The following is a 57,671-nucleotide window of genomic DNA, read 5'->3' as shown; positions in this document are numbered from 1 at the left end:
CTGAATGTCCCGTTCGCTCCCGGCACGACGACATATACGTCGTCTGTGGCGAATAGCGTCGCCTCGCTAAGCGTGACGCCTACGGTCGCGGACAGCACCACTATGGTGAAGGTGAACGGCAATTCGGCGACGAGCGGCAGCGCATATGGCCCGATCCCTTTAACGGTCGGTTCGAACCCGATTACGATTACGGTTACCGCGCAGGACGGCACGACGACGAAGGAATATACCATCACGGTAACCCGTGCTCCTTCAGCGGACGCGACCCTAAGCGAGCTGACGATCAGTCCCGGATCGCTGAACGAGCCGTTCGTGTCCGGTACGACCTCTTATACGGCATCGGTCGCGAACGATGTCAGCTCGATCAGCGTGACGGCGACCGTCGCGAATAGTACCGCATCGGTTAGAGTAAACGGCACCGAAACAGTCAGCGGCAGCGTGTACGGCCCGATTCCGCTGGCGGTCGGTCCGAACGCGATCACGATTACCGTCACCGCTCAGGACGGAGTCACGACGACTCCTTATACTATCACGGTGACCCGTGCACCGTCGGCAGACGCGACCCTAAGCGAGCTGACGATCAGTCCCGGATCGCTGAACGAGCCGTTCGTGTCCGGTACGACCTCTTATACGGCATCGGTCGCGAACGATGTCAGCTCGATCAGCGTGACGGCGACCGTCGCGAATAGTACCGCATCGGTTAGAGTAAACGGCACCGAAACAGTCAGCGGCAGCGTGTACGGCCCGATTCCGCTGGCGGTCGGTCCGAACGCGATCACGATTACCGTCACCGCTCAGGACGGAGTCACGACGACTCCTTATACTATCACGGTGACCCGTGCACCGTCGGCAGACGCGACCCTAAGCGAGCTGACGATCAGTCCCGGATCGCTGAACGAGACGTTCGTGTCCGGTACGACCTCCTATACGGCATCGGTCGCGAACGATGTCAGCTCGATCAGCGTGACGCCGACCGTCGCGAATAGTACCGCATCGGTGAAGGTAAACGGCGCCGAAACAGTCAGCGGCAGCGTGTACGGCCCGATCCCGCTGGCGGTAGGTGCGAACGCGATCACGATTACCGTCACCGCCCAGGACGGAGTCACGAAGACTCCTTATACCGTCACGGTGACACGGGCTCCGTCGGCAGACGCGACCCTAAGCGAGCTGACGATCAGTCCCGGATCGCTGAACGAGACGTTCGTGTCCGGTACGACCTCCTATACGGCATCGGTCGCGAACGATGTCAGCTCGATCAGCGTGACGCCGACCGTCGCGAATAGTACCGCATCGGTGAAGGTAAACGGCGCCGAAACAGTCAGCGGCAGCGTGTACGGCCCGATCCCGCTGGCGGTAGGTGCGAACGCGATCACGATTACCGTCACCGCCCAGGACGGAGTCACGAAGACTCCTTATACCGTCACGGTGACACGGGCTCCGTCGGCAGACGCGACCCTAAGCGAGCTGACGATCAGTCCCGGATCGCTGAACGAGACGTTCGTGTCCGGTACGACCTCCTATACGGCATCGGTTGCGAACGACGTCAGCTCGATCAGCGTGACGCCAAACGTCGCAAATAGCACCGCCTCGGTGAAGGTGAACGGCAATGCGGCGACGAGCGGCAGCGCATACGGCCCGATCCCGCTGGCGATCGGAGCGAACGCGATCACGGTTGCGGTCACAGCTCAGGACGGCACCACTACGAAGACATACACCGTCACCGTTACGCGAGCAGGCATTGTCAGTAGCAGGGAAGACGATTCAGCGCCTGTTGTTACCCCGCCGGTCATCGACCTGGGGGGAGGCGTCGTGCTCCACCCGGATCGCATCGACACCTCGAAGCCATCCGTTGTCTTGAACGTTACGCCTAAAGACGGTGTGGCCTATGTACGCATCCCGGCCTCTATATTAACCGGCTTGGAGGGTAAAAACGCCGGCTTTTTCCTCGAGATCAAGGCGCCTTACGGGAGCTACCAGGTACCGGTCCAATTGGCATCGCTTATCCCCGGACTTAAGGAGTTGCTGGGGAAATACAACCTAAAACCCGAGGACATCAGCTTCAAAGTTACATTGACCGACATGTCCGGAAACCGAAATATCCAAGGGGCATTCGAGAAGGGCTTGCCCGGTGGCCAGGTGCTGGGTGCGATCGTGAATTTTGACATCGAGATTCTGAACACAAACACAGGGCAATCGCTCGGAATGGCCGACTCATTCAGCCAATCGCTGAAGCGGGTAATCCCGATGCCGGGAACCCTGTCCGCCGTACCCGGTCAATGGGGGGCATTCCGTTATAATGAGACAGCAGGCACATTCGAATATGTTCCCGCCAAAATGGTACGGATCGAAGGAGTATGGTATGCAGCGATCAGCTCCTATTCCAACAGCGTATATGTGGTGGCTGAAAACAAGGCGAGCTTCACCGACGTGCAGCGGCACTGGAGCCGTCCGATGGTCGAACTGGCCGCGGCAAAAGGCCTGGTGGAAGGTTTTGGCGGCGGGGAATACAAGCCGGACCGGGCCGTAACGAGAGCGGAATTCACCGCTATGCTTGTACGGGCGCTGTCACGCGGCACCTCTCCTGACCCTGCGGCCCCATATGAAGATGTACGGCAAGAGGATTGGTACTATCGCGACGTAGCACGAGCCAAGGAGCTTGGCTTGCTCGGCTTTGTGAAAGGCAAAAGCTTCATGCCCGATCAGCCGCTGACGCGCGAGGAAATGGCCGGCATGCTGGCGGCCGCCGTGACGTTGGAACGGCTTACGGTCGCAACGGGATCCATAAGCCTGGAAGACTACGAGGATATCGGAGCCGTAAATCCGGCGTATATAGAGGCCGTTCAACTAATGGTCGAACTCCGCATCATGACGGGTACGAGCGACGAAACGTTTAATCCGAAGGGGGAAACGACGCGCGCTCAAGCAGCGACCGTGTTCATCCGATCTTTGCAAGCTCTTGGTATGATGGACTAAGTCCACATATAAGCATGCAGCAAGGAGGGGGCGGTTAGCCCTCGTTCTCTCATTAACGTATGTACCGTTCGTATTGCCCATTCAAAGGCTTTATCCTTGGAAACCCCCAAGCGATAAAAGCCTTTTTCCTTTGATCTTGGATTAGGGAGAGTACGGTTTTGAGAATTTCAAGTATTGTACTATGATAAACTTGATTCGCTTTTGATTCGGAGTAACGGTATGGGACAGTGCCTTTTACATTTACCTAGGGAGTGATAGAAATGGCGCGGGTTTTATTTATTAATGGCGGATCAGAGGGACATATCAATCCAACGATTGGAGTTGTACAGGAGCTTATTTCGCGTGGAGAAGAGGTAGTGTACTTTTCTATAGAAGCTTTTCGGGAGCGTATTGAGAAGACGGGGGCTTCCGTACGAACGTTTGACGATCAAAAATTTATAAAAGCCTTTATCTCAGGCGGAAGAGATTATTTACTCGAAAGAATCAACGGCCTTTTACTTACGGCGGATATAGTGATTCCAAGCGTGCTTGAACAGATCGAGGGAGAGCATTTTGATTACATCATCCATGATTCCATGTTCGGTTGCGGACGTTTGCTTGCTCAAATGCTTAAGCTTCCTGCAATCAACTCGTGTACTTCCTTTGCGCAGACCAAGGTATCGTTCGATAAAGTGATGGAGCAGTTTTCGAGAAATGTCCCTGCCGAAACAGCTGAACCTATAAACGATAAATTCAAAAGCTTGACGGCTATGGCGAAGGAGAAATATGGAGTGGAGATCCATTCTCCTTACGAAGTGTTTTGTAATCCTGCACCGCTTACAATCGTTTATACGGCAAGAGAGTTTCAACCTTATGGAGAAGCATTCGACCAATCTTATAAATTTGTAGGCCCATCCATCTCTTCACGATTAACTTCAGCAAACTTCGACTTCTCTGCAATCAAGGGGAAAAATCCAATTTACATTTCACTGGGTACAGTTTTTAACCAAGCGATTGACTTCTATAAGCTTTGTTTGGAGGCATTTGGGAACACTGAGCATACTGTTGTCCTGTCTATCGGAGGGAAAACCCAAATTTCGGATCTGGGGGAAATTCCCAAAAACTTCATCGTAAAAAATTACGTTCCCCAAACGGAAGTGCTGCAATACACCAAATTATTCATTACGCATGGCGGAATGAACAGTACCCATGAAGGACTTTATTACGGGGTTCCGTTAATTGTCCTCCCACAAAGCGCGGATCAGCCGGTAATTGCGGAGCAAGTCGCCAATATCGGAGCGGGAGTTCGATTACAAATGCAAGGCCTGACTGCAAATCAACTGCGTGAAGCCGCAGATCATGTGTTAAGCCTGTCCGCTTTCAAGAAGTCTGTTGCAAAGATTAGGGAAACGTTTCGAAAATCAGGCGGGTATCGTCAGGCTGTTGATGAGATTTTCGAATTTAAAAATCAATATCATATTGAAATATAAATGGCTTTTACCCTTGATGAGTATGAGGTTCGGATTGTCATGATTACATCGTGAAAGTGATACTTGACACGACGGTGGATATTATGCGAAGTTACTGGTGTTGAATAGGTTAAAGCGCGAAGCGGGGGAAGGTGAACCACTCTGAAAGCGAATCGGATGGAAGCGTTCAGCGATGGCGTGCTGGCGATCATCATTACGATCATGGTGTTGGAATTTAAAGTGCCGGAAGGCCATGATTGGAAAGCGCTGGTCGAACTCGGCCCGAAGATTCTTAGTTATATTTTCAGTTTTGTATATGTCGGCATCTACTGGAACAATCATCATCATCTGCTGCACATGGTTCGAACGATGAACGGGCGGTTGATGTGGCTCAACTTGCTGCTTTTATTCTGGTTATCCCTTGTGCCGTTCACGACCGCTTGGATGGGGGAAAGCTATTTTGCAGCTACTCCAACGGCGCTATACGGTTTTATTCTACTACTCGCAGCACTTTCATACTGGCTGCTTCAGCGCGCGATTATTAACCAGCATTCCAGCGATTCCTCATTCATTCTGGCAATGGGAAAAGACTGGAAGGGGAGATTGTCTCCCTTGCTCTACTTGATCGCGGCCTTGACAGCATATGTGAGTCCTTGGATATCCGGCTTTTTCTTTGTACTTGTCGCCGTGGTCTGGTTCGTGCCGGATAAGCGAATCGAGCAGGCTCTGCGAGGCCATTAACCAATATAAGAAATGGCTTAAGGCGAAATGTTCAGTCGCGAAGTCTCCAAAACCGGGAGGTTATGGAGGCTTTTTTGTGCTGCCGTTCTTATGATCTATGCCATAACATGAGCGACGGCTTGTTGCGTCAAAACTAGGCTTATTCAACTATTCCGCCTGTAGTCCTGTTAAGTTAAACTATAATTCAAGTAACGTTCAGCTCGTTCCTGTGTAAATAGGAGACGGGCAACGCATGTAAACACTCCTTATTGGCGGTGAGGAAAGAAATGGACAGATTAAAGAACGGCGGATTTTATAAACTAAAATTTTTTATATCGCCGGAAGAGTTTAGGAACGTTTTGAAGCTTTTTGAACATAAGCAGGCGCAATTCCATCTTACCGATTACGCTCAGACAAAACATGATCATAATCAGGTATATGAGGCGTATGAAGCGTTTTATCGGTATTTTGCGTCAGGGGAAAAAAGGAACGACGTTCGCCCCTTCTTTGTTTATTCCATTTCAGTTGCTTCGGATCATGAAAAGTCCGGATTTTTTGCGAGAAATGAAGGTGTCCATTTTCCCTATTTCGGACAATGGGCGGAGGATGAACTGCCGTGTATCGTGCTTTCATTTCCTAAAGGCTTTCAAATCGATTTGGAAGATGCAAAAGGAAAATACTATATTTATGAGGATATCCGGAACCATAAGCCGTTAACGTATACGTTTTTCGAAGAGATAACGGGTCATATCAAAAAGATGACAAAGCCGCTCCGCTTCGCGGCGCATGACTCGGAAGCTATGAAGGAGCAAAAGCCGTCAGTTCGCATGAGCCGCGATGCGGTTCAAGACATGAGCAAATCATGGATTTCCACTAAATACGGACTTATGATTAACGATAGATAGGAGGCGTAACGAATGCCTATGAAATGGAAGAGAAGGGTTCTGATCAATAATCCCGATGTATTGGACCCGGTTCAGATCGAGCAGGACTTGCGCAGCGGCAACCATGTTATTGTCCAGTTCTCCCATCCGGAGTTTTACGGCTCCATATTGGAGGAGGTAGATGAGCTTTGCGAACGTTGGGATGAAAATTTCGGCGTGCGTTTTTACGGCCATTATTCTCTATCTTTTGATTGTCATACCCTCTTGCGGATTCCCCATGTCAAAATGCTGCAGCTCAATAGTCTCGGCAAGGCGCATAACACCGAAGCTTTGGCCAAGCTGAATCACTTGTACAGTTTGAGCCTAGGCATATACGAGCTGGAAAATTCGGACATTCTGGGCATAGACACGCTGCGGTCTCTTAGAATTTTAAACATCATGTCGGAGAAAAAGATCCTCAACCTGCACTACTTTAAAGAGTATTCGCATCTGGAACATTTGCATATCGGAGGCAAGGTTAAAAACCTTGATGCTATAGGCGATCTGGAGGGCTTGAATTATCTCGCACTGCATTCGATCAGCAAAATGCCGTTGCATTTTGTTAACCGGTTGAGGAAGCTGAAGCACCTTCGCATTTTGCTTGGAGGTCGGGAGCATATTCAGGAAATCGAAGAAAATGAAATCGAGGACCTGGAGATCTGCAGGGTCCGCGGTTTTCATGACCTGACCAATATAACGGCCTTCCGGGCGTTAAAAGAGCTTGTGATCGAGGATCAAATTCAGCTGCGTGAAATCGGCTTTGACCGGGAGATGAAGGCGCTGGAGGAGCTCTCCGTCATGAATTGCAAAGGCTTGAACAGTTTGGCGGGCATGGAGCAATTATGTTCGCTGCGCAAGCTCCGTATTTTCAAAACCGCAGTCGATTTTGATTCCTTTATCCGTCAAAAACTTCCGAGTTCATTATCTATGGTGGAGTTTGCAACTGCCAAAAGCAAAGTAGACCAAGACATACAAGAAGCATTAATAAAGCTGGGTTATCAAAAATGGAGCATGACCTGAGACCGGGTATGTGCGGTATAGAGTGCCTGCGGGAACAGCCCTGTTCATTTTCAAAATGACCAGTTTCGGCAATCTCGAGGAATGTTGAAGGTTTTGTGGAATAGTGTTGGAATGGAGATTTTTCTAGGAGGGGCGACTTGTGCCAAACATAAAGGTTCTGATTGCCGACGACAATTCTTTTATTAGCGAAGGGATGAAAATCATATTAGGCACGTTCGAGGGTTTCGAGGTAGTCGCAACGGTTCAGAACGGCCGGGAGGCAGTGGCATACTGCGAACAGCATGAGGTCGATGTTGCGCTGCTCGATGTTCGGATGCCGGAGATGAACGGTGTGGAAGCGACCCGGCTAATTACGGAACGGACGGCAACGCGACCGTTAATATTGACGACGTTCGATGATGACGAATACATAGTTGATGCGATCGCCAACGGAGCAAGAGGGTATTTGCTTAAAAATAATGACCCCGATCGAATTTGCGATGCGATTAGAACCGTATATTACGGCCATAGCGTACTGCAGGATACGGTAATGGAGAAATTGAAATCGGGAGTTGCCGGTACAAAAAATGAAAGCAATCAAAATGCGGCTGCGCCCGACCAGGGGAGCGGAATCGACCGCAGTTTATTCACGGAAAGAGAGCTCAACGTTATGGCGCTGATTGCCAAAGGCAGGACGAACAAGGAGATTTCCAATCAGCTCTTTCTATCGGAAGGAACCGTCGCCAATCATGTTACCTCCATACTTGGGAAGACAGGACTTACGCACCGCACGCAAATTGCCATCTATTATTTGACAGGGGAACTGACCTGATGCGTGATGCCACCGAAGTACAGGAACTGTGGTCGATTGGTTATAAAGCGGCTTTGCTGTTATTTGCTGTCCGTCCCTTTGTGACGTCCGACTCGAGCCTTACGCCTTGGGTCGTTTTTTACCTGTTGCTATATCTCAGTTCGAATTTGCTGTTCTACATCATTAAGAAAGAAAGCGTTCGCCCCGCAGCCGCCGCGCTAATCATAGCGATAGTATTTTCCGTTGCGCTCCAGGACTACCCGCTGTTTTTTATTCTGCTTCCGGTTCATGTCTACGAGTTATCGTCTATGTTTGCCGGCAAAAAAGGGATAGCGGCATTCCTCCTTATGTTGATTCCTCTGATTTTCGTACCCCCTCAGCTGCTTCCCTTGTACATGCTGATTGCTTTAGTGACGCTTATGTATTTTTCAATGTTCGAGAGGTTCGGCGGCAAGCTGCGGGAGCAAAGCGCCGGTCTGGATCGGATGCGCAACGACTTGGACAGGCTGCAAACCCGGCTGCGGGAAAATGACGAGTTTCTGCGGCAAACGGAATATACGCATAAGCTGGAGGAGCGGAACCGGCTATCCCAGAACATTCACGATAACATCGGACACGCGATGACCGGGGCGCTTATCCAGATGGAGGCGGCAAAGCGATTAATTCGAACGGATCCCGGCAAATCGGCGTCGCTGCTGGATAACGCCATCCATATATCGAAAGAAGGCATCGAGAGCATTCGTTCCGATCTCAAAAGGATGAAGCCGGCAACGGAGCAGCTGGGCATCAACCGCATGAAATTGTTCATCGATGAGTTTTCCGCCAAGCATGCCGTTAAAACCATACTGACACATGAAGGAAACATCGATTCGATCACACCGATTCAATGGAAAATTATTATGGAGAACGGCAGGGAAGCGTTAACCAATATGCTGAAGTATTCAGGTGCTGCTAGCGTCTCCATCCGCATTCAGGTGCTTAATACGTTGATTAAATTCGAGGTTTCCGATAACGGCAAAGGAACACAGAAGCTGATCAAAGGCTTAGGGATCATCGGGATGGAGGAAAGGGCTGCAAGCGTGAACGGCAAGGTTGTCGTCGACGGATCGCACGGCTTTTCGGTTACCACCTTGCTCCCCTATGGTGAAAAGTAATGATTCGAGCGTTCCAAATGATGAAATTTCTCATGGATATAGGATGAACTTGTGCACTGTCGCAGGTACATCCTTTTTCATTATACTGAGATCATCTTAAAGAATGGATGGGAGTGGAACAGATGAACGTGCTCGAAATGAAACAGCTCACCAAGAAATTCGGGGAATTCATCGCCGTGGATCATATATCTATGTCCATAAAGGAAGGAGAAATATTCGGCTTTCTGGGAGCGAACGGAGCCGGCAAAAGCACGACGATCAACATGATCGCCTCCTTGCTCCGCATTACGAAAGGCGAAATTCTAGTATTGGGCAAAAGCATATCCCAAAACGCCAAATTTGCGAGATCGAACATCGGGATCGTCCCCCAGGAAATTGCGATTTACGAGGATATGACGGCATATGAGAATGTTCATTTTTTTGCGGGATTGTATGGCCTGAGGGGCTCCGAATTAAAAGAAAGAACGGTTGAGGCGCTGGAATTCGTCGGTCTTGGCGATAAACATTCGGGCTACCCTCGAAACTTCTCGGGAGGTATGAAGCGAAGGCTGAACATTGCATGCGCGATCGCTCACAGGCCTAAGCTGCTCATTATGGATGAACCGACCGTAGGGATTGATCCGCATTCGAGAAACTATATTTTGGACTCCGTGAGGAAGCTGAACGGGATGGGCTGTACGGTCATTTACACCAGCCATTATATGGAGGAGGTAGAGGAGATCTGTACACGAATCGCCATTATCGATCACGGCAAGATCATTGCGGAAGGAACGAAGAAAGAGCTCGAGGCGATCGTAACGAACCAGAAAAACATTTGGATCGAAGTGCGGTCGGCAGAGCAGTTGAATATAAGCAAGCTGCAGGAAGTAGCCGGTGTAAACAAGGTTGAAATCGAAGATCGGATTTTGAAGTTCAGTTCCGATGCCGAGGTTAATAATTTAAACCGAATCATCCAGCTGTTGATGGCCGATCATATCGAAATTCGTTCCGTGGAGGAGCGGGAGCCCAATCTGGAGACGGTGTTCCTTACGTTGACCGGCAGAAGCTTGCGGGATTGACCCTGAACGAAGCTAGAAGGAGGCGGGAAATTTGAACGTATGGCGTATTGCACTCAAGGAAATAAAAGCGGTTAGAGACATCAAGACGATCGTTTTCTTAATCCTGACGCCGGTACTGATTATCCTTATACTGGGGGCCGTGCTTACGAATGCTTTTAACGGAAGCGTGACGGTCGGAGACATTCGTGTTTTATATAAAATAAACGGCTCGGGATCGGAGCTTACGAAATCCTGGAACGTTTTCGCCGATCAAGCGAGCAAATCCGGCATGACGCTTGAGCCCGCTAACGAGAATACGGACGGTAAGCTGGAAGTCGCTAACAATCGGTACGTCGGCTATGTCGAAATTTCGGATGGAGGACTGAACTATTACGGAAATAGCTCAAGTCCGGTCGAAAGCGGTATTGCCCAAGGGTTGCTTACGGCTTTCGCAAATCGTTACAAGCTTGCATCGGTAGCGGCGGATAACAGCGATCAAGCAGCTTTGATGTCCGGGAACGGGAGTCCGGATTATGTGCGGGAAACTTCGCTGAATGCGGCTAGACAACCGCGCGCTTTGGACTATTATGCCATAGCGATGGTGACCATGATTATTATGTACAGCGCTCTATCGGCAGCCGACATGTTCAGTAGCGAACGAAAACGCAATACATCCGCCCGGCTGCTTGCGGCACCTATTTCAAAAGCGGAGATTTTCGCAGGGAAAGTCGCGGGAAACCTGCTGATGAACGTCATATGTACCGTAATCGTAGTTCTCGTCTGCAAATATATGTTTAATGTGTATTGGGGAGAGAATTTGGGTCTTGTCTTTCTTGTGTTGATAACTGAAATCATATTCGCCTTAAGTGTTGGACTTGGTTTTAGTTATCTCCTAAAGGGAAAAGCCGCAGGTTCGGTCATCATGATGGTGATCCAGGCGGGCGCGTTTGTGGGCGGTTCGTACTTTCCGGTTGCGGAGATGACGGGGGTGATGAGGACAATCACTCAATTTTCACCGCTTGAGTGGTCGAATACGGGTATTCTTCAAATCATTTATGGGGACGGCTGGTCTGCCGCCGCGAAGGCTATACTGCTTAACCTCGGGTTTTCCGTGTTCCTGTTAAGCGCGGCGGCGATCATCATGCGCAGACGGGAGGGGTTGTAACATGAAGGATACGATATGGCTGATCCGAAAAACAGGTATATCAACTTTCAAAAACTATAAAAATTGGTTACTATATTTTGTTTTACCCGTATTGGCTATTGGCCTTGCCGTTCTGACCCGCGGCCAATCCGGAGACATGCAAGTAAAGATCGGGTATTTGAATAACGATAGCGGGCAGGTCATGACACAGGATATGATTGCGTTCATCGAACGGTTGGATTCCGTGCTGCTTAGCGAGATAAAGGAATCGGAAGTAAAGGACAAGGTGGTATCGGGCGATTTGGATGCAGCGCTTATTTTTCCGGCCGGCTTCGCCCAAAGCTTAAAGAGCGGTACGCCCGAATCGGTTCAAATCGTGTCGATTAAAGGAGCGGAGATTACCGGATATGTGAAGTCGAGCCTTAATCAATATATCGACAATATGGCTTCTATTACCGATATGGCTGGAGGAGACGGGGCTGCATTTGAGGCCATGTACGCGGATTTTCAAAATTCCGGTTTCCATGTAACCGCCGAAACCATAGAGGATCGGTCGGTCAATTATAGAAAGTCGAATCAATCGATGGGGTATTTGATCGTGCTCATGCTGTTCGCGGCCGCAAGTCTGTCAGGGATCCTTATTAAAGAAAGAGAAAACAGAACGTATCATCGCATCATCACTTCGCCTGTCAAGGCAAGAACCTATGTGATTTCCAATATTCTTGTCAATCTGGCCGTCATGGTTGCACAAATCGCGATAACGCTAGTGGTCATGATCGAGATCTTCCGTGTGGATCCGGGTTTACCGTATTGGAAAATGTTTTTGATCTTGGGGTTATTCGCTCTCGTGGCGATCAGCCTGTCTCTGGCGATTATGGCGTTCTCCAAAAGCTCGATGGCGGCTAACGCGGTTCAGAATATACTGTTTCTGCCGACCTGTCTCCTTGCCGGGTGTATGTTTCCAATCGAGATTATGCCGGCAATGATGCAGAAAATCGCCTATTTCCTTCCCCAATACTGGGTGCTCGACTCATTCGGCAAGCTGCAGGAGGGGAATTCCTTAGGGGTCGTATATGTTAACCTGCTGATCCTTGTCGCTTTTGCCATTACGCTATCCTTAATAACGATTTATAAATTCAGCAAAAATAATGATACGCGAAGTTATATATAAAGGCGGGGGCGGAATCTAAATCGGCTGTTCGGCTAACGCGAGATATAGAGGCAGGCGCTGTACGATCGAGATGGACCGCCACCCTCAATGTAAACCATACCCTTCCAAGGCCACAAGCCAAATGTGGAGTATTTTATTTCCTGGAAGACCATACTTTTTACAATGGTGTGGTAAGATGTGGAATAAGGGAGGGACGTTTCCATGGAACTTCAAGAAATCAAGCAAAACCTGAAAGAAACGAGAGACGATTTGCTGGAAATGATTAAAGATCTGAGCGAAGAGCAGTTGAACAAACGGAAGGACCCCGGCAGCTGGAGTATCGGCCAGGTGTGCCAGCACTTGAGTAAAACAGAGGAATTATATGTTATAGCGATAAGAAAAGGATTAAAGAGCAATGAAGATTCAACTGTAGAACATAAACCGTTAGAGTTCCTGCTTGATCGGAGTAATAAATGGGAGGCCCCCGACATTGCCAGACCGACGGACGAAATTTGGCGTGCCGAAGAAATCATTGAAAAGCTCAACCAATCGCGAGAGAGGCTGCTTGAACTATTAGATACAGTAGAAGACCCGTCCTTGCTGAGCAGAAGACATTTTACACATCCGGTCTTTAAAGAGATGTTATTGCTGGAATGGGTTAGATCGCTGTATTTACATGAACAAAGACATATGGAACAAATTAAAGAGGGACTGATATAAGGAAGACGCCGCACAACGGCCTTAACGAAGAGGGGACCCCGGAAAATCCGGAGTCCCCGATTGCTATTTACGTAGTAATAGAAGAAAACCCACTGTAGACCATACAAAGGCTGTCGTTCGGCTTCAAAGAAACCGGATTTCCCGGAAGCTTCGCTGGGATTCGTAGGTGCCCAAAATGATTTCCAGCGAATGCTTGCCGTCTTCCCCGGTGACGACAGGGCTGCGATCCTCCAAAACCGCGAGCGCCATGTCGCGAATTTGAGCCGCATGCCCGTCCGGAATGACGTCGAACGCCGGGAAGGTCGGGATTTCGATCGATTCTCCGATCAGCTCCATGGCGGTAATGCGGTCGCTTGTCAGTTCGATCGTGCCCTTCTCGCCATGGAGCAGGATCCGGTGCTCGTCCTGTTTATACGCCGTTGTCGTCGCTTCAATGGAGCCGAGAGCGCCGCTCTTATATTGCAGCGAGACGACCGCCGTATCCTCGACCTCGATATCCCGAAGCACGTTGCGCGCGTAGCCGGTCAAGGCGGCAACCGGACCGGCCAGCCACTGCAGCAGGTCGACCGTGTGAATGCCTTGGTTCATCATCGCACCGCCGCCGTCCATCGCCCACGTTCCGCGCCAGCCGGCGCTGTCATAGTAAGCCTGGTCGCGGTAAAACTTGACGTAGCCGGAGCATAAACTCAGCTTGCCGAGCCGTCCATCGTCCAGCAGCTTCTTGACGAACTGCGACGCCGGCGACATGCGGCGGGGGAAAATCGTCGCAAGCTTGACGCCCATCGTATCGCAAGCCTCCACCATGCGGTCGGCATCGGGCAGCGTAATCGCCATCGGCTTTTCGCAGACGATATGCTTGCCGGCCTCTGCGGCTTGAATCGTCTGCTCCGCGTGCAGTCCGCTCGGCGTACACAGGCAGACGACGTCAATCGTCGGGTCGGCCAGCAGCTGCCGGTAATCCGAGTATGCGGTTACTCCGTACGAGGCCCCGAATTCCTCAGCCCGTCTTACGTTCATATCGCATACCGCAACGAGCTCCGCCTCCGGCGCCCGTTCAATTCCGATAAAATGGCTTTGTGCGATGCCGCCGCAGCCGACGACGGCAAACCGCACCTTGCGCTTCGTTTCGTTCATGGAGTTATCTCACCTTTCGTTATCGTTGTTACTCGACGAGCCCCGTCCGCTCCACGCCTTCGACGAACCAGCGCTGCGCGAGCATGTAGACAAGCAGCGGCGGCATGATAATGAGGAAGCTGGCAGCCATCCGGATCGTTTCGTTCAAGTCGAAGCCGGCCTCCGCATCGGGATACAGCCCGGACAACACCTTGTTCAAATTGAACAAGCTGAGCGAGAGAGGCAAATCTTTGCCGCCCAGCATCATGCCGGTCACGAACGTTTCGTTCCAGTGCCAGACGAAGGAGAACAGGAAGACGACCAGGATTGCCGGCTTCGCGAGCGGAATCATGACGCGCCAATAAACGCGGAAGGGACCGGCCCCGTCGATCAGAGCGGCATCCTCCAGCTCTCTGGGCAGCGTCATGAAAAACTGCCTGAAAATAATGACGAACAGCGCACCTCTGATCCCATGGCCGAGCATCGCCGGCAAAATGACGCCCCAATGCGTACCGAGCAGTCCCAAGTTTTTGAACAGCACGTACAGCGGAATGATGAGCGTCTGCGGCGGGATGAGGAAGCTGAAGACGAGCAGCGCGAACAGGATGTTTTTGCCGGGAAATTTCAGCCTCGCGAATGCGTAGCCGGCTATGGAGCAGAAGACGACCTGCCCGACAGCCGACAATCCGGCTATAATGAGGCTGTTCTGGAGCGCCTCCGGGAACCTGAGCCCCTGCCAGGCCAGCTTCAGGTTATCCGACTGGAACGCGGAAGGAATCCATTTGACCGTCGGGTCGAGCAAGTCCGCCGTCGTCTTGAACATCGTCGAAAGCATGTACAGGAACGGCGTCAAATACATGAACGCGATATCCGCCAGGACGAGATACAAGATCAGCAGCGCAATCATCCCTTTGCGTTCCCGGTCACCGAACAGCATCAAGCGCACACGATCGAGTAAGGTTCTTCCTACCATGGCATATTCCTACCTTTCTCCCGAGTAATGAACGAATTTGCGGGACGCTCCGAGCACGAGCAGCAGCAGCAGGAATACGATGGAGAAGTAAATCCAGCCCTGCGCGCTGGCATAGCCGTACCCCAGCGTGGGCACCGACATGTTCGTCACGATCATGTTCAGCACCGGGTTGAGCAGCGGCACCGTAAACATGTCTACGATCGTGTAGACGACGTTGAGCAGAATGAACGGCGTCAGGGCGGGCAGCGTAATTTTCCAGAACATTTCCCAAGGCGTCGCCCCGTCGATCAGCGAAGCTTCGTATACGCTCGTGCCGATCGTCTGCAGCCCTGCCAAATAAAGCAGAATTTGCACCCCGGAATACCACAAAATGACGACGAACAGATTAAGCACGGTCAATATCGGATCGGCCCAAAACGTCGGCACGTTCGCTGATACGAAGCCTGCAATGTCGTATTTGTTCAGCATGTCGAGGCTGCCCGCCTTCTGGTTGAAAATTTCCGACAGCACCTGGCCGGTGCTGAATATGACCGGAAGGAAGAAGACGGCGCGGAAAGCAAGCCTCCCCCGGAATTTCATGTTCAGCAGAATGGCCACGAACAGCGAAAACAGGACGATAATCGGAATGACCAGCAGCGTGTTTTTTACTATGCCGGCAAGCGCGGTGATAAACGTGTTGTCGGAGAGGAACGCATAGGAATAATTTTCCCATCCCTTGAATTCGAACTTCATGCCGTCGCCGGTAAATCGAACCTTCTGAAAGCTCATATAGAGAGAAAAGCCGAGCGGGAACAACACGAAAAGCCCGAGGCCGATCAGCCAGGGGATGAGAAAAAGATACCCCGAGATCGCCTGCTGCGTCTCGATCGACAGGCGGGATCGCCTTTTGCGCCATGATGAATTGACCTGCATGCTATCCCTCCTTCCTAATGACGGCAAAATCGAAAGGCTCGACGGTAACGCCGCCAACCGTATAAACCGTATCGTTGTAGTTGACGACGACGGAGACGCCGTTGTCGTAGCGCGTTTCGCGTACGCCTGCGGCAAGCTCCCGATGGCCCGTAATGAAGGCGCTGCGTACGAAGCCGAGCGTTTCATTCCATTGCTTGTATTCCGCCGCCAGCGTATCTTCCCATTCCTCGTACCGGCTGCTGTAAATGAAATTGCCGGGCGTCTTCCGCAGCTCCGCCGGGTCCTCGTACGTCAGCAAATAGTGCGGCACGGCGCCGAATTCGATCGAACGCAAAAGCTGCTCTTTGCCCGACTCCCGCAAATTTCCCCACTCGCCCGAATAATCGACGAGCCCGTGGATTGCGATCGGCAGGAACGGGACGGCTTTCGTGGCGACAAGATCGTAGCCGGGGCCGATAGGGAGATGCTGAATGAAGTCAAGGCCGCCGATAATGTAGCTGTTGCCTTCGGCCGCTCCGGTAGAACCGAGACGCTCCTTGGCCAGCTTGAGCAGTTTTTGGTAATTGGCCGCCGATTCGGCCCGCGTCGACGGATCGGAAGGGCGGAAGTTCGAATAAACGCTGCCGAAGCCTTCAAAGTACATGCCGTCGATACCAAGCGATTCGTATTTGCCGACATTTTCCTCGAACAGCCGCAGCGCCACGGAGGCCGGATTCACATACTGCGTCTCTCCATTCGCCTTGCCGGATAAGACCTTGCCGTTGATATCCTTCAGGGAATCGCGGGAAGGAACGAAACTGTCGTTCAAGCGCGAGCTCGTGTAGTCGGCCTGCAAATAAACGCGGTCGCCCTTTGCTTTGGCCTCTCGAACGAACGAGGCGAGCGCCTTATCGCCGCCGAGATCCCGCTCCGCAGGCGGAACGTCGGGCATCACATTGCGGTCGCCGCCTTTCGCCCAGCCGTTGTACAGCACGTTGATCGGCCCGACTCCCGCTTCATGCAGACCCTTCAGGATGGTCCCCGCCTGATCGAATGTCGTGGCGGGCACAAAGCTCGGCGAGAACAGCCCTTTCTCCTGAGCCCCTCCGTAAAGCGTCAAATAGAGCGGCAGCCCTTTGCCGTCGGCCGCGATTTTTGTCATGCCCTGCGTTTCCATTAAATAATTGCGGTAATCGGCCGCCATACCGGCGTAGTCCGCTTTGTCGCCGGACTGGAAGTAATATCGGATGCGCCTGTCTTCCGTCGAGCGCGTCTTCTCCACCGTCTTGTAGCCGGCGCCCAGTTTGCTCGTTTGGCGAAAAAACGGGTTCCGGTATTCGAACTGCGGGGCGATCCAGTGAAACGACGTATACAGGCCGGACGGGGTCGCTTGAACCGTAGACGTATATTCCCCTTGCTCGATGACAGCGAGAAACGAATGGTCGTCCTTCTTCATCCCGAACGCCGGAAAAATCGTATACGTGCCGGGCTGGCCGGGAATCGCCCGGTCGCTGCCGAATATTTTGGCGGAGACGCGGTTAAGCAGCTGATGCTCTTCCTTCATCGGGATAAGTGCACCCATCTCAAGGGGAACGAGCATATAGCCGTCTTTCTGAACGGCCTGTTTCTGAACGGCTCCGAAGAACGGGAACGGCCAGATGGCCACGATCTCCTTGCCGCCGGATTCGACGATCGAATCGGACGGAATCGATACTTCCAGATATCCGTTCCGCAGCTTGACAATAGTTTTGAATCGAATGCCGACCGTCTGCAGATCGAACGTCAGCTCCGCTCCGCCTTCCGTCCGTTCCACGGTCGTTTTCGTTTTGGCGTCGTTCAGGTTCGATGTCGTAAACGTCAGGCCGGTGCTTTGCTTGGAAGCGTCAACGTAATCGAGCAGGAAAGGGGAATCGGCGTTGCTTTTCCAAAGTCCTTTCAAATCGGGCTCCAGAGAAGTATCCGGGTCGCTTTGCCAAACGAAATCGCCTTGCTTGTCGCGTACCCGGATATGACCGGCATCGTTCACAAGCAGCTCCAGCTTGCCGTCCTCCGCCACCCGATTGTAGCTGTCCGGATTATATTCGATACGCTGGATCGCTGCCGGATTGACCGGCGGCGCAGCCGTATCCGCTTGTTTGACGGCGGGATTTGCGCCGAACGGATCGCCGAAGCCTACCACGTAGACGGCGCCTCCGAGCATCGCGGCAAGCAGCAGCAAAACGAGCACGCGTTTAATCACGGTAGGTCACCTCCGTCACGATTTGCACGAGGAAGTCGTACAGCTGGAACGTCAGGCCCGCGAGAATGAACAGCAGAATCCAGACGGCGAACATGAACAGCACGGACAAAAAAACGTTAAGCGCCGCTTCCCCGATTTCATAATTATGGATTTCCTTGGCCATGATGAAGAACAGGAGGAGGGTCCAGCCGATCATGACCGTATTGCCGAAATCGTAGACGACCTTCTCGTTCAGCGTCAGCACGTTGGACAAGACGGCAAGCGGCAGCGAAATGATCAGGAACGGCATAAGCGCATACGCGCTGCCGACGAAAACCTCCGTCCATTTTCCTTGGCCTTTCATGATGGACCCGATCATATAATTGGCGATCACCCAGGTGATCCAAGGCAAAACATATTGCAGCAGCAGCGTCAGCAGGCTGATGCCGTCGACTCCCGCCGGATTGAACAAATAGGAGGTAGCCAGCTTCGATAGCACCAAAAACGCGTAGGCCGCTACAAGCAGCAGTACGGCGGCGGCCATGCTTCCCTCGCCGGCGTACCGGATTTCCCAGAACACCTCGAACGGATGCTTCAGCACCCGGAACGACTGCTTGAGCTGAAACCGTACATCCAACAGCAGCTGCGCCCAGAACGACCCGGAACGAATCTTCGAAAGAATGCCGCTTCCGCCGCCGCCCGGGATGCGGGACGACGTTTCCGTACGGTCGTTCGGATCATGCTGCAGCTTCAACGCTTCCATCGTCCTTCCTCCCGGCCATTGTTTTTTTCAGCTTCCTTCCGGCTATCCAAGCGGCAACCAGTACGGCGCCGCCAAGCGCGAGCAGCCCGAAATGCTTCTGCATCCAAAGAAGGCGCACCTGCCAGAAGGCGTCGGAGTAGCCCTTCGTGTCCCCGCCGAGACGGAACTCCTTCATCGCCCGCTTATAGTCCCCTTCTTTGTAGTACGCTTTCGCTAGGCCCAGATGCGCCCGGAAATAATTGCTGTTCATATGCAGCACCTCGCGCCACGGACCGGCGCTTTCTTCGTAATGGCCTTGAATATGCAGATCGGTCGCCTTCCGGACGAGCGACCCGAATTCGGTAGGCCTGAACGTCTGGATAATGTTCGCCGTCCTGTCGAGAACGAACAGCTTCCCCGCGGAATCGAGCGCAAGCGCCGACGGGTATTTGAACAACCCGAGCTTTTGATAGCCTTCGTCCTTGAAGCCGAACGCGAACATCAGCTCGCCGATCGCATTGTATTGGAACAGGATGCCGAATTGTGCGTCTACCGCGGTAATGTTGCCGAGCGGGTCGACAACGACGTCGGTGAACTGCTTTTGCTGGCCGGCGAGCAGCTTCGTTACGCCGTAATTTTTCTCCCCGAGCAAATCTTTGCCGTCGAAGTTCAGCTTCTTGATCTGCCCGCCGTTTACCTGGATCGAGGTCGTGTAAAGCAACCCGTTCGGCCCGATCGATACGTTAGAGACGGTGCCCGGCAGCTTAAGCAGCTCCTTCTGCTTTTGCTCCTTCGTGAAAAATACCCGTTTCAGCGCATCCGACATGTTGAAGCTCACTTTATTCGCCCCGAAAAAACCTTCGAAGCCGCCGTCCGGATCGAGCAGCAGGAGTCCTTGGTAGCCGTTCTTCGTGGCTACGTACATGTAGCCCCTGTCGTCGACGACCAGCTTGGTCGGCTGATAAACGAAGTTTTTCGGGAGTATTGCCGATTGCGGCCGTTTGATCGAACGTTTAAATGTCCCTTGCGCGTCGTAGACGGCGATACGCTCATTTTTGGTGTCGGCTACGTACATCGTTCCGTCGGGACGGACGAACAGCCCGTTCGGCTCGTTCAGCTCCCCTTCGCCGTCGGGCCGGATGATGCGGATCGTTTGCCCGCGCCCGTTCATATGAACGATCCGGTTGTTCCCGGTGTCGGCGACATATAACTCGTCCTTGGCGTCGATGAACAGATCCTCCGGGTTTTTGAAGCCGGCATGCAGGAACGATTCCGGCACATAAGCCGGCTGCACCGGTACTTCTTTACCGCTCAAATCGTAGATGAACGTGCCGTAGGGCACATTCGCATAGGCGCTTTCGGCGCCCCACAAGCCGAATGCAAGAGCAGACAGCGCAAGCAGCAGGAGGCTTCGTTTCGAGAACCTTCTCATCGTCTTCTCCTTTCTTGAAATCTCAGCAAAGTATATCTCCGGCAATTGTTCGATTTCCCGGTAAACGCCAGCGTCAAAAACGCCCCTAGCCGTTTAATCCTTGATCCCGCCCGGATCACTTCAGCCCCGAGTGCGCCATCGTCGAAATGACTCTGCGCTGGAGAAGCAGGAACATCACGAAGCTCGGCAAAAACATGAGCAGGCTTGCCGCCGCCGCGACTCCTTGACGAGCCACGCTGTTGGCGAGGCCGCCTGTCAGCGTGCTGACGAAGAAGGGCAGCGTCTTCATCGTTTCGTCTTCGATGTACAGCGACGACGTTTCCATGTTGCTCCAAGTCGACTGGAAGATCAGAATGCAGGCAGTCGCCACCGCCGGCATGCACAGCGGCAGAATGATCCGTCCGAATACGCCGAATTCAGTCGCGCCTTCCATACGCGCCGCCTCCATCAATTCGTCCGGCAGCAAGTCGATGAATTGCTTGAACAGGAACACGATGACGGGCAGCGCGATGACGGGCAAAATATGCGCCCAATACGTGTTGATGATGCCGAGCTTGCTGATCACGTAATAACGCGGAATTTGCACCGTCTCCGGCGCGAACATCAGCGATACGATAATGACGGAGAACAGCCGCTTTTGGCCGATGAACCGGTGTTTGGACAACGCGTAAGCGCATATCGCGCTAATAAGCGTGCCGATGACGATCGTTGCCGCCGCGACGATGACCCCGTTGAAAATATACCGGCTGACCGGTACGACCGCTGTTTTCGTCACCACGAGCAGGTCGTAAAAGTTGTCGAGCGTCGGCTGCCTCGCCAGGAAAGTCGGCGGAAACAGAAACAGCTCATGGTATGGCTTGAGCGCATGATTAAACAAGTACACGATCGGCAGCAGCATAAAGACGGCCAGCATCGTCAGCAGTGCGGTCAGCACCCATTGGAACGGCGTCGTCCTGTTAAGCCGGCTCCGTTTACGTAACCGTAGGATCGCCATCTTGTCATTCCCCCTTCGAACCGAACAGCTTCCAGCACAGCTTGCTGGACAAATAGATGATGACGAGCAGAACGACGGATATCGCGGAGGCGTATCCCATCTCATAGCGGATGAAGCCGAAATCGTCGATATGGTTGATCATCAGATGCCCCGCATAGTTGGGCGACGGGTTGGAGCCGGTAATTTCGACGCTGATCGCCCCCGCTTTGAGCGTGCCGACGACCGCCATGACGGCGCCGAACAGCATTTGCGGCTTCATCGCCGGAATCGTGATGTACCAAATCTCCTGCAGCCGGGACCGGATGCCGTCGATCCGGCCCGCTTCGTACAACTGGCGGTCGACATTCTGAATGCCGGCGAGCATTGCCAGAAAACCGACGCCCATGCTCGCCCAGAGGGAAACGCCGATCATGATTTTCATAATGTACTGCGGCAAAATCGTCCACAGCTTCGGCTCGTTGATATAGCCGATATTGAGCAGGAAGTTGTTCAAGTAGCCGAGCCTGTCGCCGCTGAAAAAGATCAGCCAAACGACGGACATCGCGATGCCTGCGGTCATCGAAGGCGCATAAATGGCCAGCGTATAAACCGCACGGACGCGCTGGGGAAGTTGGGCGATGAGCCAAGCCAGCGCGAACGAGAGCATGTACCCGACCGGCCCGACGATGACGGCGAACAGGAATGTGTTCGGCAGCGCATATTGCCAGAACACGAGATCCTGCGTAAACAGCGCCTGATAGTTGAGCAGGCCGATAAATTTCGGCGGCTCGATCGCGTTGAAGCTCGTGAACGAGAGCATGATCGCCGCAAGCGTCGGCAGCGCGATAAACAGCAGAAACAGCAGGAAGAACGGAGAGATAAACAAATAGGAAACCCATGTTTTTCTCATGTCGGCCGCTGCAGCCCGGAGCTTTTCCTTGAGCGTCGGGACCGCCCGCGAGCGTTTGCGTACCGGAACGGCCGGAACCGCTGCGGAGGAACCCGTGCGACTTCCGAGATTCGTCATGGCGTACCGCCTCCTTCCCAAGGCTGCTTCAGATCGGGCAATTGCAGCTTGCGTACCGCATTGCCGTCCTCATCGTAGAAGCCGAATTCCCGCTGCTTGCGCTTCAGCTCGCTATCGATCTGGAATACCGCCCTCTCCAGCATTTCCCTGTAATTTTGGTTTTGCAGCACGGTACGGGTCCAAGCGAACATCAGCTCCCGCGACGTAAAGTAACCGCCGGGCACGTTCGGCATTTCTTTGTACCATTTCCACTGGTCGAGAATCGTCGCAGCGTCTTTCTCCGGCCACGGCAGCTTCTTGAACGCTTCCACGTTCGCGGTATTCCAGCGGAATTCGATGCCGTTCAGCAGCTCGATCTCATTGCCGAATCGAGCCTGCGTGTCCGTGGACGTCCACCATTTCAAGAAAGCCCAAGCGTCGTCTTTACGTTCGGAGGTCTTGAAGATCATGCCGGATGTCAGGTTGCCTCCGGCCCAGCGGACGATCGTTCCGTCCTTCTGCCGGATGCCGGGAATCGGCGCCATTTCCCAAGAGCCGGCAAGCTCCGGCGCAGCCACCAGCAGCTGCATGTACGTGTTATAATCGGCGATGCCGACCGGCATATCGCCGCTGCGGAAGTGCATGTAGAAGCTCGACACCTCGGTCGGAAGCCCGTAAACCGTGAACATCTCCGTCCACTGCTTGAACGCGTTGAACCCTTCACGCGAGTCCATCGCCGAACGCGAGCCGTCCTCCGTATAGAAGGAGGCGCCGTTCTGCAGGAAGAGCGGCACGTAATTCAGCTTCGGCATGAAAAAGCTGTAGCCTTTCTGCTGCAAGGTCGGAAGCATGCTGTACATGTCGTCCCACATCGCCGGCGGCTTCAGCCCGATGCTTGCCAGCACGTCGGAACGGTAGAAAAGCACGTTAAGCGCGACCGTCTCCGGAACCGCGTATATGCCGCCGTCATACGTGAACGGGATGAGCGTTCCCGGCTGGAAACGTTCCGCCACGTCCTTGAAATCGGGAAAGTCGCTGAGCGGGACGAGCGAGTTGCGCATCGCGAAATCGACCGGCGTCCCTTCGGCGATCCCAAGCGCGACATCCGGTTCGCGCCCTGCGGAGTTGCTCAAGACGAGCTGTCCGGGATTCGGCATCAAATTGACGTTCACCTTGATGCCCGACTTCGCCGTAAACGATTCGTCCGCCAGCTGCTGCATGAGCGCAACATAATCGCGCCCCCGGTTCACCCAAACGTCGATGCCGTCCGGATCCCGTCTCCCGTAATATTGGTAGTTCGGCGAGAACGTCCGAAAAAAGTTCACGACCAGGTCCTCGACGACGGCGAACGTCCCGGGCGGCTTCTCCGGCTGTCCCGGCGACGATGTGACATAAATACGATCGAGCGTGAGCGGCTGACGGCCCAGCGTATCGATGAACATCGTCATTTTTTCGAGGTTTTGAGCGTGCATCTCGGGCGGACGCTTCGACAGCAAGTCCGGATCCTCCGCCATTTTGCGCAGATCGAAAATGACGGAGCGCAATCCGTCCGCGCCCTGCAGGGAGTTGCCGTAGAGCGCCTGCAGCTTGTCGACCTGCGTCTGCAGCCGATCGGCCAGACCGTCCAGCTTGGATGCGGCGTCGGGCATCGTTTCCGCCAAGTTCCAATCGCGGTTTTTGTCGACCATGCTGCGGTTTTTGATGCCGGTTACCATCGCCACCTCACGGTTGATTTCTTGATACCCGTCGACGATCGATTGCAGCGACTCGCGGACGGGCGTCGTTGGCGATGGGTCGGCGGTCAACTCCAGCCGATGCGTCCCCTTGCGCAAATAAATCGCATACGGCTTGCCGCCTTCGTCCTTGAGCGCCTCGACATTCCATTTACGCGAATACGGAAACGGATACGATTGCAGCTCATGAAACGGCAGTTCCCCGTCGATGCGTATTTGTCTGAAGCTGACGGAATCCTTCGTAAAATTTTGCAAATACTTGAAATGAATATAATACAATCCGTCCTTCGGCACCTCGAACGTCCATTCCGCCGTCTGGCCGCCCCGGCTCCAGCGAAGGCCGCCCATCGTATTGTAAATTTGCTTGCCGTTCGATTCCGGACCGGCAAGATTGTCGTTGCTCGGCTGCACTTGAACGGAAGGATCGGATTTGGCGCTCATGGCTTCCGCTTCGAGCGTTAGCTGCCGTTCGGCCCCGTTATCGTTCGGAAGCGTTTGCCAAGCGGCTGCGGCTTGTTCGTACGCGGGCGCCGTCTGAGGCGCCACAACAGCGATTTCGGCTAAGGCGAACGGCTCCATAACCGACTCCAGCCGAATCGTATGCTTGCCTTTGGACAGCTTCCAGCGGAGCGGCTCGGGGGAGGACATTTTGGCGTCGGCCAGCCGCCGCACGCTCCAAGCCGTCACTTCTTCCTGCGACGGCCGGGTTTGGTCGCCGTGCTCGTTTACCTTCGGCGGATAATCGGAGTCCTTCCAGCTGCGCGACAGCTGAATGTTTTTCGCCTCGTCGAACGCGAAATCGCCGTCCATCTTTACCCCGATCTGCACCGGGCTGGACGACCCCTTTAACGGCAATACCGTCAGCTCGATGTTATACAAGCCGTCCGCCGGCACCTCGACTTCGTACTCGGCCCATTGTTTCGCCTGCTTGAGCTGCAGGACGTTTGTTTTCCCGTCGACATCCCCGCTTGCCGCATTAGGAGACATGCTTGAATAGCGGGAAGCCGGGACGCGTCCGGCATCCGCGGCGGCGTTCGTCACGCCTTCCTTGCTCCACGCCAGCAGCCTCTGCGAATAGAGCGATGCGTACGTATCGGGCAGCGGTTCGGCCGGCGGCATAGCGGATTTCGTGCGCTCCTCCCCTCTGGCGGTTCCGCCCGCCAGCATGCCGCCCGCCGGTGCAAAGAGCAGCAGGACGGCGAGCGCAAGCTTTGTAACGGTTACAGTCTTCTTTCCCATCGATGATCCTCTCCACCCTGACGGTTTATGCGATGGCCTGCTGCGTATCGCGGTTGAAAAAGAGCGTGAACTGCGGATTGAGCGCAAGCTCAAGCTTCATGCCGTCCGCGATCCGGTCGTACGCAGCAGCGCGCATGACGATTTTGTCGTCGCCGACCTTAACGTGAATGAATCGGTCCGCTCCCACCAGCTCGCTGAAATATACTTCGCCCGTTATAGGCGTTTCTGTCTTGATACTGACGCCGAGCCCCTCGGCCTGATCCGATTTATAGACGTTTTCCGCACGGATGCCGAGCACAACGGCTTTATCCAAGTAGCCCTTCTCCAGCAGCGTCTTGCTCTTCTCCGGTGCAAGCGGAATCGCATAGCGGGGCGTGTCGAACATAAGGCCGCCGTCTTTGCCGAGCCGGAGCCTTCCTTCCAGGAAATTGATCGGCGGCGATCCGATGAAATTGGCGACAAACATGTTGGCCGGTTTCATATACACGTCCTCCGGCACGCCCACCTGCTGGATGATCCCGTCCTTCATGATGCAAATGCGGGTGCCCATCGTCATGGCCTCCGTCTGGTCGTGCGTGACGTAAATCATCGTCGTATCCAAACGTCTGTGCAGCTCGATAATTTCCGTCCGCATCTGCACGCGGAGACGGGCGTCCAAATTGGACAGCGGTTCGTCCATAAGGAACGCTTTGGGATGGCGGACGATCGCACGCCCCAAGGCGACGCGCTGGCGCTGGCCTCCGGACAGCTGCCGGGGCTTTCGCTCGAGCAGATGCTCGATCTCGAGCGTCCGCGCATTTTGCTTGACCGCCGATTCGATTTGATGCTTCTCCGTCTTGCGGAGCCGCAAACCGAATGCCATATTTTCGAAGACGCTCATGTTGGGATAAAGCGCATAATTTTGAAACACCATCGCAATGTCGCGCTTTTTAGGGGGAACATGATTAACAAGCTCCCCGCCGATATAAATTTCTCCTTGACTGACCCGCTCCAGTCCCGCGACCATGCGGAGCGTGGTGGACTTGCCGCAGCCGGAAGGCCCGACGAAAACCATAAATTCGCCGTCCTCGATATCGAGGCTCACGTCCTTCACGACAAGCGGTCCGTTCTTGCTGTAGCTTTTGTACAAATGACGAAGCGATACCCCTGCCATATCGGTTTGCCCCTTCTCGTCGCGTGTGGAATGGCTGTGGCGTTGTGGCGCGTTACGCCATCAAGCCGAAATTTCTGAGCGCCTGCTTTAATTGGTTAAGCTCCGCCTCAAGCTGCTCGACCGTCGAACCGTTCGTATCGGGCTGAGCCGGCAGCTTGCCGGGCTGGCCGAACGGCTGAACCGACGGCGGCAAATAGGACACGGCGCTCGCCGTCAGTACTTCCGCCGTTAGTGCGGCGTTCACCCGCAGCTCGTTGCCCGCGATGTGGACGATGCGGCGTTCCTGATTGCCGGCTAGGATAAGAATCCATTGGCCGACTTTCAACTGCGAAGCATCGTTTACCGTTACGACGGAGGAAAACTTCCGTCCCGTCGCCGTCACGCCGCCGAGTGCCCCGAACGTTCCTCCCGTCAATACTTTATAGCCGATCGGCGCTATCGCTCCGGCCGTCCCTGTTTTGACGACAAAAACGATCGTACCCGCCTGATAAGTCGTACCTGCCTCCAGCAGCGGATCGTCCAAAAATTTCTCGGAATATTTGATATATTTCTCGGCTGCATCCGTTTTCACGGAAGCGTTCAAATCGAGCCATAACCCGCCCTGCTTGGAGGTGATCTGATTACCGGTCACTTCGACGCCGGTAAACGTGCCATCCGTCGCGTTCAGCCGGATCGAATACAAGCCGCGTCCCGGATCATACGTTTCGATGATCATATTGTCCGATATTTTGGCATTGATCACGGTGGAACGGAGCAGAATGGCCGCTCTGTACGCCTCGTTGGCAGCCGGGTAATGGGCCGCGTTGACGATCACGTTGCCGGCGATTTGCAAATTCGCCATCGTTCCGACTTTCTTCGTATTGCCGATATGGATGGCGGCCATCGGCGAATTTTTGATGATATTGTTGCTGATGACGACGTTCTTGACGTCCGTTTCCCGGACGAAGCCGATGCCGTAGCAAAAACCTTCAAGCAGCTCGCGCTTGACGAACTCCTCCTGGAACAATATCGTGTTGCCGGTGATCGTAATATTCTCGAACGTTCCGGTATAGTCCGCCGGCAGGAAACCCGGATAGGCGCCGATGCCGACCATCATCGTCCTCTTTTTGTCCGCGTTGGCGATACTGACCGTATTTCCGGCGATCGTCACGTTTTTGATCGAATGCTGCTTGTAGGTCCATAGCTGGATCGCATGCACGGCGTTCGTGAACGTGTTGTTCGATACCGTAATGTCCGCGTGATCGCCGCTCGTCTCGCTGGCTTGAATATGCACGCCGGTAATGTAACCGTCCGATACGTTGCCGGATACGACGCTTTGCCCGGTATGCGTTTCGATTGCGCCGAACGCCGTTTGTCCGGGCGCCGCATAGAACTTGCAGTTCGTCACCGTATGTCTTCGTCCGTTCATGTAGACCGCCGAATTATCGTAATTCGGGGCGCCCTTGGCCGCGACGAAATTGAACTGGCAATTGTTCACGGAAGCGTTCTTGGAATTCGCATTGTTCATGATGACGGTATTCATGCCGCAGATCGGATCGAAGATGCAGTCCTCGACGAGAATGTTGTCATAATCGAACAAGCTGATGCAGAACTGTGCCCAGTAGTACGTGTCCGTGCGGCTTAGGTCGATGTTGCAGGTCAAGTTGTTTTGGGGATTCTGGTCGAACTTCAGCCCCCGGATTTTAACATTCTTGACGTTCGGCCATGTTTGGAAATCGCCGAAAATCGTCCAGTAATCGCCCGCATTATCTTTGACCTTGATGATGGAGGAGGAGCCTGCGCCTTGCAGATTGACATTGCTTTTGAGCGGAATATGGCGCTTCTGCAGCGACGGCGATACGATGTACGTGCCGGGCGGAAAATAAAGCGTCCCGCCGCCCAGGTTGAACACGGCCAGAATGGCTGCGCGGATAATGTCCAGGTCGTCGGTTGCGCCGTCCCCTTTGGCGCCGAACCACTTGACGCTGTAGAAATCGCTTTCGATAATCCGCTTGAAGCGGTGCCCGCCTGCTGCCGAGACGAGAACAGTCCCCGTATTGTCAGTGGCGGCCGTGTCGGCGGCATCATAGTAGAAATGTCCCTCCTGCCCCGGATCGGTTATGTAGTACAGAACGTCCCGGTCCGGCTCTTCCATGGCACGCAGCGCGGCTAGCGTCGTCTTAACAAAATCGCCCTTATGCTTTTCCGGCTTAGGAGGTTTGGGAGGCTTCGTTTTTTTCTCGTGTTCGGACTTCTCCTTGCCTTCCGCTTCGCCGTATACCGCTTCGGTCACACTGCCTGCGGCGCGGGCGGTCCGGAACGAGGCGCCATAGGCGATTGCCGCCGCCCCCATGGCTCCGACTGCGGCCAGCAGCTTCCGGCGCGTCATCCGCTGCTGCACAAAGTCCTCCATTTGAGGGCTATCCCCCCGATCAAGCCGATCTCCTGTTGCTTCCATACGTTCCTCATCAATACGTTGCGACTTGTTTTCCATACCTGACTCCTCCTTTAGGTTGTGGATCAAGCAATTGATTGATGTCGATTCGCAGCTGCGGTGAACCGTGGCGGGGCGGTGAAGATCTTGCTCGAATCGGCAATAAACGGCTTCGGGCAACCCGAATCCGTTCTCGCCGTTGTACTACTTCTTCTTGCTCGCGTAGAAATCGTCAATCCGCTTTTGCACTTCTTTGTTTACTTGATCCATCAGTTCCTTGGCCGTAATTTTGCCGGCGATCAGATCCGGGAACAGTTTTTTGTATTCCGTAGAATAGTCGGTCGGAAATTGCGGGATCCATTTGGCCGCTTGCATGTTAATATCGAGAAACACCTTCAGATCGGGATCGGTCTTGCTCTTCTCCTCCAAGAACTTGCTCGATTTCATCGGCGACAGCAGCCCCAGACGGTTGTAAAGCGATTCCGCGCCTTGCTCGGTCGACGACAGCCACTTGATGAATGCCCAGGCCGCGTCCTTGTCCTTGGCCGCCTTCAAGATCGCCAAGTTCGAGCCGCCGTTCCACAAGCTGCTTTGCGGCGCCGGCATGACGGTCAGATCAAGATCCGGTTTTGCCTTGCGGAAATCTCTCAGATTGTCGGACGTCAGGATGGCCATCGCCTGTTTCTCGGCAAGGAACGGATGGGTATTTTTCGGCAGCTCGCTTTTCATTTGCGTGTATGCCTGCTGATTGATCGTCTCGCGGTTGAATTTGGCCATCCAGTCAAGCGCATCGACGATTTTCGGGTCGTTGAGATTGACTTTCTTCGTCTCCGGATTCCAGAAAGTAGACGGGTCGGCGCCGTTCAAATAAGAAACGAAAAATAGTCCGGACAAATTGCCATAATAAAAGAGCGGATTGTCGCCGGTCATTTCGTACTGGCCGTTTTTCATGATCCAGAACTTTTTGAAAAACTCGTCGGTATCTTTCATGCCCTGCAGCTTCGGAATCGATTTCTCGCCGTATTGGTTCATGATTTTGTTATTGACGACGAGGGCATAGGTCGGATTGGAGTTCATCGGAATGCCGTATTGTCCCTTCTCGAACTGCGGGATTTCATACAGCACCTTGTGGAACAGGCTCTCCGGCTTGTAGTCGGGATCCTTCTTGATATACGGACCGAGTTCCTCGAACATGCCGTCCATAATCCAATTCGCTTCGAGTCTGTTGTTCGTTGCGATGGCAGGCGGGTTTCCGGCGGCAATCATCGGCTCGAGCGGTCCAAGCACTGTTTTCACGGTCACGTTCGGATACGTTTTGTTGAAATCGGCTATCAGGTCTTTCAGCCCCTGCTCCGGCCATGTCGTATTGGCGTATTGCCAGACAACTTCGCCTTTGATCGAAGCGGGATCTTCCTTCGGTTTCTGCGAGGCGACCGGACTGGCAGCCGGACTGCCGCCGGTAGGGGAACTGGAAGCGGTACCCGCGTTGCCGGAACCTCCTCCGCAAGCCGACAGCGCTACCGAGGATAACAGTACAAGTGCCGTTGTCAGTGCGAAACGTTTGTTGCGTTTTGCATTAAGCATGTTTCGTTCAAACTCCTTTTCAATTGGTTTGGCGTACCAAGACCAGCTTCTGTCCAGCGACCGTAAACGTTTTCATTTCCGGTTGATATCGTAATCATAACGCGCTTGAATGCTGAAAGCTTTGGAGGATAAATCGTTCTTTTTGCACTTCGACTTGGACATTCGTTCGATTTTTTTGCACACGATCGAAGGGGTAACGAGAACCGAGGAATCGTATTTGATCCGCAGGTCTCAGCCTTGGCGCAAGCGGAGGACGGAGTGGATTAAAAAGGCCGAATCGGCAAACAAAAACGCCTCCATCCACTTTGAAAGCGGTAGGAAGCGTATTTGTTTACATGATGGGAGCTGCCCGTTCCAATCTATTCTTCCGGGACAGCCCTTTCGGGAGATTTCAATGTCACGCGATACTGACAACCGCTCCGTCCGATTTGGCCGAGCGGGCTTCCGCCTCGGCGATGACGAGCGCCTCCAGCGTGCTCTCCGGCGCCGCCCGGTCGACCGGCCGGTTGTGGGCGACCGCCTCGGCGAAATATTTGATTTCCCGGTAGTAGCCGGACTCCGTCGACAGCTCGGGAACGAAACCTTTGCCTTCCTTCGGATTGTCGCGAAGCGTCCGCTTTTCGTAAATGAGATTGCCGTTTTCGAAATTAACGCGGAACGACATTTCGAAGCCGAACTCGCCGTGCAGCGCCCGGTCGATTTGCGAGTTGACGATTTTTTTGTCCGGGTAAGCGTAGTTGGTGGAAATGATGTCGAAGGAGCTGCCCGGCAGCACGTCGCGTGCGATCGTCGAGACGGCTTGCGGCTTGCCGAACAGCCAGTTGATCACGTCGATGTCGTGAATATGCAGGTCGAACAGTCCGCCGCCGCTCGTTTCCTTGCGCACCATCCAATCGTTATGCGTCCATTTCGGCGGATTGCCGCCGCGGAAGAAGTGGGCCGACAGCACCTGTCCGTACCGCCCGCTCTCCACGGTCTCCTTCAAATATTCATACTCCGGCCAAAAACGCAGCACCTGGGCGATCATCAGCTTCTTGCCGCTCCGCTGCGCCGCGTCGACCATGAGACGCCCTTCCGCCGAGCTGAGCGCCATAGGCTTCTCGCAAAGCACGTGGAAGCCGCGATCGAGCGCCTTCACCGTCATTTCCGGGTGCAAATGACTAGGCATCGCGATATCGACGAAGTCGAACTCTTCTTCCGCCAGCATGCGGTCATAATCGTAATAATGCTTGTAGCCGGACAGATCGAAGCCGTCCGCGGCCGTTTGGATGTTGCCCTCAATAAAGATGCCGCGAAACTTTTTCTCATCCATGTCGCAGATGGACGTTACCTGAATCGGAAACCCTTCTTCCACGAGCCGCTCGTAGCTTTTCAAATGCGCGCGGCCCATAAATCCGAGACCAACCAGCCCTACTTTCAGCATAAGCGTTTTCTCCTTTTCATCATACCGGGAACCGGACGGCGTTCGGCCTCGTCCAGACGAGATGCTGAACGAACCCTTCCGCAAACGTGCAGCCCGCTTGAATGCCTCTCGTCTTGCCAAGCGTCTTCACAAAATCGACGATATCGACGTTGTCGTGCTCTTTCAGCCAAACGAGCTGGCTTTGATGCTTGCTCAGCATGTCCAGCTTCGTGTCCAAATGATCGGTCACATCGACGTAAAATGTCGGCTCGAAGCCGAGTCCCGACAAATTGTCCATGTAATAAAGGCCCGGCACTTTATCGGCCGCCGGGTTGTTCGTCCGAAACCAGGGCAGCGTGGCGAAAAAAGTCGCGTGAAACACCAGCTGGCTGACGGCGATATGATCCGGCATGTAATCGTTCGGCGCGTGGGTGATGACGATGTCCGGCCGCGCATAACGGATGAGGTCGATGAAGATCATCCGGTTTTCCTGATTCTCGGCTATAATCTCCCCGTCGCCAAAACCGAGCGAGATGACCTCGCTGCCGATGACGGCGCCCGCTTCCTGTGCTTCCTGCCGGCGAATTTCCGTCAGCTCGGCCGGCTCGATCCGGTAATGGCCCTTATCTCCCTTGCACGCATGGCACAGCACGATATGGTGGCCGGCCTGCTTCAGCTTGGCCAGCGTACCGGCGCAGGAAATTTCGATATCGTCGGGATGCGCGCCTACCGCCAAAATATTCATACGATCGCTCCTTAATTCAGCTCGGGCTCAAGCGGTCCCGCCAGCCCGTTGAGGAAAAACAGCCTGCCCGGAATCGCCGGCATATAGCTGGAAGGGATCCATGGATCCGGCCCGTACTTCAGCGTCGTTAGCAGCGACATACCCTGCCACATCATGCCCCGGCCGAGCTCGCCGTCGGCGCCGCCGATCGCGTAGTCCGCTTGCAGGAACAATCCTGGCCCGATCGTATTGGCATAACAAGGGACAAGCGTCGTCCGGCTTTTGAAGCTTGTGATCGCGTTCTGCTCGATCGTGAGGGGATGCAGCTTGGCTCCGATCCTGTGCGTATCCGCCCGCCATGCCGCTTCCGATTCATATTCTCCGGCAAATTGCGGCTCCCAGAAGGCGATGTGGAACACGCGGCCGATGCCGTAGACGACGGCGAGCTTGGCGCCTTCGCTGCGGAGCGCGGCGATTTTGCCGGCGTAAGCGGGCAAGTTTTCCTTCGTCGCATAGTTCCGCTGGCTCTCCGGTACAGTCAGGTCGCCGAGCAGCCCGTAAAAGCTGTTTTCCATCGCATATTGGAAAGCCCCCGGATTGGACGGCGGCAGCGTGTTGCCTTCGGCGTCGCTCCATTCGTCCATGTTGAAGCCGTAGACATGGGAAGCGCTTACCCCCCACTCTTTAAGGAAGAAAACCGTCCATTTGTACATCCCCATCGGCCCGACCGGCAAAATAAGCGCCAGCTTCTCGCCCCGTTCCCGCGTCCGCTTGATCAGCAGCGCGATTTCGTGTCCCATGTACGTATCGAACTGCTCCAAACTGCTGCACGACACCGGCTCGAATCCACCATGCCAATGCGCTTCGCGTTTCAGCGCTTCCTCCCGCGGCAGCGACGCGCAAGCGTCGATTTTGGCCAAATCCCAGCCTGCCGGAAAATACCCTTCCATCATGGAGCCTTTAAGCGTCGTAATCAGATTCATGCCCGATCCCTCCCCGCCGGCCGCTCTAGGCCAGCCATTTCGTCAGATTGTCGATCGTCGCGCGTATATCCCGCGCTTGCTCGTCTCCGGAGATTTCCCGTTCGATGATCAGCTCGCCGTCGTAGCCGATTTCGCGCAGCTTCGCCAAAAACTCGGGAAACCGCACCTTGCCGGTGCCGACGAGCACTTCTTTGCCGAGCAGATCGCCGTTCGTGGGATAAAGTCCGTCCTTAACATGAACATTGCGTACGTAAGGCCCGATGACGTCAAGCGCGTCGATCGGATTGCCTTTGCCGTACAAAATCAGATTGGCCGGATCCAGATTGATGCCGAGATTGCCTGTACCTACACGCTCAATCGTGCGAAGCAGGACGACCGGCGTTTCCTGACCCGTTTCGAACCAGAAGCCGAGTCCTTTGCTTTCGCAATAGGCCGCTACCTCGCGGATCGCTTGAACGACACCGTCGTATACCGGATCCGTCATATTTTCCGGGATGAAGCCGCAATGCGTAACGACCGCGGGAGCGCCGATCCGTTCGGCGAAATCGGCCCAGCCTTTGAGCGTCCGCACCCGTTCCTCCCGGTATTGCTCCGGCACGAGACCGAGCGTTACAGGACCCTCCGTGAAATTCCACTTGCCGGGTCCGGCTACCCACCCCCATAAAGCGCATATGCGCACGCCGTGTTTGCGCGATTCGCGCACGACGTTGTCAGCGACCTCCGGGGTGCACAAAACGGGGTCCCAGCCGGTCAGCTGGCAAACCTTCAAGCCGAATTGACTGACATGCTCGAAGCAGCTTCCGTTGTTTTTCAAAATATTAATGACGCCGATCTCCATCCGATGCGCCTCCATTCTATCGTCATGGATTCAACGTAATCATAACGCGGAAGCATAATGCGATCTTTAGACGATGAACCCTCTTTTTTGCACAAGAATGTATATAATCGTTCGATAATTTTGCATTTTTTTCCGTTTTTTTCGCTTTTCCAAAAACCTACAGGATTTTTAACAATCGATGTGGAATGAAGAAAAAGAAGACGTTTACAGAAAGGACGATGCGCATCGTGCGATTTCCCCGCTACGAAATACATGAGGTCCTCCAAATCCGTAAGCTTATCTCGTGCTATTACTTCGAGTTGTCCAAAAATTACAGGTATGCCGGCGAAAAACACGATTTTTGGGAGATCTACTATGTGGATAAGGGCGAAATCGAAATGGATACGGACTTCGGCCATTTCAACCTAAAGCAAGGGGATTTGCTCTTTCACGAGCCGAATGAATTCCACAGCCCGAAAAGCAACGGCAAGGTGTCGCCGAACGTCTTTATCGTCACCTTCGAATGCGAATCGGACCCGATGTCTTTTTTTGTGCAAAACAAGCTGTTCCATCTCGGCGACAAAGAGCGGGCGGTGCTGTCGCAGCTCATCCAAGAAGGCTGGAACGCTTTCGGGCCGAGTCCGATCGGCAGCGGCAGAATTTTGTATCCGCGCGAGAATGCGCCGTTCGGCAGCGAGCACCTGTTCAAGGTCCACCTGGAAACGCTGCTCATCCATCTTATTCGGGGCGGGCAGGCCGATCACAGGCTCATGCAGGCACCCATCGTCAGGGACAAGCAGGAAGTCGGCGCGGCCGACAAATTGATCGCATTCATGAACGAGCATCTCGGCGACAACTTGACGCTGGACCGGCTGTGCGACGAATTTGCGATCGGACGAACCCAGATCAGCATCATGTTCAAGAAGCGGGTCGGCTGCGGCCCCATGGAATATTTAAACCAGCTCAAAATCGAACGCGCTAAAATGCATGTCCGCGAGGACGTCTACAACCTGACGGAAATTTCCGAGCTGCTCGGCTACAGCAGCGTTCATTATTTTTCGCGCCATTTTAAGAAAACGACCGGCATGACGCCCTCAGAATACGCGCGTACGCTCACAGCCGGCTACCAGCGGATCACGTGAAGTACCTGCAAATCAGGTGGCTGAATCGTTCCCGCTCCGCTAACCGAAGTCTTCCCGGCTTCGGCGTTCGATCAGGGCGATTTACCACGCACTCCTCCTCATCCGGCGGTTCTAAAACCGCCGAATAGACTTCGTGTCCATTTTTCGCCTTTGGGTGGGCAGGGGAGTCATTCGGATTCTCAGCGTCATCATCGCACTTCACTTAGTCTTTGTGCATACGAGTGTCTCGGCGGCAAAAAGAAACCACAACGCGAGGGTTAGTCGCATTGTGGCTGAAAAATTTGCAAATATATATTAAATTGAAGACTTATTAATTGAATCGATAACAACACTTAGCAAGTCAAAGCCATTATTTAAGTTATTTCCAAGTAAATGCCCAAATTGCTCCAAACGATTATAACCTCCACTCCGTTCTTTGCTATGTGGATAAACAATATAGCCCTTTTCTAATTCCCAAGTTATAACTACCAATTTTTTATTCTTAGTAGCTTCTCGATAATTTCTCACACCCAAAAAATTGGCAAGTGGTGATTCCTTCGCAGGATACATTGGTGGCGATATAGAATAGCATAAGTCAAAACACAGGTTTACTTTATTTAACAATATTGATGAATCTAACGGTAAGTTAAGATGCTCGACTATACCAATTTCCACTATCCCAAGCATTGAATGCCAACCAATCGGGAGAATATAGACCATTTGTTTTTTTTCGTCGAAGTACAAATCAATCTGTTTATATTTTTTTACATCTTCCATTTATAAACCCTCACTCCACAATTTTTACTTGTAATTCTATACTTTCGAATTTGGCATACCATTTGAACCAGCTAAAAACTTAGCATATGGTAAATCGTACTGTAAGTAATGGCGAATAAAATTTTTTGTGCAGAAGTATGCGGAGAATAAACGAAACGGAGCGTTCCAGACTGGAAAAAATATAAACCAAAGTCATAACCTTTGCATATAGCTGGGTTAGGGCGTTGGTTTTTGTGTATTTCCAGGGATTTGTGGAATTTTTCTCACTTCTTACCTGAAACAGTATGTCATCACTGTAATTTATCGACTTTTAAATACCATATAACTATCATATAATAGTATATATCTTGATTTAAATAATAGGGATTCTATGTCCTGGTCATAACGTTTCCAGAAAAGATGTGTTAGGCCCAACCCTGATTTGCTTTGGAGTCCGACGGGAGCGCCTGCACCATCTTTCAAATAATAGCGTGTAAGGAAGGTTAAAATGAGTAACAGACAATCGCAAACAGACGTAATCTTAATTGGTGCCGGAATCATGAGTGCGACTTTAGGAGCGCTGCTGAAGGAATTAGTGCCCGACTGGAAAATTACCGTGTTTGAGAAGCTTGGAAGCGCAGGCGAGGAGAGCTCCAACGAATGGAATAACGCGGGGACGGGGCATGCGGCCCTGTGCGAGCTTAACTATACCGAAGAGAAACCGGATGGATCCGTAGATATTAGCAAAGCCGTTAAAATTAATGAACAGTTCCAGGTTTCCAGACAGTTCTGGTCCTATCTTGTAAACAGCAATCAGATCCGGAATCCTCAGGAATTTATCATGTCGCTGCCTCATATGAGTATGGTGCAAGGGGATAAAAACGTAGCGTTTCTGAAAAGACGTTTTGAAGCGTTGTCGGGCAATGCGCTGTTCGAAGGGATGGAATTTTCCGACGACCCCAAAAAACTGATGGAATGGATTCCGCTAATTATGAAGGACCGTTCATCGAATGAACCTATTGCGGCAACAAAAATCGACTCTGGAACGGATGTTAACTTTGGCGCTTTAACGCGTAAATTATTTGATTCCCTAAAGAGCCAAAACGTCGATATAAAATACAAGCATAGTGTGGATAATATAAAACGTACCGGCGACGGCTCGTGGGAATTGAAGGTACGGAATATCGACAACGGCAGCGTCGAACGCCATACTGCCAAATTCGTATTTATCGGCGGCGGGGGCGGAAGCCTGCCTTTGCTGCAAAAATCCGGCATTCCCGAAAGCAAAAATATCGGAGGATTCCCGGTTAGCGGACTATTTATGGTATGCAACAATCCGGAAGTCGTAGCGCAGCATAATGCCAAAGTATACGGCAAAGCTCCGGTCGGCGCTCCTCCTATGTCGGTTCCGCATCTTGACACAAGATATATCGATAACAAAAAAGCGCTGCTCTTCGGACCGTTTGCCGGCTTCTCGCCTAAGTTCCTAAAAACCGGTTCGATGTTCGACTTGATCGGCTCCGTAAAACCGTATAATCTCGGAACGATGCTGGCGGCAGGCGCAAAAAGTATGGCATTGACCAAATACCTGATCCAGCAAGTTATGTTATCGAAGGAAAAGCGCATGGAGGATTTGCGGCAGTTTGTCCCGAACGCCAAAAGCGAGGATTGGGATTTGCTGGTTGCCGGCCAACGCGTGCAAGTTATTAAGGATACCGCTGCAGGCGGCAAAGGAACGCTTCAATTCGGTACCGAAGTCGTCAGCGACGCCGATGGCTCGATAGCCGCATTGCTTGGCGCTTCTCCGGGTGCTTCTACCGCGGTTTCCGTCATGCTTGAGCTGCTCAAAAAATGTTTCCCGCAGCATATGAAAGCATGGGAACCGAAATTAAAAGAAATGATTCCTTCTTATGGCGTGTCGCTGCCAAAAGATCCGGAGCTTATCCGTGAAATTGACAATTCAACATCGCGGACGCTCGGCCTAGGGGGCAAAAAACAAGCGCACAGCGTAACCGCATAGTGCATCTTATGAAGAAGCATAAATTACCGGTCCGGTACATTTATGCTTCTTTTCGTTTTTATCTTTAATTTTTAGGGGAATATTGACGGCAACCGGAGGTTGCGGGGCGCTGCAACCAAAGCGTTCTTTACTTTCGCATGCCTGTCGGCAAATAATGGCGTATAGACGGACAGAAAGGTTGCTGCTGAAGTATGGTTTTTGCAGAGAAGCTTAAGGCGGAAAGAAAAAAGATGGGTTGGTCGCAAGAGGAGTTGGCGGCTAAGCTTTTTGTCAGCCGGCAGTCGGTTTCGAAATGGGAGAACGGCCAGAACTATCCGAGCATCGAAATTATCATTAGAGTAAGCGATCTTTTTGGTGTCACGATCGACGAGTTATTAAGGAGCGATGAGGAGTTGACTAAGAAAGTGATTAGCGACGGCAGGCAGTTAGCTCATCCGAAATTGAAATTTACTTTTGATTGTTTATTTTTAATCGGTGTCGCACTTTTGGTGATCAAAATCGGCATTATTATTCTTAACAAAGTTTTTGCTTTCGACATTGCCTTGTTTGGCGGATCGTTTTTGTGGAATTTCGGACCTTTGATTTTGATGGCGGGCGCAGGGATCGGTTCCGGCATGGTGAAGGATAAGTATAAAGAAGGCTAACAGTAGAAGCTTAAAGCCGGCAATATTCCTCGAGTGTCGCAACAAGGGAAGACGGAATATCTATTTCATCCTCAACATAGCTGCTTCCGGGGATATGAATGCCTTTGGAGGACAAACGTTCGATCTGAGACGCCAATCGGGCTGAAAAATCCGGCGCAAGAAGTTCGGGGTTTAGGGCAACAATAAACAGCCCGATACCAGGGGAGTGACTCCCTTCATCGAAGGATGGAGCGTCAAGTGACCAGTTCGCGTCTGTCATGCCTGCGGCGAGAATTTCAACCATGAGTGCGATATTGGCACCGCGCATTCCCCCGAAAGCAAGTAAAGCCCCCTTGAGCGCTTCACGCGAATCGACTGTGTTTTGTCCCTTCCCATCGATGGCCCAGCCTTCGGGGATTATATCCCCCCGTTCTGCCGCCTGCCGGATGTTGACAAACGCCGTGGCACTGGACGCCTGATCGATAACCAAGGGAGCCCCGTTCCCGGCAGGCGCAGCGATTGCAAGAGGATTAGTGCCATAAACGGCCTCGATGCTTTGGCCTGCAGCCATTAAGGCAGGTCCATTGGTTGCAGCTATCGCCACCAGTCCTTTACGGGCGAGACGCCTTACGTAATAGCCCAATTCTCCAGCCGTATAGCTGTTTTTTAACGCAAATGCGGTTATTCCATAAGTATTTGCCCGTGTTTGCAATTCCTCGAATGCACGATCAAAACCAAGTTGGGCGATACCGCCCTTGGCATCGACCTGAATGAGAGCTGGGGCCGGATAAAGGATCGCAGGCTCTTCTGTGCAAGGAATGCGCCCGCACAAAAAGCCTTCCAGATAGTCGGGAAGATGAGCAAAGCCGACCGAGCTCCGGCCTGAACATTCCGCAGCGACAGTTGCTTCAGCAAGAGAGGCTGCCGCTGCTTTGCTTGCACCGGCGGCAATACATACGCGAAAAGCAAGCTCTTTTGCACTTTTAAGATCATATAACATGATTTTTACCCCGAAACTCGGCTGATTTGCGGATGAAATCCTCCACTTGCCAACTGATTTTTCACATATGCATATAAGTTTTCATCATTATATCACGGTACGGCTTATGGTAAAGTATAGGATAATCAAAGGTTTGCCGGTTCATTAACGAACGGAAAGGAAATCCGAATGAAAAGCATATTACTGAAGTATTTAGCCAGATATACAACACTTACCGCAGCAGAACAACAGGCAATCGTTGACGATATCCACGTGCAAGCATATAAAAAAGGAACGTTGCTCCTTAGACAAGGAGATGTTCCCGATAAATGTTATTTCGTTCTGAAGGGATGTGTACGGCAGTATTCGATCGATGAAGCGGGCAAAGAAGTCACTTCCAACTTTTACACGGAGGAGCAAGCGGTTTCGATTTTCAATCATCATAAACAAAACAGATCATCCGCGTACTCGTTAACTTGTTTGGAGGACTGTGTATTGGTTGTTGGGGATCTTGAAGGCGAGAAAGACATGCTCCAAAAGTACTCGCAATTGGAAACGATGATACGCTGGATGGTAGAAGAAAACCTGGGCGAGGTACAGGATGAAAAAACTTCTTTTATCGCTTCCGCACCCGAAGAACGCTACAAGGCGCTGTTGCGCAAAAGACCCGGTCTGGCCGACCGCGTACCCCAGCATCAATTGGCAAGCTATCTTGGTATTACCCCGGAGTCGTTAAGCAGAATCAAAAAACGGATTAGCAAAGATGACTTTTAGAAAGGTTGTCACGCGCTTCCCGGGAGTCTGCCTCCTCTGAAAAGCAGCCACACCCCGAAGCCTAATTCTCCGACGACCATGGGCAAAGTAAACACAAGATTCAGGACCGAAATGACCCCTTCATACTCTGGAAGAAACGTTTCGCCTAGGTGGATGAGCATATAGCCAATTCCAGCAAGCTGCAATAAAATACTTATTATTTTAGGAATGCCGACCGATTTGAAAGCCACATATCCCACAATCAACAGATGCCCGCCAAATAGGATCAATCCGACGGACCAAATCGCTTCGAATGCGTCAACACCTAACATCATTAGCGCTTGAATTTGCTCGACTTTGAATGAAGATAAATCGTCCATATGTCTCATGAGAAGCAGGACAACGATCAAACTCATGATGGCGATCCCCAATATAGCCGTATAAATAAGACGGAGCCAGGCAGCGAGCACCGAAAGGTTTTTATTGATCGGCTCCAGATACACATATAGCGCCCAAGCGACCAACACGTCGGCAATCAAGATAACGATCCAGCCCAAGATTTCCGCTTTGAAAAGGTTATTTGATGACATGAGGTTGTTGAATGTGGCGCCGGCATCGTCTTGCACAACAAGGCTTCCATGAACAAAGCCATAGGAGAAAAATGCGGCAAGCGCCATGATGACAAGTGAAATGCCCGCCGTTAGAGCGGATTTCCGCTGAGACGATTCTGAGGCAGTCATAAGTTGACCTCCTATATGAAATGTTTAATTTTCATTATATTTGGAGGCTCGAGACCGTTCATTGACTTAAGTCAAGGGTTCGAGTATTTTGCTATAAGAAAATATTTCAAAAACTCCCAACCTTTTTTCTTCCCGGCACACTATATGATTGACAGGAACTTCCGAAAGGCAGCTGCAGGAGGCGAAGGATGAAGCTGATAAGGCAAGACGAGAACGAAGCTGCGGAATTGATTCGCGGCTACATGAAGCCGGTTTTCGGATTTGCATTGAACCGGGTAAAGCAGCGGATGGAAGCGGATAATCGAATTTGAAAAGGCCATCCTGCAGAGGGTGGCCTTTTACCTGAATTCAGGATTTCTTGCGCGCAGTGGAGCTGAGTTCTTGAATCTGTTCATCGAGAACCGTACAGGCTTTGCCCAGAAACTGCATGATAAGCTCAAGCTCATCTGCCGTATAAGTGGAGGCTAGCCGAATCATGGCGTCATGAAGAGGCTGATACGTTTGGATGATCTCCTCTTTGTGCTCGTATTCCGGGACAATAATCACTTTGCGGCGGTCATTGGGGTCGTTCTGCCTGCGGACGTACCCGATTTTCTCCAGGCGATCGATTAAGGTAGTCACGCTCCCGGTGGCGAGCCCGGTTAATTTGGACAGCTCACCGGCCGTGATCGGTCCTTTGTCGCGCAATATATCGACGGAAATAAAATCGTTATTGTATAACCCTAAAGAAGCAGCGACATTGTGCTGGTATTGTACGGTTCGGTTTCCAAGTCCACGCATGAGCAAGGTGAACTGCTCCGCCGGATCCGTGATGGGGTCGTGCGGATCACTTGACAAAAAACTAACCTCCTTCTATGCTGTTATTATCTTGATTATCAAGATATTTGATTATCGAGATTCTCGATATTGGTGTATGACTATGTTCATTCTAACGAAAACGCCCCTGATTTGCAAAAGGGGACAAACTCTGTCGCGAGGTGAAGGCTTGTGAAGGACAGCATTATCATTCAAGGCGCGCGGGAAAACAATCTAAAGCACATCTCGCTTTCCATACCTAAATATAAACTTGTGGTTCTGACGGGGCCGTCGGGTTCGGGAAAATCGACATTGGCCATGGATACGCTTCAGCGGGAATGCCAGCGGCAATATATGGAGTCGATGGGAATGACGTCTGATTCTATCGGCAAGCCGAAGGTTGAGTCTATCGAAGGATTATCCCCGTCCATCAGTATCGGACAGCATGTCACTAATCGCAATCCGCGCTCGACGGTCGGTACCGTGACGGATATTTATACATTTGTCCGTTTTATCTTTTCCAGACTTGGGGAGCGGAAATGCCCTTCGTGCAGCGGCAGCATACCGCCGGCTTTGGAGCCGGCAAGCGTACCGGCGGGGGAGGACGACGAATGGGGAGCCGTTCAATTATTCGCATGTCCGCATTGTAACGCCGAACTGGAGAGGCTGGGCATGCCGCACTTTTCCTTCAACAAGCCGGAGGGGGCATGCGAAGCATGCGGAGGACTGGGTCATGTGGCAAGCATTAACGAAGCCGCGGTATTTTATCCGGAACTCAGTTTGCGCGACGGGGGAGTAGCTTCGTTGAACGGCGTTCATCGCGATATTCAAATGCGTATTTTAGCAGCGGCTGGCAAGCATTACGGCTTTGTTTTCGATCCGGACCAGCCTCTGAAGGAATATGGAGAGGTTCAGCGCGATCTGCTGTATTACGGTGTCGAGAGCGAGCAATTCAAGCGCCATTGCCCGAACGTAAAGCCGATCCAAGGAACGAAATTCGAGGGTGTCATCCCCGGATTGTGGCGGCGTTACAAGGAGAAGGAAGGGGAAGCCGGCGCACAGGAGAAAGAAGGGGGCTTCTTCCACGAACAGCAATGTCCCGAATGCCTCGGAGCCCGCCTGAAGAGAGAGGTTCGCCTCGTGCGGGTAGCGGGTTCTTCCATCTCCGAAGTATCGGAGTGGTCGCTCGGCGAAGTGCTCGAGTGGACGGAAAAGCTGGCGACGGCACTGCCGCCCGAAGGCCAGCATCTGCTGGAGCCCATTCTTCATGACATGCCCAAACGGTTGAAGAGAATGATGGACGTCGGTCTCGGCTATTTGTCCATGAACCGGCAGACCGTAACGCTGTCGGGAGGTGAAGCGCAGCGTCTGCGGCTCGCATCGCTTCTTGGCTCGGGCCTGACCGGGGTGCTCTATATTTTGGATGAACCGACAACGGGCCTTCATCCAAGGGATACGGCGGGACTAATCCGGGTTCTTCAGCAGCTGCGCGATTTAGGGAATACGGTGCTCGTAATCGAACACGATACCGAAATGATGCGGGCAGCCGATCATGTGATCGATATCGGTCCCGGCGCCGGACTGCATGGCGGAACCGTGGTGGGCGAGGGCAGTTTGGGGGACTTGATGGCAAGCATGCACTCGGTCACCGGCGCCTATTTGAGAGAAAACCGGCTTCCGGCTCTCCCGCGTATCCGAAGGAAAGGAAATGGAAGATATGTGACGATTGAACAGGCAAAGGATCGCAATCTCGATATCCCGGCCGTTTCCTTCCCGCTGGGTTGTTTAGTGTCCGTAACAGGAGTGTCGGGTTCGGGGAAATCTACGCTTGTATTCGACATACTTGCCCAGGGAAACCCGGAGGAGCGGGTGCCGAAGGGATGCAAGAATATAAAAGGCTTGGAGCATGTCGGGAATATCGTCATCGTTGACCAGTCTCCTATGGGCAGGGTCCAGCGCTCGAATGTCGCCACCTATACGGATGTATTCACTCCGCTGCGGCAGCTGTTCGCGGGCTTGCCGGAGGCAAAGGCAAGAAAGCTGACCACGAAGCATTTTTCCTTCAACACACCCGGGGGACGATGTGAGACATGTCAGGGGCTTGGTACGGTCTCCGTCGACATGAATTTCTTGCCCGATCTGGAAGTGAAATGCCCCGCTTGCAAAGGGAGGAGGTTTACGGAGGAGGTTTTGCAGGTCCGGTATAAGGGCAACTCGATCTCGGATTTGTTGAATCTGTCGGTGGAGGAAAGCCTGCCGATCCTAAGCGAGGAGCCTAAAATGGCGGGAATGATCGAGATGCTGTGCGAGGTCGGCCTCGGCTACCTGAAGTGGGGACAATCGGTAAAAACCTTATCCGGCGGCGAGGGACAACGAATCAGGCTGGCCAAAGAGCTGAGCAAGCCGTCGAAAAGCCATACGTTATATTTATTGGACGAGCCGACGACCGGTCTTCATCCGACCGACATCGTAAGGCTTCAAGTCTTGCTCGATAAGCTTGTCGATACGGGAAATACCGTTGTTGTCGTCGAGCACAGCTTGGAATTGATCCGGGAATCCGACTGGGTGATCGATATCGGCCCGGAGGGCGGGGCAGCCGGAGGCAGGCTTGTTGCTGAAGGCACACCTGAGCAAATAGCCGAAGTGATGGCTTCGTACACGGGAACGTTTTTGAAACGGGTGTTAACGGAGAAGTCCTGAACCCGGATAACAGAAGTAAAGGATGAGTGGAGGAACAAGTAAAGATGGTAACTGGAAATAAGTTGGGCGTTATCCTTGCGGGGCTGCTGCTGGCCATTCTTATGGCTTCGATGGATAACACCATCGTAGCAACCGCGATCGGCACAATCGTGGGGGAATTAGGCGGTTTTGATAAATTGATGTGGGTGACCTCGGCATATATGGTGGCAGAGATGGCCGGGATGCCGATTTTCGGCAAACTATCGGATATGTATGGCCGTAAACGTTTCTTTATTTTCGGCATTATCGTATTTATGGCGGGTTCTGCCTTATGCGGTACGGCGGAAACGATCGTACAGCTTAGTATTTATCGCGCGATTCAAGGGATTGGCGGAGGGGCGCTTATGCCGATCGCTTTCACAATCATGTTCGATGTGGTTCCTGCGGAGAAGCGCGGCAAGATGGGCGGGTTATTCGGAGCCGTATTTGGCCTCTCCAGTATATTCGGGCCGCTTCTTGGTGCGTATCTTACGGATTATATCAATTGGTCTTGGATCTTCTACATCAATTTGCCGCTGGGTCTTCTTGCATTCGTAATGATTGCTTTCTTTTACAAAGAGTCCGTCGAACACTCCAAGCAGAGAATCGACTATCTCGGCGCATTTACATTAGTCGGTTCTGTGGTTTGCCTGATGTTCGCGCTTGAGCTTGGCGGCAAGCAATACGCTTGGGATTCCGGCATGATAATCGGACTGTTCGCAGCTTTCGCGGTGCTTCTATCGGGCTTTATTCTAATCGAGCGCCGAGCGCAGGAGCCCATCATCACGTTCGGTATGTTCAAGAACCGTCTCTATTCGACGAGTAATATAATGGCTATCTTTAGCGGTGCGGCGTTTATAACGGCTTCTATTTACATTCCGATTTTCATCCAGGGAGTTCTTGGCGGTTCGGCGACGAATTCGGGGCTTGTTCTGCTTCCGATGATGCTTGGATCGGTCGTTACTGCCGCTGGAGGCGGCTCCTTTCTTGCTAAGTTCAGATATCGTTCCATCATGATCCCGACATTAGCTTTGCTTGTTATCGGTATTGCTCTGCTCACCACGTTAACGACGGACTCTTCGCGCTTCATGGTCACGATCTTCATGGTTCTCATCGGTCTTGGGATCGGCTCCTCGTTCTCGGTATTAAGCAATGCGGCAATTCATGGCTTCCCGGCAAGGCAACGCGGTTCTGCAAGCTCGACGCTTAACTTTAACCGAGAGCTTGGAATGACGCTTGGAATTACGGTTTTCGGCATTATTCAAAGTCATGTGTTTACGAATAAATTAGCTGCGGTCTTCGAGAGCGGAGGTCCCATGCCTGCAGGCGTCGATCTAAGCGATCCTAGTAAAATCCTCACTCCGGAAACGAGGGACAGCATTCCTGCCCAAGTTCTTGGGCAAATTACGGATGCGCTCTCCTCTTCGATCGTTCATACCTTTGCTTGGGCGATTATCCCGGCTGTTATTGCCCTGTTAGCGGCATTCGTCATGAGCAAAGAGAAGTTCGATCCAACTGCCGAACAGGATCAGTATTCGGCTGCGCATTAATCTAAGAAAGGACACCCCCCGTGTGATCGCGGGGTGTCCTTTTTGCGCTGTTAGGGAAGAATGTTGCCGGCGGAACGGAAAATATCGTACCATTCTTCGCGCGTCAGGCGAATGTCGGCTGCTTTGCAGCAATCCTTCAACCGCTCGATATTCATCGTGCCTGTGACAGGCTGCATGTTCGCCGGGTGACGAAGCAGCCAAGCGATGGCGATCGTCGTGTTGCTGACTTCGTATTTTGCAGCGATTTCGTTGATTTTCTTGTTCAGTTCGGGGAACTTGTCGTTGTCAAGGAAGACGCCCTCAAAAAATCCGTATTGGAACGGCGACCAAGGCTGAATGGTAATATCGTGCAGTCTGCAAAAATCGAGTACGCTGCCGTCACGGTTCACGGCCGAATGGTTCTCCATGTTGACGTTGAAGCCTTGGGAGATCATATTGGCGTTCGTGACGCTGAGCTGGAGCTGGTTGGCGACGATCGGCTGCTTGACAGACTTCTTCAGCAGCTGGATTTGCATCGGATTTTGGTTGGAGACGCCGAAATGACGCACTTTACCCGAGCGCTCAAGCAGATCGAAGGCTTCCGCCACTTCCTCCGGCTCGACGAGCGTATCCGGGCGGTGCAGCAGCAGTACATCCAAGTAGTCGGTTTGGAGCCGCTTCAGAATGCCGTCTACCGAGTTGAGAATATGCTCTTTGGAGAAGTCGAACATGCCGGGGCGAATGCCGCATTTGGATTGCAGAATGATGTTGTCGCGAACGCTTGGGCTCATCCGGATGGCTTCCGCGAATACTTCCTCGCATTTGCCTTTGCCGTAAATATCCGCATGATCGAAAAAGTTCGCGCCTTCCTCAAGCGCCGCTTGGACGAAGCGCTCGGCCTGCGGCTTGTCCAGTGATCCGATACGCATGCAGCCGACCGCGATGACGGGTACCTCTAACGTGCTAACTCCAAGTTTTATCGTTCTCATGTTTAAACGACCTCCGTTTATGAAAGTTAAACCGTTTACTGGCGTAGTCCTTTTCATTGTGGCATAGGCGAACAAAGGTTTCAATATTCGGAGACCCATGGGTCAAACGAAATAGGTAAAAAATCACTTGCAGCCGGCATGCTCTTCTGGTATTTTTGTTATTAACAAATTGTTAATATCATTTCGATACGAAGAATCGAATGGAAACCGGAGGGGATACAAGTGAGAAAAGCTTTGGGTGGTTGGAACGTATACGAAATAGCTTGGCTGGGCCTGTTCTCCGGAATCGCTATTGTGTTGACGGTGATCATGAAGGATACATTGTTCGGATTTACGGTCTTTTTAACGGGCGTACTGTGTGTGGTCCTCGCGGCCAAGGGCAACATGATGACCTATGTTTTCGGTATGTATAATACGTTCGGCTACGCTTATTTGGCTTACGTCAACGGATTGTTCGGGGAGGTCATGCTGAATCTGCTCTTCTTCGTACCGATGAACGTGATCGGCTTCGTCATGTGGAATAAACATCGCTACGGCGGCAAGCTGGTTATGAGGCAGATGGATACGAAAGGGTTAGCCCTAGTAGCGGCCGTTTGCGTATTAGGCAGCTTGGCGCTCGGTTTCGGACTGTCGTTCATCCCGGAGCAAAATTCGCCCTATATCGATGCCCTTACGACCGTGTTATCGGTTGTGGCGACGTTTTTGATGGTGAGAAGGTTTAAAGAGCAATGGCTGGTTTATATCATCCTGAATATTTTTACGGTGCTGCTGTGGGTGATTCGAACGATGGACGGAAGTCCGGATGGCGTCTTGATGATCGTCATGTGGAGCGCCTACCTGATCAACGCGATTTACGGCTATTACACCTGGAATAAAGGGGCCAAGGGGGTTGTGTTATGAAAATGCTGGGTTTAACTTTGGGGAAATTTGCGCCGCTGCATAAGGGCCATCAGCTTATGTTCGATACCGCGCTGCAAGAGGTCGACGAGCTGATTGTCGTCATTTATGAGACGGATGTCATCACCAGTCCGCTTCATATTCGGGCGAACTGGATCCGCAAGCTGTATCCGACGGTCCGGGTCATCGAAGCTTGGGACGGACCGGACGGTTATTCGAATGACCGGGAGCATGAGATTCGGGAAGAGCAGTATATTTTGGGGCTGCTGAATGGCGAGCGGGTGACGCATTTTTACTCCAGCGAATTTTATGGCGAGCATATGAGCATCGCGCTGGGCGCGGCGGATAGACGAGTGGATGAGGCTCGCAAGCTTGTTCCGATTTCGGCGACGATGGTCCGCTCGGATCCTTATAAGTATCGGGAATTTATAAGCGATATCGTGTACCGGGATTTAATTACGAAAGTCGTGTTCGTGGGAGCTATGTCAACAGGTAAATCTACGATAACCGAAGCTTTGGCGCGCCGGTACGGGACGACGTTCGCAAGCGAGTACGGGCGGGATTACTGGACCGAGCACCAAGTGGATAGAAGAATCGGTCTGGAGGCGTTCGACGAGATCGCGGTCGGCCATATCGAGCGGGAAGAGAAGGCTTTGCTCGAAGCAAACCGGTATCTGTTCGTCGATACCAATGCGATTACGACTTACATGTTCGCGCTGGATTATCACGGCCGGGCGCCGGAGCTGTTAACCCGGATTGCACTGGAAAATGCGCAGAGATACGATTTGTTTTTCTTGTGCGACGACGATATTCCCTACGATGATACGTGGGATCGGAGCGGCGATCAGAAGCGGCATATTTTTCATAAGCAGATCATCGCCGATTTGAAGGAACGCCGGATTCCCTTCATCACGCTGAGAGGAAGTCTTGAGGAACGGATGCGGAAGGTAGACGAAGTATTGGCACGGTTCAAGCCGTACGATAATTATTTCGGAGAGCGGCAGTAAATAAAAAAGACGAACGGTGGCGAAAACGGTGGACATTCTGGACCGCGACGGTCTTACGGAACGCGAATTTTTGGAACGGTATCGGGCGGGAGATTTCGAGCGTCCTTCGGTGGCGGCGGACATGGTTATTTTCACCGTTACGGATGCGGAGGAGGACAATTACCGTAAGCTTCCGGAGAAGGAGCTGCGGGTTCTGCTCATTCGCCGGGGAGGGCATCCGTTTCTAGGCAAATGGGCGCTGCCAGGCGGCTTCGTCCGGCCGAACGAGACGACGGAACAAGCAGCTGTACGGGAACTGCGGGAAGAAACGGGCGTAGACAACGTTTATTTGGAGCAGCTGTACACGTTCAGCGATATCGGGCGCGATCCCCGAACTTGGGTGATGAGCTGCAGCTATATGTCGCTGATCGACGGCGGCCAAGTGCAGGTGAAGGCGGGAGACGACGCTGCCGGCGCCGCTTGGTTCAAGGTTAGTTACCGGCTTGTGCGCGAGAGCAAGGAGCTGATCGAGGGCGGATACGTCAAGACGCTCCAGTACGAGCTCAAGCTGAGCTCCGATCACGGAGAGCTGACTGCGGTTGTGGAACGGACGGTGACGGTGACGGAGGCTTCGACCGCGACGTCTTATTCGATCGTATCCAATGACGGGCTGGCCTTCGATCACGCGAAAATTATCGCTTACGCGATCGAACGTTTGCGGGGCAAGGTCAACTATACCGATATTGCGCTGCACCTGATGCCTAAGCTGTTTACTTTGACGGAGCTGCAGCAGGTTTACGAGGTGATTTTGGACAAAGAGCTGCTGAAAGCCGCATTCCGGCGCAAAGTGGCCGACCTTGTCACGGAAACGGATCACTATACCGAAAATGCGGGCCATCGCCCCTCACGCTTATATCGAAGAAGTTTGGAGGAATTTCGATGATTTACGAAATTGAAGATTTACGAAACGCTTATCGTAAAGGCAAGTCGTTCAAGTTCTTGTTTTTCTGGGGCCATACGCCGCCAAGCGACGGAAGCGTAGATAAAAGCTGCCTCAGCCAGTGGTGGATGAGCCCGTTCGTCGTAGAGGGAACGGAATACTCCTGTTCCGAGCAGTACATGATGGCGGAGAAGGCGCGGCTATTCGGGGATGACGAGATGTTGGCCGCCATCTTGCAGGCCAAACATCCCAAGGAGATGAAGGCTTTCGGGCGTGCGGTGAGAAACTTTGACAATGGCGTCTGGGAAAGCCAATGCTACGGGATCGTCAAGCGGGGAAGCTTAGCCAAGTTTTCGCAAAATCCGCAGCTTGGCGACTACTTGAAGTCGACAAAAGGCCGTATTTTGGTAGAAGCCAGTCCGCCGGACCGCATTTGGGGTATCGGAATGGGGCAAGCCGACCCGAACGCGGAAAATCCAATGAAATGGCGGGGAAGCAACCTGCTTGGTTTCGCTCTGACCGAAGCGCGAGACGAGTTATTGTTGAAAGAAGGGAATTAAGATGAATCGAAAGGAAATTGCACAGGAGACCTTGCGGATTCAGGAGCAAGGCTTCTATGAATATGACGGGCGCCGGATCGATTTTGCCGCAGCGCAGAAGCATTCGGAGGATAACAGCCAACTGATTATCCCCGAGCAGGGTGCGGCGTTGGTGCGGGACTGCCGCGCGCTGTTGTCTCAGTCGCAGCAAGCAGCCGTATATTCCGTCGCAAACGAGGCGACCGTGAAGGCGATCACGGATTTTGCGGAAGCGGGGAAAGAGCGGGTCGGCGTACTAAACTTTGCCAGCGCGAAAAATCCGGGAGGCGGATTTCTGAACGGAGCTATGGCGCAGGAGGAAAGCCTGGCGGCATCCAGCGGATTATACGGAACGCAGCTGCGCAATGAAGGCTATTATTCGGCTAATCGTGCTTACCGATCCATGATGTATACCGATCATGCGATTTATTCGCCTGATGTGGTTTTTTTCCGCGACGAGCGGTTTACTCTCATGAAACGGCCGGTTACAGCTTCGGTGTTGACGCTGCCTGCCGTGAACTACGGGCAGGTTTTGCTTAAGGGGGAGGACAGCCGGCAAGCGGAGCAGGTTATGAAAGACCGCATGCGGTTGGCTTTGGCGATATTCGCGCACAAAGAAGACAAGAATCTCATCCTGGGAGCGTACGGCTGCGGCGTGTTTCGTAACGATCCGGAGAAGGTGGCCGGCTGGTGGAGGGAGCTGCTGGGCGACGAAGGCTTTGGGACATTGTTTCCGGAGATCAGGTTTGCGGTATTGGATAACTCGAAGAACGGCAAGTGCATAAGCGCATTCGAGAATGTGTTTCATTGAGCGGAATGGAGAAGAGCCATTCTGTCCCTCCCTAATAAGTCCTAAGTCTGATGTTTTTAACCAATTCCTTCTATATACTCATTCATAAGACTTTTGGGCGGGAGGGTAACGGATGATCACGCTGAAGGATAAGGGGAAGTTCGCAGAGCTGCCTGAAATGGCGATGCATATATACGAAGGGAATATTCCGGCTCTGAAGTCTGCAATCGCGGGTGGCTGGAATATTAAAGAGGGCATCGTGCTTAGCAAATATACGACGCTGAGCCCGCTGGAGCTGGCGCTTATTTCGGAGAAACCGGATGTCGTGAAGCTGCTGGTGGAGCACGGCGTCGATTTGAATGTCAAAAATAATCCGGCTTTTTTGCTGGCGATACGTTACTGCAAGGAAGACATCGTCCGCTACGTTGCGGCGAACGGCGCCAAGCTGGACAAGCATAATCAAGTCAAATCGGGCGCTTATGCGCAAGCCTACTACGGCAACAAAAAGAATATCCCGCTCATTCACGAGCTAGGACTGGATATTAAACGGCATGCCGGTGCGGTACTGCGCACAGCCGTGTCGGACCATGACCGCAAGACAATCGAGTATTTGCTCGATCATGGGGTGGACATTAACTATAATGAGCCGGATATGGTTTATCCTTATCAAGCGACTCCGTTAACGGTTGCGGCGCGCATGGGCAACCTTGCTATGGTCAAATATTTGATCGAACGCGGTGCGGACGTCACCTTGGCGGAGAAAGACGGCGAGCGGCCGTATACGATAGCGGTCAGCAATAAGCATACCGAGCTGGCCGATTATATAAAGTCGCTGGAACCCGCCGAGTTCCACGATGTGGCGAACAAAAAATACGAGCTGCAAAAATATAAATTATCCGATGAACTGGTCGGTTTTCTGACCGGAGACAAGCTTCGCCTTGAGCTTGCGCCGAATGAATACGCAATCGCGCATATCGATTTTTTCGCATTGACCGATACGATCGAGACGAAGATCGGCCGGCAGAAGCTGCTGCGTATCTCGGCGGATATCGATAATTACTCCCATCTGCAACTCATGTGGAATCCGAAGCAAAAGGGCCTAATAGGATGTTATGACGTGGAGCATAAGGAGTACGCGGTCCTGTGCAGCTTTAAGGAGTTTCTGGCAAAGCCCGAAATGTACCTAATCAAGTTTATGGAAGGCGAATTGTAACGAAAAGAGGTACAATAATGGAAAAATCCCTACTGAAGCAGCTAAACCTTTGGCATCAGAATAAAGAATATGACAAAATAATAGCCGCAATTTTGGAAATCCCGGAACAGGATAGAGATTACGATGCCGTCAGTCATTTGGCAAGAGCGATGAACAACCTGGATCGTTACGAAGAAGCGGTGCAGCAGCTTTTGACGATTGAGAAGCAGGGCGAGAACGACCCTCTTTGGCATTTCCGTTTAGGATATTCCTACTACTATCTCTCGGAGTATGAGGGTGCAGTGAGGGAATTTGAAATGGCAAGTACGCTGGACCCTGCGGATCAAAGCGCGCTGGAATTTTTGGATTGGAGCCGCAGCGGTGCCGAAAAGCAAAAGAAACGTGCCCGAAAAAAAGCGAAGCCCCTACAAACGGCGAGCGGACAGAGCAAAAATAACGGAACAGGGAAAGCTCCTTTCGAGGATTTTGACTTCACCGGCTTTTGGGATGATTGCGACTATGCCTTGAAAGAATACGTTGCCGAGCCGCCTACGGACGAGCTTGTAGCCTCGATAGAAGAAGAACTGGGCTATAAGCTGCCTGCTTCCTACATTGCTATGATGAAACTTCATAACGGCGGCATGCCGGTCAACACTTGTTTTCCTACGGAGGATGAGACCTCTTGGTCGGAGGACCATATTGCGATTACGGGTATTATGGGGATCGGGCGGGAAAAGCTGTATGCTCTGTGCGGAGAACTGGGCAGCAAGTTTATGATTGAAGAGTGGGGTTATCCCGACATCGGCGTGGTCATTTGCGATTGCCCTTCCGCAGGTCATGATGTGGTGATGCTGGATTACCGGGCATGCGGCAGGGACGGGGAGCCGGAGGTGATCCATGTCGACCAGGAAGGCGATTATAAGATTACGTTTTTGGCCGAAAACTTTGAGGCTTTTATTCGGGGATTGGTCAATGAGGACGTATATGACACTTCCGAGGAGGACAAGCAGGAGGCTTTGCGGAAGGTTGCCGGCGGAGCGTTCTCTCCGTTGCTTTCGGAGCTTTGTGCCCATGTGACCGAGGTTGAGAACATCGAGGGCATCATACGTGCCGTCTGTACCCGGATCGTCGAGGAAAAAGGGTTCTTCGCTTTGCATGCCGACGAGCTTTCTACGTTGATGTATGATCTGCAATTTTGGCTGTATACGAAGTCGTATCCCTCTACCGATCGGGAGACGTATCTGGAAGCCTACAAAAGCATGATCGCTTTCGGCGGAGCCTTCGGCACTGGCGGTTATGCGCCTGGCTTCATCACGGACTGGCTGGACGATAGAATAGGGCAAGGCATGATTACGGAGAAGGACGGCGTGCTTAGCTTTACGGATCGGGCGCTAGAAGCATTGCTGGAAAAGCTGAACGGATTTGCTTCCGCGGGGAACGCTCTCGAGGCGAGCGGGTTAATCAATATTGCGGAAAAAATCAAGCCGTTTCAGTTAGTAGAGCATGACAGTGGAAATATATCGATGATTTTGGACGTCGGTACCTATAAACATGAAGTGTTTCAAACAAGGGTAGACGAGGGCTTTGAAGGCAACGGTTACGATTGGGGCTCTGTGGCGGCAGTTTTCCTCGAGGAAAAAATGCCTCATTTGGCGGATATCGTGCGTTTTGACCCGGAGGGTTCGATGTTCTGCGCTTATTCCGGCAATAGAGAGGCTATGCAAAACTTCGCGATAGGATTTAAGGATGCTTGCGAGGACGACGCCGTATTCAGGGATCTGTTCTCGCGTGCCGAATTGGATTGACGGCAGGCTGCACAGTCCTTGCCGGATCCAAATAACAGATCAAAAGGACGATACGCCTGGTTGGGCGGAATCGTCCTTTTTGGATAGCGCTTGTCTGAAGACCATTGCCCCGATTAAGCGATGTCGCAGGCAATGTCTTTGGGACGTAAATCTTGCTTACCCTTTCACGGTTGCAATCGGCGCCACTTCGGCTACAATCGCAGCCATGCCGTGATCTACATGAGTCTGTATAACCGGTGTAATATCTTTGTAGGCGTAAGGGGCTTCTTTTTTCAGCTCTTCTTCCCATTTCTTCAAGATATCGCTTCTTCCGCGCAAGTCCGCCCGCTTGGGGTCAATCGGATTGATGACTCTGAATTGGCTGAGAAACTCGCGAAATCTCGCATCCTCCACTTTAACCGCGTCACCGCGCGAAAGCGCACGACCGGCGCCATGGCTGGCGCTAAATAAGCTTTCACGATTACCAAGTCCCGCAAGAATAAAACTATGCGACCCCATGGAGCCAGGGATGAACACAGGTTCGCCCGTATATTGAAATGGCGTACCCATCATTTGCTCTGCCGATTTGGCCGTACACGATCCTTTGCGGTGCAGAAATCCATCCAACTGCTCCAGCCGTTCTTCCCATAAGTAGTTATGAGGCGCATCGTACAACAACTTGTGTTCAAAATCGCCCAGCACATCTGAAATCGATTTGTACATCATCAGTCCCAGCATCAATCGATTGGCAAAAGCAAAGTTCGCTGCATTATGCAGAAGACTCCAGAACATGCTCCACTGCGGTTCGAAGCGCTCCGAAACCGGGAGTGGATACATCCCGTTATTCGGATGTTTCAACGAGGCCGGGTACATATTTTTCAGCATCTCTTTAATCCATGTTGCGCTATGGTAGCCGAGGGAAACCGATCCGGTATGAATCATGAGGACAATTTGCCCCTCTTTCAGCCCCCACTGACCGGCGATAGAACCTTGATGAACTTTTCGAACCGCCTGGATCTCGAAAAAATGATTGCCTCCGCCAAGCGAACCGATTTGCGCATCCCTGGAAAGTCCGGCAGGACCGAGAAAATCTTCGAGCCCGATCGCGGATTTCGCTATAAAAGACCCCATTTTATTGACATGATTCAGATCCAGCTCCTGCCGGTTCTCATTGTAATATCGCCAAATCCCCTCGCCGCGCGCTTCTTTATGGCTGTCTAGGATGCCGATCAGGCCTTCTTTGAACATCTTCTCGCGCATATGGCGCGTCATGGGAATATTCCGGGCCCCTTCGAAAAAAACATGACGAATGTTACGTTCAATTGCATCAATATGTGTTCTAATCTGCTCTTCGCTCAAGTCGGTGACATAAAGACGCATGCCGCAGTTTATATCGTTTCCGATCGCCTGAGGCAGCACAAACCCGCGCGTAAACAGCGTTGTTCCGACGGGAATGCCGCTTCCTTTATGAAAATCGGGCGTAATGGCTACCTCAAGTACCCCCGCATCGGGGTCGTCGAAATAATCTGACGAATGTTTTTGCAGCATGTTTATCGTTTCATTCACCTCTAAAAGCCGATGGAGCTCCTCAATAGCATTGTTTTCTACTTTAACTTCCGGATTAATAAAGTATTTAATCGGGGTTTCGCGCAATATATAGCCACCTTTGTTTGATTTCGTTTTATCTGTACAAAAATAAAAAGCCGCTTAAATGCACCTTTCTTCATATGAGCATGAAGAAAGGCCGCCTTAATAGCAGCCTTTACGCTTGGAATTATTATGTTGTCGCAGGGGCGTTATCCGCAACCAATAGAGGGCGGAGCTGGAGCACCTATGAACAACGCAAATATCCGTCGATACTTCGCGTAAAAGGCATGCTTTTGGAGTTGAGACTGTCCGAACAGGCGCCCCATCGCCCGATTGATGAATCGTTCTGGTTGTACTTGCAGGTTTTTCGGTATGAACGTCTTGAACTTCGTCTCGTAAGCGAACATGTTCGTCTCCACCTCCTTTCGATTCTTGGTACCAATAGTACTACCGGGTATATTCAACTGTCAACCCTTAATATGGGAATTATCCATCCCCCCCGAATGTACATAAACGCTCAAAACGCGATTCCCGACATTGCAGCCCACGCATAATAAAGAAGCCTTCCCGCCGGGAAAGGCTTCTTTGAAATGTCAGAAAGTATATCCTCTGCTGATTGTTCCATTTCCCGGTAAACGCACCCGCCCTAAGCTTATGCTTACGAAGTCGCTTTCTTCGAAAGCGTTTAGGACGGCGTAACCGTTTATCCTTGCTTTTATACGTATTTACGGATCGTTTCGACCAGTTCACGGGCAATGTAGCCCGCTCCGGAAGCAAGCTGGCTGCTGTCGAACCGAACTCTGACAAAGTGCTCGTCGGTGTCGAGCGCTTCGGCGAACAAGCCGGCTAAGCCGCGCGCCTTGCGGTCAATCTGCAGCAGCAAGTCGATGCCGTCCTCATAAGGGTAAAAAATAATTTCCAATTCGTCGAGTTGGCCCCGGAATTGCGAGGAGGGCACGAATTCGAATTCTTGAACGAAAGGCAGTCCGTTAGCCCGGCCAACATGCGGGGCGTACTCGCAGGTCACCTCGCGAAGCCGGAAGTCGAGCTGCTCCACCGCTTCCAAAATAACCGCGGTATGCGGGTGAGGCCTTACTTGAAGATGATCCCGATCCTTCGGATCAAGAGATTCTTTAATATCAAGTCCGGTTTGAATCCAAACGGGCGTTCTGCCCATCGTCACCGGCGTAATCGCCGGAAGCTGGAACGAGACGGGGAATTCGTAGACCTGTTCCGCCTCTACGGTAAATTTCCCGGCCAACAGGAATTTGGCTACGGGCGCGTCCACTTGCGTCTTCGAATCGTTCTGTTCCTTCACATAACGAGTCATGACGAAGGCGTGGACGTCATCGACCTGCTGATCCACGCGTCCTCCCTGAATTCGAACGACACCGCTGATCGTATCGCCTGCGTTGACCA

48 protein-coding genes (2 of these 48 cut by a window edge) are annotated in these 57,671 nt (G+C 52.4%); 25 read left to right on the top strand and 23 right to left on the bottom strand.

The annotated features are described in order from the left end of the window. From DQG23_RS20800 to DQG23_RS20750, 11 genes are all read left to right on the top strand, one after another. Positions 1-2,973 carry the 3' portion of a cadherin-like beta sandwich domain-containing protein gene (locus DQG23_RS20800; protein ID WP_113032801.1) on the top strand. 1,875 nt of this gene lie to the left of the window's left edge, so only the last 2,973 of its 4,848 coding nucleotides appear in the window; its start codon lies beyond the left edge, outside the window; the stop codon is at positions 2,971-2,973. A gap of 260 nt (positions 2,974-3,233) precedes the next feature. Beyond that, positions 3,234-4,442, top strand: coding sequence for a macrolide family glycosyltransferase (locus DQG23_RS20795; RefSeq protein WP_113032800.1), 1,209 nt, complete (start codon positions 3,234-3,236; stop codon positions 4,440-4,442). 141 nt (positions 4,443-4,583) lie between these two features. After that, a complete protein-coding gene (locus DQG23_RS20790; RefSeq protein ID WP_113032799.1) occupies positions 4,584-5,162 on the top strand; it encodes a TMEM175 family protein in 579 nt (192 codons plus the stop codon). A 266-nt stretch (positions 5,163-5,428) separates the two neighbouring features. Then, positions 5,429-6,046 carry a hypothetical protein gene (locus DQG23_RS20785; RefSeq protein ID WP_113032798.1) on the top strand — a complete coding sequence of 206 codons (618 nt, stop codon included), beginning with the start codon at positions 5,429-5,431 and terminating at the stop codon, positions 6,044-6,046. A 12-nt stretch (positions 6,047-6,058) separates the two neighbouring features. Further along, positions 6,059-7,084 carry a hypothetical protein gene (locus DQG23_RS20780; RefSeq protein WP_113032797.1) on the top strand — a complete coding sequence of 342 codons (1,026 nt, stop codon included), beginning with the start codon at positions 6,059-6,061 and terminating at the stop codon, positions 7,082-7,084. A gap of 139 nt (positions 7,085-7,223) precedes the next feature. After that, positions 7,224-7,895: a response regulator transcription factor gene (locus DQG23_RS20775; RefSeq protein WP_113032796.1), complete on the top strand. Its 672-nt coding sequence runs from the start codon at positions 7,224-7,226 to the stop codon at positions 7,893-7,895. Next, positions 7,895-9,028, top strand: coding sequence for a sensor histidine kinase (locus tag DQG23_RS20770; RefSeq protein WP_113032795.1), 1,134 nt, complete (start codon positions 7,895-7,897; stop codon positions 9,026-9,028). The genes DQG23_RS20775 and DQG23_RS20770 overlap by 1 nt, the downstream gene beginning before the upstream one ends. Before the next feature lie 122 nt (positions 9,029-9,150). Then, positions 9,151-10,086: an ABC transporter ATP-binding protein gene (locus tag DQG23_RS20765; RefSeq protein ID WP_113032794.1), complete on the top strand. Its 936-nt coding sequence runs from the start codon at positions 9,151-9,153 to the stop codon at positions 10,084-10,086. 31 nt (positions 10,087-10,117) lie between these two features. Then, positions 10,118-11,230, top strand: a complete 1,113-nt coding sequence (locus tag DQG23_RS20760) for an ABC transporter permease (RefSeq protein WP_113032793.1) — start codon at positions 10,118-10,120, stop codon at positions 11,228-11,230. Between the two features lies 1 nt (position 11,231). Next, entirely contained in the window at positions 11,232-12,380 is a 1,149-nt protein-coding gene (locus DQG23_RS20755; RefSeq protein WP_113032792.1) for an ABC transporter permease, read from the top strand. Between the two features lie 201 nt (positions 12,381-12,581). Beyond that, a complete protein-coding gene (locus DQG23_RS20750) occupies positions 12,582-13,079 on the top strand; it encodes a DinB family protein (RefSeq protein ID WP_113032791.1) in 498 nt (165 codons plus the stop codon). A 123-nt stretch (positions 13,080-13,202) separates the two neighbouring features. Here DQG23_RS20750 and DQG23_RS20745 read toward each other — a convergent pair whose 3' ends face one another. The 16 genes from DQG23_RS20745 to DQG23_RS20670 form a co-directional block, all read right to left on the bottom strand. Then, on the bottom strand, positions 13,203-14,213 hold the full coding sequence (locus DQG23_RS20745) for a Gfo/Idh/MocA family protein (RefSeq protein ID WP_113032790.1): 1,011 nt from the start codon (positions 14,211-14,213) through the stop codon (positions 13,203-13,205). A 28-nt stretch (positions 14,214-14,241) separates the two neighbouring features. Next, positions 14,242-15,165, bottom strand: coding sequence for a carbohydrate ABC transporter permease (locus DQG23_RS20740; protein WP_113032789.1), 924 nt, complete (start codon positions 15,163-15,165; stop codon positions 14,242-14,244). 9 nt (positions 15,166-15,174) lie between these two features. Continuing rightward, positions 15,175-16,077, bottom strand: coding sequence for a carbohydrate ABC transporter permease (locus tag DQG23_RS20735; protein WP_113032788.1), 903 nt, complete (start codon positions 16,075-16,077; stop codon positions 15,175-15,177). 1 nt (position 16,078) lies between these two features. Beyond that, entirely contained in the window at positions 16,079-18,295 is a 2,217-nt protein-coding gene (locus DQG23_RS20730) for a DUF5696 domain-containing protein (protein WP_113032787.1), read from the bottom strand. Then, complete coding sequence (locus DQG23_RS20725) at positions 18,288-19,037, bottom strand: YIP1 family protein (RefSeq protein WP_113032786.1); 750 nt, start codon at positions 19,035-19,037, stop codon at positions 18,288-18,290. Before DQG23_RS20725 ends, DQG23_RS20730 begins: the two co-directional genes overlap by 8 nt. Further along, positions 19,012-20,448, bottom strand: coding sequence for an NHL repeat-containing protein (locus DQG23_RS41845; protein ID WP_146762343.1), 1,437 nt, complete (start codon positions 20,446-20,448; stop codon positions 19,012-19,014). Before DQG23_RS41845 ends, DQG23_RS20725 begins: the two co-directional genes overlap by 26 nt. Before the next feature lie 115 nt (positions 20,449-20,563). Beyond that, positions 20,564-21,442, bottom strand: a complete 879-nt coding sequence (locus DQG23_RS20715; RefSeq protein ID WP_113032784.1) for a carbohydrate ABC transporter permease — start codon at positions 21,440-21,442, stop codon at positions 20,564-20,566. 4 nt (positions 21,443-21,446) lie between these two features. Further along, positions 21,447-22,448 carry a carbohydrate ABC transporter permease gene (locus DQG23_RS20710; protein ID WP_113032783.1) on the bottom strand — a complete coding sequence of 334 codons (1,002 nt, stop codon included), beginning with the start codon at positions 22,446-22,448 and terminating at the stop codon, positions 21,447-21,449. After that, positions 22,445-25,399: an extracellular solute-binding protein gene (locus DQG23_RS20705; protein ID WP_113032782.1), complete on the bottom strand. Its 2,955-nt coding sequence runs from the start codon at positions 25,397-25,399 to the stop codon at positions 22,445-22,447. Before DQG23_RS20705 ends, DQG23_RS20710 begins: the two co-directional genes overlap by 4 nt. A gap of 25 nt (positions 25,400-25,424) precedes the next feature. Continuing rightward, positions 25,425-26,552 (bottom strand): ABC transporter ATP-binding protein, encoded by a 1,128-nt coding sequence (locus DQG23_RS20700; protein ID WP_113032781.1) that lies wholly within the window; start codon positions 26,550-26,552, stop codon positions 25,425-25,427. 52 nt (positions 26,553-26,604) lie between these two features. Then, the gene (locus DQG23_RS20695; protein ID WP_113032780.1) at positions 26,605-29,025 is read right to left on the bottom strand and encodes a glycosyl hydrolase family 28-related protein; all 2,421 of its coding nucleotides are present in this window, start codon (positions 29,023-29,025) and stop codon (positions 26,605-26,607) included. Positions 29,026-29,169: 144 nt separating this feature from the next. Then, positions 29,170-30,549 carry an extracellular solute-binding protein gene (locus tag DQG23_RS20690; protein WP_113032779.1) on the bottom strand — a complete coding sequence of 460 codons (1,380 nt, stop codon included), beginning with the start codon at positions 30,547-30,549 and terminating at the stop codon, positions 29,170-29,172. Between the two features lie 397 nt (positions 30,550-30,946). Then, the gene (locus DQG23_RS20685) at positions 30,947-31,972 is read right to left on the bottom strand and encodes a Gfo/Idh/MocA family protein (RefSeq protein ID WP_113032778.1); all 1,026 of its coding nucleotides are present in this window, start codon (positions 31,970-31,972) and stop codon (positions 30,947-30,949) included. 19 nt (positions 31,973-31,991) lie between these two features. Next, positions 31,992-32,696: a PIG-L deacetylase family protein gene (locus tag DQG23_RS20680; protein WP_113032777.1), complete on the bottom strand. Its 705-nt coding sequence runs from the start codon at positions 32,694-32,696 to the stop codon at positions 31,992-31,994. An 11-nt stretch (positions 32,697-32,707) separates the two neighbouring features. Then, positions 32,708-33,658, bottom strand: coding sequence for a sugar phosphate isomerase family (locus tag DQG23_RS20675; RefSeq protein WP_113032776.1), 951 nt, complete (start codon positions 33,656-33,658; stop codon positions 32,708-32,710). A gap of 25 nt (positions 33,659-33,683) precedes the next feature. After that, on the bottom strand, positions 33,684-34,496 hold the full coding sequence (locus DQG23_RS20670; RefSeq protein ID WP_113032775.1) for a sugar phosphate isomerase/epimerase family protein: 813 nt from the start codon (positions 34,494-34,496) through the stop codon (positions 33,684-33,686). 185 nt (positions 34,497-34,681) lie between these two features. Here DQG23_RS20670 and DQG23_RS20665 point away from each other — a divergent pair, with 185 nt between their 5' ends. Further along, positions 34,682-35,617, top strand: coding sequence for an AraC family transcriptional regulator (locus DQG23_RS20665; RefSeq protein ID WP_113032774.1), 936 nt, complete (start codon positions 34,682-34,684; stop codon positions 35,615-35,617). A 294-nt stretch (positions 35,618-35,911) separates the two neighbouring features. Here DQG23_RS20665 and DQG23_RS20660 read toward each other — a convergent pair whose 3' ends face one another. Continuing rightward, entirely contained in the window at positions 35,912-36,373 is a 462-nt protein-coding gene (locus tag DQG23_RS20660) for a hypothetical protein (protein ID WP_113032773.1), read from the bottom strand. A 487-nt stretch (positions 36,374-36,860) separates the two neighbouring features. Here DQG23_RS20660 and DQG23_RS20655 point away from each other — a divergent pair, with 487 nt between their 5' ends. Both DQG23_RS20655 and DQG23_RS20650 read left to right on the top strand, forming a co-directional pair. Then, positions 36,861-38,372, top strand: a complete 1,512-nt coding sequence (locus DQG23_RS20655) for a malate:quinone oxidoreductase (RefSeq protein ID WP_113032772.1) — start codon at positions 36,861-36,863, stop codon at positions 38,370-38,372. Between the two features lie 191 nt (positions 38,373-38,563). Beyond that, the gene (locus tag DQG23_RS20650) at positions 38,564-39,016 is read left to right on the top strand and encodes a helix-turn-helix domain-containing protein (protein WP_113032771.1); all 453 of its coding nucleotides are present in this window, start codon (positions 38,564-38,566) and stop codon (positions 39,014-39,016) included. Positions 39,017-39,026: 10 nt separating this feature from the next. On the opposite strand, the gene DQG23_RS20645 is transcribed toward DQG23_RS20650, so the two are convergent. Beyond that, entirely contained in the window at positions 39,027-39,995 is a 969-nt protein-coding gene (locus tag DQG23_RS20645) for an Ldh family oxidoreductase (protein ID WP_113032770.1), read from the bottom strand. 168 nt (positions 39,996-40,163) lie between these two features. Here DQG23_RS20645 and DQG23_RS20640 point away from each other — a divergent pair, with 168 nt between their 5' ends. Beyond that, positions 40,164-40,748, top strand: coding sequence for a Crp/Fnr family transcriptional regulator (locus DQG23_RS20640; RefSeq protein WP_113032769.1), 585 nt, complete (start codon positions 40,164-40,166; stop codon positions 40,746-40,748). 8 nt (positions 40,749-40,756) lie between these two features. On the opposite strand, the gene DQG23_RS20635 is transcribed toward DQG23_RS20640, so the two are convergent. Next, the gene (locus DQG23_RS20635) at positions 40,757-41,467 is read right to left on the bottom strand and encodes a DUF4386 domain-containing protein (RefSeq protein ID WP_113032768.1); all 711 of its coding nucleotides are present in this window, start codon (positions 41,465-41,467) and stop codon (positions 40,757-40,759) included. Between the two features lie 188 nt (positions 41,468-41,655). Between DQG23_RS20635 and DQG23_RS43455 the strand changes: the two genes are divergently transcribed. Next, a complete protein-coding gene (locus DQG23_RS43455; protein WP_272949060.1) occupies positions 41,656-41,778 on the top strand; it encodes a hypothetical protein in 123 nt (40 codons plus the stop codon). A 37-nt stretch (positions 41,779-41,815) separates the two neighbouring features. Here the strand turns inward: DQG23_RS43455 and DQG23_RS20630 are convergent, their stop codons facing one another. Then, positions 41,816-42,247, bottom strand: a complete 432-nt coding sequence (locus tag DQG23_RS20630) for a MarR family winged helix-turn-helix transcriptional regulator (protein ID WP_113032906.1) — start codon at positions 42,245-42,247, stop codon at positions 41,816-41,818. Between the two features lie 207 nt (positions 42,248-42,454). On the opposite strand from DQG23_RS20630, the gene uvrA reads away from it, so the two are divergent. Continuing rightward, a complete protein-coding gene (gene uvrA, locus DQG23_RS20625) occupies positions 42,455-44,962 on the top strand; it encodes an excinuclease ABC subunit UvrA (RefSeq protein WP_113032767.1) in 2,508 nt (835 codons plus the stop codon). Between the two features lie 44 nt (positions 44,963-45,006). Beyond that, positions 45,007-46,530 (top strand): MDR family MFS transporter, encoded by a 1,524-nt coding sequence (locus DQG23_RS20620; protein WP_113032766.1) that lies wholly within the window; start codon positions 45,007-45,009, stop codon positions 46,528-46,530. A 50-nt stretch (positions 46,531-46,580) separates the two neighbouring features. Here DQG23_RS20620 and DQG23_RS20615 read toward each other — a convergent pair whose 3' ends face one another. Further along, complete coding sequence (locus DQG23_RS20615; RefSeq protein ID WP_113032765.1) at positions 46,581-47,498, bottom strand: aldo/keto reductase; 918 nt, start codon at positions 47,496-47,498, stop codon at positions 46,581-46,583. 222 nt (positions 47,499-47,720) lie between these two features. Between DQG23_RS20615 and pnuC the strand changes: the two genes are divergently transcribed. From pnuC to DQG23_RS20580, 7 genes are all read left to right on the top strand, one after another. After that, positions 47,721-48,398: a nicotinamide riboside transporter PnuC gene (pnuC, locus tag DQG23_RS20610; protein ID WP_238177953.1), complete on the top strand. Its 678-nt coding sequence runs from the start codon at positions 47,721-47,723 to the stop codon at positions 48,396-48,398. After that, on the top strand, positions 48,395-49,402 hold the full coding sequence (locus tag DQG23_RS20605; RefSeq protein WP_113032764.1) for an AAA family ATPase: 1,008 nt from the start codon (positions 48,395-48,397) through the stop codon (positions 49,400-49,402). Before pnuC ends, DQG23_RS20605 begins: the two co-directional genes overlap by 4 nt. Before the next feature lie 28 nt (positions 49,403-49,430). Continuing rightward, positions 49,431-50,324, top strand: a complete 894-nt coding sequence (locus tag DQG23_RS20600) for an NUDIX hydrolase (RefSeq protein WP_113032904.1) — start codon at positions 49,431-49,433, stop codon at positions 50,322-50,324. Next, on the top strand, positions 50,321-50,881 hold the full coding sequence (locus DQG23_RS20595) for an NADAR family protein (RefSeq protein ID WP_113032763.1): 561 nt from the start codon (positions 50,321-50,323) through the stop codon (positions 50,879-50,881). The genes DQG23_RS20600 and DQG23_RS20595 overlap by 4 nt, the downstream gene beginning before the upstream one ends. Position 50,882: 1 nt before the next feature. Further along, positions 50,883-51,710, top strand: a complete 828-nt coding sequence (locus tag DQG23_RS20590) for a TIGR02452 family protein (RefSeq protein WP_113032762.1) — start codon at positions 50,883-50,885, stop codon at positions 51,708-51,710. Between the two features lie 112 nt (positions 51,711-51,822). Next, the gene (locus tag DQG23_RS20585) at positions 51,823-52,902 is read left to right on the top strand and encodes an ankyrin repeat domain-containing protein (protein ID WP_113032761.1); all 1,080 of its coding nucleotides are present in this window, start codon (positions 51,823-51,825) and stop codon (positions 52,900-52,902) included. A 17-nt stretch (positions 52,903-52,919) separates the two neighbouring features. Continuing rightward, complete coding sequence (locus DQG23_RS20580; RefSeq protein WP_113032760.1) at positions 52,920-54,686, top strand: Imm51 family immunity protein; 1,767 nt, start codon at positions 52,920-52,922, stop codon at positions 54,684-54,686. 156 nt (positions 54,687-54,842) lie between these two features. On the opposite strand, the gene DQG23_RS20575 is transcribed toward DQG23_RS20580, so the two are convergent. Both DQG23_RS20575 and DQG23_RS20565 read right to left on the bottom strand, forming a co-directional pair. Then, a complete protein-coding gene (locus DQG23_RS20575) occupies positions 54,843-56,318 on the bottom strand; it encodes an RtcB family protein (protein ID WP_113032759.1) in 1,476 nt (491 codons plus the stop codon). A 649-nt stretch (positions 56,319-56,967) separates the two neighbouring features. After that, positions 56,968-57,671, bottom strand: the 3' portion of a protein-coding gene (locus DQG23_RS20565; protein ID WP_113032757.1) for a sporulation protein. The gene runs 76 nt beyond the window's last position; only the last 704 of its 780 coding nucleotides appear in the window; the start codon falls outside the window, past its right edge — the gene reads right to left on this strand; it ends in the stop codon at positions 56,968-56,970.

This window comes from Paenibacillus contaminans, from assembly GCF_003285015.1.
Lineage (GTDB): Bacteria > Bacillota > Bacilli > Paenibacillales > NBRC-103111 > Paenibacillus_V > Paenibacillus_V contaminans.
This window is presented reverse-complemented; position numbering and strand designations above follow the sequence as displayed.

Excerpts from the sequence above, each read along its gene's own strand:
- DQG23_RS20705 (WP_113032782.1), bottom strand. The coding sequence starts at position 25,399 with ATGGGAAAGAAGACTGTAACCGTTACAAAGCTTGCGCTCGCCGTCCTG.
- DQG23_RS20635 (WP_113032768.1), bottom strand. The coding sequence starts at position 41,467 with ATGACTGCCTCAGAATCGTCTCAGCGGAAATCCGCTCTAACGGCGGGC.
- DQG23_RS20725 (WP_113032786.1), bottom strand. The coding sequence starts at position 19,037 with ATGGAAGCGTTGAAGCTGCAGCATGATCCGAACGACCGTACGGAAACG.
- DQG23_RS20585 (WP_113032761.1), top strand. The coding sequence starts at position 51,823 with ATGATCACGCTGAAGGATAAGGGGAAGTTCGCAGAGCTGCCTGAAATG.
- DQG23_RS20740 (WP_113032789.1), bottom strand. The coding sequence starts at position 15,165 with ATGGTAGGAAGAACCTTACTCGATCGTGTGCGCTTGATGCTGTTCGGT.
- DQG23_RS20645 (WP_113032770.1), bottom strand. The coding sequence starts at position 39,995 with ATGTTATATGATCTTAAAAGTGCAAAAGAGCTTGCTTTTCGCGTATGT.
- DQG23_RS20590 (WP_113032762.1), top strand. The coding sequence starts at position 50,883 with ATGAATCGAAAGGAAATTGCACAGGAGACCTTGCGGATTCAGGAGCAA.
- DQG23_RS20715 (WP_113032784.1), bottom strand. The coding sequence starts at position 21,442 with ATGGCGATCCTACGGTTACGTAAACGGAGCCGGCTTAACAGGACGACG.
- DQG23_RS20605 (WP_113032764.1), top strand. The coding sequence starts at position 48,395 with ATGAAAATGCTGGGTTTAACTTTGGGGAAATTTGCGCCGCTGCATAAG.
- DQG23_RS20795 (WP_113032800.1), top strand. The coding sequence starts at position 3,234 with ATGGCGCGGGTTTTATTTATTAATGGCGGATCAGAGGGACATATCAAT.
- DQG23_RS20630 (WP_113032906.1), bottom strand. The coding sequence starts at position 42,247 with ATGCGTGGACTTGGAAACCGAACCGTACAATACCAGCACAATGTCGCT.
- DQG23_RS20580 (WP_113032760.1), top strand. The coding sequence starts at position 52,920 with ATGGAAAAATCCCTACTGAAGCAGCTAAACCTTTGGCATCAGAATAAA.
- DQG23_RS20710 (WP_113032783.1), bottom strand. The coding sequence starts at position 22,448 with ATGACGAATCTCGGAAGTCGCACGGGTTCCTCCGCAGCGGTTCCGGCC.
- DQG23_RS20620 (WP_113032766.1), top strand. The coding sequence starts at position 45,007 with ATGGTAACTGGAAATAAGTTGGGCGTTATCCTTGCGGGGCTGCTGCTG.
- DQG23_RS20770 (WP_113032795.1), top strand. The coding sequence starts at position 7,895 with ATGCGTGATGCCACCGAAGTACAGGAACTGTGGTCGATTGGTTATAAA.
- DQG23_RS20615 (WP_113032765.1), bottom strand. The coding sequence starts at position 47,498 with ATGAGAACGATAAAACTTGGAGTTAGCACGTTAGAGGTACCCGTCATC.
- DQG23_RS20745 (WP_113032790.1), bottom strand. The coding sequence starts at position 14,213 with ATGAACGAAACGAAGCGCAAGGTGCGGTTTGCCGTCGTCGGCTGCGGC.
- DQG23_RS20690 (WP_113032779.1), bottom strand. The coding sequence starts at position 30,549 with ATGCTTAATGCAAAACGCAACAAACGTTTCGCACTGACAACGGCACTT.
- DQG23_RS20675 (WP_113032776.1), bottom strand. The coding sequence starts at position 33,658 with ATGAATCTGATTACGACGCTTAAAGGCTCCATGATGGAAGGGTATTTT.
- DQG23_RS20750 (WP_113032791.1), top strand. The coding sequence starts at position 12,582 with ATGGAACTTCAAGAAATCAAGCAAAACCTGAAAGAAACGAGAGACGAT.
- DQG23_RS20695 (WP_113032780.1), bottom strand. The coding sequence starts at position 29,025 with ATGGAAAACAAGTCGCAACGTATTGATGAGGAACGTATGGAAGCAACA.
- DQG23_RS20785 (WP_113032798.1), top strand. The coding sequence starts at position 5,429 with ATGGACAGATTAAAGAACGGCGGATTTTATAAACTAAAATTTTTTATA.
- DQG23_RS20765 (WP_113032794.1), top strand. The coding sequence starts at position 9,151 with ATGAACGTGCTCGAAATGAAACAGCTCACCAAGAAATTCGGGGAATTC.
- DQG23_RS20595 (WP_113032763.1), top strand. The coding sequence starts at position 50,321 with ATGATTTACGAAATTGAAGATTTACGAAACGCTTATCGTAAAGGCAAG.
- DQG23_RS20780 (WP_113032797.1), top strand. The coding sequence starts at position 6,059 with ATGCCTATGAAATGGAAGAGAAGGGTTCTGATCAATAATCCCGATGTA.
- DQG23_RS43455 (WP_272949060.1), top strand. The coding sequence starts at position 41,656 with ATGAAGCTGATAAGGCAAGACGAGAACGAAGCTGCGGAATTGATTCGC.
- DQG23_RS20700 (WP_113032781.1), bottom strand. The coding sequence starts at position 26,552 with ATGGCAGGGGTATCGCTTCGTCATTTGTACAAAAGCTACAGCAAGAAC.
- DQG23_RS20650 (WP_113032771.1), top strand. The coding sequence starts at position 38,564 with ATGGTTTTTGCAGAGAAGCTTAAGGCGGAAAGAAAAAAGATGGGTTGG.
- DQG23_RS20655 (WP_113032772.1), top strand. The coding sequence starts at position 36,861 with ATGAGTAACAGACAATCGCAAACAGACGTAATCTTAATTGGTGCCGGA.
- DQG23_RS20670 (WP_113032775.1), bottom strand. The coding sequence starts at position 34,496 with ATGGAGATCGGCGTCATTAATATTTTGAAAAACAACGGAAGCTGCTTC.
- DQG23_RS20755 (WP_113032792.1), top strand. The coding sequence starts at position 11,232 with ATGAAGGATACGATATGGCTGATCCGAAAAACAGGTATATCAACTTTC.
- DQG23_RS20735 (WP_113032788.1), bottom strand. The coding sequence starts at position 16,077 with ATGCAGGTCAATTCATCATGGCGCAAAAGGCGATCCCGCCTGTCGATC.
- DQG23_RS41845 (WP_146762343.1), bottom strand. The coding sequence starts at position 20,448 with ATGAGAAGGTTCTCGAAACGAAGCCTCCTGCTGCTTGCGCTGTCTGCT.
- DQG23_RS20680 (WP_113032777.1), bottom strand. The coding sequence starts at position 32,696 with ATGAATATTTTGGCGGTAGGCGCGCATCCCGACGATATCGAAATTTCC.
- DQG23_RS20685 (WP_113032778.1), bottom strand. The coding sequence starts at position 31,972 with ATGCTGAAAGTAGGGCTGGTTGGTCTCGGATTTATGGGCCGCGCGCAT.
- DQG23_RS20640 (WP_113032769.1), top strand. The coding sequence starts at position 40,164 with ATGAAAAGCATATTACTGAAGTATTTAGCCAGATATACAACACTTACC.
- DQG23_RS20665 (WP_113032774.1), top strand. The coding sequence starts at position 34,682 with ATGAAGAAAAAGAAGACGTTTACAGAAAGGACGATGCGCATCGTGCGA.
- DQG23_RS20660 (WP_113032773.1), bottom strand. The coding sequence starts at position 36,373 with ATGGAAGATGTAAAAAAATATAAACAGATTGATTTGTACTTCGACGAA.